The organism is Streptomyces sp. NPDC037083, from assembly GCF_055606485.1.
Genome location: NZ_JBVJSQ010000019.1, coordinates 1 through 55,519, shown reverse-complemented (window position 1 = coordinate 55,519; position 55,519 = coordinate 1). Strand labels below are relative to the sequence as shown.

Sequence of the window (55,519 nt, the reverse complement as noted above, 5' to 3'; positions counted from 1 at the left end):
CCCGGAGGAAGTCCGCGAACCGGGCGGTCGCCTCGGCCGCCGGGTCGCTCACGCGGGTCGCCGGGCCGCTGGTGGAGTCGTCGGCGCGGCCCTCGTCGGCGGACAGGGCGGTGACGGGGGCGAGGTTGGGGTTGACCCCGATGGGGTGAACTTGCGCGCCGGCGTACAGGGTCGTGTCGTACGAGAGCGTCACCCGGGTGAGTCCGCGCTTCTTCAAGGCGGCGGCCGCTGAGGTGGCGAGGGCGCGCAGGTCGGCCCAGCCCTTGGCGTCCGCGCGGGCCGTGAGGGTGGGGTCGCCGCCGCCGACGAGGACCAGCTCCCTGGTGTCGGGTTCCAGCACGGCACGGGTGGTGAAGCGGTGCTCGGGGCCCATCGCGGAGAGCGCGGCGACGGCGGTGGCGATCTTCGTGGTCGACGCCGGGGTCAGCGCCTGGCCGGCTCCGGCGCCGTAGAGGCGCTTGCCGGTGGCCACGTCGACGACCGCGGCGGTGTGCCGGGCGCCGAGGGCCGGATCTCCCAGGAGGGGGCCCAGGACGCCCGCGAGGCCCTTGCCGGACGGGAGGGCGTCCTGGGCGGACTTCACGCCGTTGGCGTCGTGGTCGCCGCCGCCCAGCCCGACGAGGACGGAGGCGGCGCTGGGGGCGGGCAGGGGCGCTCCGGCCGCGGTGTCGGACGTACCGGACGAATCGTCCGGGCGGCCGTGATCTGTGCCACCCGTCCTCTCCAGGGCGGCGGCCCGGTCCCGCTCGGCCGTACGCTGACCGGTGGAGTCCCAGGGGCCGGTGGCGGTCACCACGCCGGCGGTCAGCACCAGCCCGGCGGTCGCCGCGCCCGCGGTGTACTGCCAGGACCTCATGTTCGGACCGGCTTCGGTGATCCGCGCGAGCTGCGGTCTCGCGGCCTGTGCGAGCCGTTCGAGCCGTGGCTTCGCGGTCGTCGCCACGCGGGCGAGGCGGGGCCTTACGATTCCTGCGGCCCGTGCCAGACGCGGTCGTACGGCGTCCGTGACCCGCACCACGTGCGGTCTCGCGGACCGCCAAGGCCTCAGCTCTGGCACGAACACCAGCCCCTTTCGCGATCACACACCTGCGTGAGGGACACTTAACCACCAGAACTATGTGTTGATCATGGAGGAGCCACCGGTGGAGTTCGACGTCACGATCGAGATCCCGAAGGGTTCGCGGAACAAGTACGAGGTGGACCACGAGACCGGTCGGATCCGCCTGGACCGTCGACTCTTCACCTCGACCGCCTACCCGACCGACTACGGCTTCGTCGAGAACACTCTCGGCGAGGACGGCGACCCGCTGGACGCGCTGGTCATCCTGGACGAGCCGACGTTCCCGGGCTGTCTGATCCGCTGCCGCGCGATCGGCATGTTCCGGATGACGGACGAGGCCGGCGGCGACGACAAGCTGCTGTGCGTCCCCTCGACCGACCCGCGCGTGGAGCACCTGCGCGACATCCACCACGTGTCGGAGTTCGACCGCCTGGAGATCCAGCACTTCTTCGAGGTCTACAAGGACCTGGAGCCCGGCAAGTCCGTCGAGGGCGCCGACTGGGTGGGCCGCACCGACGCGGAGGCCGAGATCGAGCGGTCCTACAAGCGCTTCAAGGACCAGGGCGGTCACTGAGGCTGCGGCCGTGTAAAAGGCCTGTACAGAGGTACGTGAAGGGCTGCACGCACGCGCGTGCGGCCCTTTCGCGTGTCTGTGCGCATACTGAGGCCTACGGAAGGCGTCGTTCAGGGAGCGTTGCTGAGTGTCGGAGGCGGAGTACCACAAGCCGCAGTCGGACGAGGCGAGGAGTGTCTTCGACCCCGAGATCACGTCCGAGTTCGCGATCCCGGCGGGTCTGGCCGTCGCCAGAACCGGGGTTGAGCCGGAGACCACGTCGGAGTTCGCCGTTCCGAAGGGGCTGGACGTGGTCCAGCCGGTCGCGGCCGAGGGCGAGGGGTCGGCGTTCAGTCTGCCGAGCACCTACAGCGCCCGGCAGGCCCCGGTCGCCTTCACGCCGCCCGGCGGCGTGCCGCTGGTGAGCCTGACCAAGGACCTGCCCTGGCAGGACCGGATGCGCACGATGCTGCGGATGCCGGTGGCCGAACGGCCCGCTCCGGAGGCGGGCCCGAAGGCGGAGGAAGGCGGCCCGGCCGTCCCGCGCGTCCTCGACCTGACGCTGCGCATCGGCGAGCTGCTGCTGGCGGGCGGGGAGGGCGCCGAGGACGTGGAGGCCGCGATGTTCGCGGTGTGCCGCTCCTACGGGCTCGACCGCTGCGAGCCGAACGTCACCTTCACGCTGCTGTCGATCTCGTACCAGCCGTCCCTGGTGGAGGACCCGGTGACGGCGTCGCGGACGGTGCGCCGCAGGGGCACCGACTACACGCGCCTGGCGGCCGTCTTCCGGCTCGTGGACGACCTGAGCGACCCGGAGACCCATCTGTCGCTCGAGGAGGCCTACCGGCGGCTCGCGGAGATGCGCCGCAACCGGCACCCCTACCCGACGTGGGTGCTGACCTCGGCGAGCGGGCTCCTCGCGGGCGCGGCCTCGGTGCTGGTCGGCGGCGACCTGGTGGTGTTCGTGGCGGCCATGCTCGGCGCGATGCTCGGCGACCGGCTGGCGTGGCTGTGCGCGGGGCGCGGACTGCCGGAGTTCTACCAGTTCCTGGTCGCCGCGATGCCGCCGGCCGCCATCGGCATCGCGCTGACGCTGGCCGACGTCGACGTGAAGGCCGCCGCGGTCATCACGGGTGGCCTGTTCGCGCTGCTGCCCGGGCGGGCGCTGGTGGCGGGCGTCCAGGACGGCCTGACCGGGTTCTACATCACCGCGGCCGCGCGTCTGCTGGAGGTCATGTACTTCTTCGTCGGCATCGTCGCCGGGGTGCTGGTGATGCTCTACGTCGGCGTGCAGCTCGGGGCGCATCTCAATCCCGACGCGACCCTGGGCGTCACCGAGCGCCCGCTGTGGCAGATCGGCGCGTCGATGCTGCTGTCGTTGACGTTCGCGGTGCTGCTGCAGCAGGAACGATCCACCGTGCTCGCCGTGACGCTCAACGGCGGGGTGGCCTGGTCGGTCTACGGGGCGATGCACTACGCCGGGGGGATCTCGCCGGTCGCGTCGACGGCCGTCGCGGCCGGGGTGGTCGGGCTGTTCGGGCAGCTGCTGTCGCGCTACCGGTTCGCCTCCGCGCTGCCGTACACGACCGCCGCGATCGGGCCTCTGCTGCCTGGTTCGGCGACCTACTTCGGGCTGCTGGCCATCGCGCAGAACGAGGTGGACGCGGGGCTGGTGTCGATCACCAAGGCCGCGGCGATGGCGATGGCCATCGCCATCGGGGTGAACCTGGGGTCCGAGGTGTCCCGGCTGTTCCTGCGGATCGGTTCCTCGGAGAAGCGGCGGGCCGCCAAGCGGACGCGGGGTTTCTGACGCCCCCGCGTCCCGGCGGCGCCGCTAGTAGCCCTGGTTGTGGGGGTACTGGCCGTTGTGCTGCGCGCCGTACGGCTGCTGTTGCTGCGGGGGCTGCTGCTGCCCCTCCTGGGGGTACTGCTGCTGCGGGTACTGCTGCGGGGCGTAGGGCTGCTGCGGATACGGCTGCTGCTGGGGGTACTGCTGCGGGGCGTAGTACTCGTTCTCGTAGCTCTGACCACCCTGGCCGCCGTGGCCACCCTGGCCGCCCTGGCCGCCGTACGGGTCGTGCTGGTCGATCCGGCGGAGCTGGGTCGTCGCGTCGTCCATCACCGGGGGCTGCTGATGCGGCTGCTGCCGGTGGGGGGCCTGCTGCGAGGGCTGCTGCTGCCCGGCGGGGGCGTTGCGGCCCTCCCTGCGCGCCTTGACGACCTCGATGATCACCGGGACGACCGAGATCAGGACGATCAGGACCAGGATCGCCTCGACGTTCTCCTTGATGACGGAGATCTGTCCGAGGAAGTACCCCGCGACCGTCACGCCCGTGCCCCAGAGGACGCCGCCGATCACGTTGTACGTGATGAACGTGCGGTACTTCATACGGCCGGCGCCGGCGATGATCGGCGCGAAGGTGCGCACGATGGGAACGAAACGGGCCAGGACGATGGCCTTGGGGCCGTAGTTCTCGATGAACTCGTGAGCCTTCTCCAGGTTCTCCTGCTTGAAGAGCTTGGAGTCGGGCCGACTGAACAGCTTCGGCCCGAAGAACTTGCCGATCAGGTACCCCACCTGGTCGCCCAGGACCGCCGCGATCACGATCAGGGTGCAGACCAGCCACAGCGGCTGGTGGATCCACTTGCCGTCGGCCACCAGCAGACCCGCCGTGAACAGCAGCGAGTCGCCCGGCAGGAAGGCGAACAGGCCCGACTCGGCGAAGACGATCACCAGAATGCCGATCAGGCCGAACGTCGAGATCAGATAGTCCGGAGTAATCCACTCGGGGCCGAGGGCGAGGGTAGTCACGGGTTCCGGGCTCCTGAGGGGTGAAGGCGATCGGTGCGGCGGCTGGGCCGCCCTAAGTATCAACGCGGCGCCGCAGAACCAGGTTCCCAGGGCCTCCCCCAGGATGCACTGTGCCCTCACTTGGTCAAACCTGTGGACATGGGTATCGATGATTACGGCGGCGGGCAGGGCCCCCAGTCGGACGTGCTGGTCGTCACCACGAACGACGTGCCCGGCTTCCGGGTGCAGCAGGTCATCGGCGAGGTCTTCGGGCTGACGGTGCGCTCACGGCATCTGGGCAGTCAGATCGGCGCGGGCCTGAAGTCGATGATCGGCGGTGAGCTCAAGGGGTTGACGAAGACCCTCGTGGAGACCCGCAACCAGGCCATGGAACGCCTCGTCGAGCAGGCACGCGCGCGGGGAGCCAACGGCGTGCTCATGTTCCGCTTCGACGTGACGGAGGCGGCGGACGTGGGCACCGAGGTGTGCGCCTACGGGACCGCGGTGGTCCTGGTCCGGGAGTAGCCCCGGACCAGGACCTCGCACCGGCCGTTCACCCCGTGTGCCGTGCCGCGTTCGCCGTGATCGCCTCCTTGAGGTGCTCGGCGAGGCCCGGGTGCATGGCGTCGTAGAACGCCTTGAAACGCTCGTCGGCGACGTACATCTCGCCCAGGCACACGTGCATCTCGTACGGGCAGTCGTAGTACCAGGCGCAGATGTGCCGCCGGTGCTCCTCGGCGATGTCCATGGCCGCCTCGCCGGTGGCGGGCTCGCCCGCGGCCACCAGGGCCGCGTAACGCTCGCTCCAGGCGTCGACCTCGGCCTGCAGGCGCTTCCAGTCGTCCTTGGTGTAGCGGGCGACGCGGCGCTGCGACTCGGCGTAGGCCTCGGTGCCGCCCCAGCGCTGTTCCGCCTCCTCCGCGTACTGCTCCGGGTCCTTGTCCCCGAAGACCTCGAACTTCTCCTCGGGCGTGAGGTTGATGCCCATCTTGCGTGCCTCCATGGCGTCTTCCACGGCCGCGGCCATCTTCTGCAGCTTCTCGATCCGGGCGGTCAGCAGTTCGTGCTGGCGGCGCAGGTGCGTGCGCGGGTCGGCCGCCGGGTCGTCGAGCAGGACCGCGACGTCCTCGAGCGGGAAGCCGAGCTCGCGGTAGAACAGGATCTGCTGCAACCGGTCGAGGTCGGCGTCGTTGTAGCGCCGGTGCCCCGCGTGGCTGCGCTCGCCGGGGACGAGCAGGCCGATGTCGTCGTAGTGGTGCAGCGTGCGCACCGTGACCCCGGCGAATCCGGCGACCTGTCCGACGGAGTAGCTCACTTCGTCCGCTCCTTTCTCGGTACGCGCTCCACGGTGCGTCCTCACGTCACGTCAGGTGCAAGCCTGTTTCCACCGGGTCGGCCGCGGCCCGGATGTCATGTCCGTTTCGCCCGTTTATCGTGAGCCCGTGGCCCAGGACACCGCGCCGCAGGCGCCCACCGCTGCGGCGACTCCGGCGCGTGTCCTGCTGCCGTCGATCCTGCCCGCTCTGGTCGTCGGCGTGCTGGCGAGCCTGCTGCTCCTGCTGGTGAGCGGGGCGGCCGAGCAGCTGGAGGACGTGCTGTGGCGGGACCTGCCGGACGCGCTGGACGTGGGCCGCTACTCGGCGCTGTGGATGCTCGTCGTGCTCACCGCGACGGGGGTGCTGGTGGGGTTCGTGGTGTGGAAGGCGCCGGGGCACGCCGGCCCCGATCCGGCCACGATGGGGCTGGATGCCCGTGCGCTGCCGCCGGGGGCTCTGCCCGGGCTGCTGGTGGCGACCGCGCTGATGCTGGCGGGCGGGCCGAGCCTGGGCCCGGAGAACCCGATCGTCGCCCTGAACGTGGGGCTGGCCGTCTGGCTGGGCCGGCGGATCCGGCAGCGGTCGCCCGCCGCGGTGTGGATGGTGCTCGCGGAGGCGGGGACCATCGGCGCGCTGTCCGGCACGCCGGTGGCGGCGGCGCTGCTGATCTCCGAGGCGCTGGCGGAACGGCGGAGCGGGGGCCCGCTGTGGGACCACGTCTTCGCGCCGCTGGTGGCCGCCTCGGCCGGCTCGATGACGACCACTCTGGTGGCCCATCCGCCCTTCGACCTGGACCTGCCCGTGCTCGGGCAGCCCGGGTGGGGCGATCCGCTGACGCGCTGGCGGTCGCCTCGGTGGGCGCGCTGCTCGGCGTGAGCGCCGTCCGCGCCTTCCCCCACGCCCACGGCGCGTTCACGCGGCTGCGGCACCCGATGCCGGCCCTGCCGCTCGGCGGGGTCGTCCTGGGCCTGCTGGGGGCCCAGGGCGGCCATCTGGACGCTCTTCTGCCTGGCTGCTGGTCACGGGGGCGGCCGCAGATGCAGTTGCACGACGACGGGACGGCGGTGCGGTGAACGCGTGAACCGAACAGGTCCCTCGATCCGATGAGGCGGTGGAACGCCCCCCGCCGTCGCCGCTCCGCAGTTGGGAGAAGAGTTCATGCCCCTCCACCAAGGCCCCCGGAAGCCCGACGAGCGTCCGCTGTCCATGAATCCCTTCTACGGCGAGGCGAACCCGGTCAGCAGCATGACCGAGGCTCCGCCCAAGCACCGGCTGCCCGACGGTCCGATGCCGCCGTCGACGGCGTACCAGCTGGTGCACGACGAGCTGATGCTGGACGGCAACGCACGCCTCAACCTGGCCACCTTCGTGACCACCTGGATGGAGCCGCAGGCGGGCGTCCTGATGGCGAACTGCCGGGACAAGAACATGATCGACAAGGACGAGTACCCGCGCACCGCGGAACTGGAGCGGCGCTGTGTGGCGATGCTCGCCGACCTGTGGAACGCGCCCGACCCGTCGGCGACCGTGGGTTGTTCGACGACCGGGTCGAGCGAGGCGTGCATGCTCGCCGGGATGGCGCTGAAGCGGCGGTGGGCGCAGCGCAACGCCGACCGCTACCCGGGCGCGCGGCCGAACCTCGTGATGGGCGTCAACGTCCAGGTCTGCTGGGAGAAGTTCTGCAACTTCTGGGAGGTGGAGGCCCGTCAGGTCCCCATGGAGGGAGAGCGCTTCCATCTCGACCCGCAGGCCGCGGCCGAGCTGTGCGACGAGAACACCATCGGGGTCGTCGGCATCCTCGGCTCCACCTTCGACGGGTCCTACGAGCCGATCGCCGATCTGTGCGCGGCCCTGGACTCCCTCCAGGAGCGCACCGGCCTGGACGTTGCGGTGCACGTCGACGGCGCGTCCGGCGCGATGATCGCCCCCTTCCTCGACGAGGGCCTGGTGTGGGACTTCCGCCTTCCGCGCGTGGCGTCCATCAACACCTCGGGGCACAAGTACGGGCTGGTGTACCCGGGGGTCGGCTGGGCGCTGTGGCGCGACGCGGAGGCCCTGCCGGAGGAGCTCGTGTTCCGTGTGAACTACCTGGGCGGCGACATGCCCACCTTCGCGCTGAACTTCTCCCGGCCGGGCGCGCAGGTCGTCGCGCAGTACTACACGCTGCTGCGACTCGGCCGCGAGGGCTACCGGGCGGTGCAGCAGTCCACCCGGGACGTGGCCCGGAGCATCGCCGAACGGGTGGAGGCGGTCGGTGACTTCCGGCTCCTCACCCGGGGCGACGAGCTGCCGGTCTTCGCCTTCACCACGGCGCCGGACGTGAAGTCGTACGACGTCTTCGACGTCTCCCGGCGGTTGCGCGAGGGCGGCTGGCTGGTGCCCGCGTACACCTTCCCGGAGAACCGGGAGGACCTGTCCGTGCTGCGGGTGGTGTGCAGAAACGGCTTCTCGGAGGACCTGGCCGACATGTTCGTGGAGGACCTGACCCGACTGCTGCCGGAACTGCGGCGGCAGTCGGGACCGTCGGCCCTGAGCAAGGAGGCGGCGACAGGCTTCCACCACTAGGCCCGGCCCGTCCGCCGGACCACCCGGCCGGCCTCCGCGGGCCGGTCGGCGGCTCCCCGACCGGCCGGCGGTTCCCGAACCGGCCGGCGGTTCCCGAACCGGCCGCCGGTTCCCGGACCTCAGCGGCTCATGCGGGCGAACCTCCGTACCGCCAGCGGGAAGAAGACCGCCAGCAGCGCCAGCGGCCAGCCGACGGCCGCCCAGACGTGACCGGAGTCGGCGCCCGGGCCGCCGAACAGGTCGCGTACCGCCGTGGCCGTCCGGGACATCGGGTTCCACTCGACGGCCGTGCCCAGCCAGTCGGGCATGGAGGCGGGGGCGGCCAGGGCGTTGGACAGGAAGCCGACCGGCCAGACGAGGATCTGCACGGCCTGCACCATCTCCGGCTTGCCGGCCACCAGCGCCAGATGGATGCCGATCCACAGCATCGCGAAGCGGAAGAGGAGGAGAAGCGCCACCGCGCCCAGGAAGGCGCCGGGTCCGCCCTGGGGCCGCCAGCCGAGCGCGAGACCGACCGCGATCAGCACGGTCAGGCTGACGGCCGACTGGAGCATGTCGGCGGCCGATCGACCCACCAGGACCGCGCCGTCCGCCATCGGCAGGGCGCGGAAGCGGTCGATGACGCCCTTGTTCAGGTCCTGGGTGACGGCGAGCATCGTGCCCTCCAGGCCGAAGGCCATGGTGAGCGCGAGCATGCCGGGCATCAGGTAGTTCAGGTAGTCGCCGCTCACCCCGCGGCCGCCGCCGACGAGGTAGCCGAACATCAGCAGCAGCATCACCGGGAAGACGAGCCCGACGACCAGCCGGCCCGGCTGCCGTGCCCAGTGGGCGAGTTCACGCCGGGTCATGGTCCACGAATCGGTCAGCGCGTAGGCAGTCACACGGTCTCCTTCGTACGGTCGTCCGGTCCGGTGAGGTGCAGGAACACCTCGTCCAGCGTGGGGCGGCGCAGGGCAACGTCCTCCGCCTCGACACCGGCCGCCTCCAGGGCGCGGACCACGCCGGAGAGAGCGGCCATGCGGTCGGTGACCGGCGCGCTGAGCAGACGACGGTCGGTGTCGACGGTGACGTCCTCCTTGGGCAGGGGCAGCAGGGCGACCGCCGCGCCCAGGAGGCCCGCGTCGCGCAGCACGACGTCGATGCGGTCGCCGCCGGTCAGCGCCTTGAGCTCGCCGGCCGTGCCGTCGGCGATCACCCGGCCGCGGTCGACGACGGAGATGCGGTCGGCGAGCTGGTCGGCCTCCTCCAGGTACTGGGTGGTGAGCACGACGGTCGTCCCGCCGCCCACCAGCGAGCGGACCGCGGACCAGACCTCGGCGCGCCCGCGCGGGTCGAGGCCCGTGGTCGGCTCGTCGAGGAAGAGCACCTCCGGGTCGGTGCCGTCCCGGTTGCCGATGAGGCAGACGGCCAGGTCAAGGCGCCGCCGCATGCCCCCGCTGAAGGCGCCCACCGGCTTGCGGCCGGTGGCGGAGAGGTCGAAGCGCTCGAGGAGCTCTCCGGCGCGCACGCGGGCGGTGCGGGCGCCCAGGTGGTGGAGGCGGCCGAACAGCTCCAGGTTCTGCCGGCCGCTCAGCTCCTCGTCGAGGGCCGCGTGCTGGCCGAGCAGGCCGATGCGCAGCCGGACCTCGCGGGCCTCGCGGACCACGTCGTGGCCGGCCACCTCGACCCGCCCGGCGTCCGGCCTCAGCAGTGTGGACAGGATCCTGACCAGGGTCGTCTTGCCCGCGCCGTTCGGTCCGAGCACGCCGTGCACGGTGCCTCGGGCGACCGTGAGGTCGAGTCCGTCCAACGCCTGCGTGTCGCCGTACCTCTTGCGCGCGCCCGCGACGGTGATCGCCGCTTCGGCCATGGCGTCCCCCAAACTCTCGTTAGTCAAACTTGACTACTCATTCAAAGTAACGCCGTCGACTCAACTCGTCAAACTTGATTAGCCCGCGTCTCCGGGATGCCGCTCGCCCGTCGCGTACGGGTTTTCCTCGCCCTCCCGCAGGACGCCGACGAACGGCTCGCCCTCCCCCGCGAAGACGTACGCCCCGCCCTCGATCCGGGCGATCAGTCCCTGGGTCCACTCGCCCTCGGCGTCGGCCGTGTGGATCCAGAGGTTCATGATCTCGCCGATGTGGCCCAACTGCTGCGGGCCTTCCTCGGGGACGTAGTGCGCGGTGACCGCGGAGCGCCACTCCTCGATGCCGCGGATGCGCTCCTTGAGCAGCGACACGGCCTCCGCGCGCGGCAGGTCGAGCATGAAGCCGATGGCCGCCGACTTCACGTCGGTCTTCTGGTCGTACGAGGTCAGGGCCTCGCGCAGCAGCCGGAAGTACTCCTCGGCGCCGGCCTCGGTGATCTCGTACTCGGTGCGCGGCGGGCCGCCCGCGGTGGACGGGGCCGTCTCGTGCTCACGCAGCAGTCCCTGCTTGGCCATCTGCTTCAGGGCGTGGTAGATCGAGCCCGGCTTGGCGTTGGACCACTCGTGGGCGCCCCAGTACTCCAGGTCGCCGCGCACCTGGTAGCCGTGGGCCCGCCCGTGCTGGCGCACGGCGCCCAGGACGAGGAGACGGATCGCTGACATGCGCCCAGGTTAGGGCGTGACGGGCGGGCGCCGGCCGGGTGCCGGGTCGCGCACCCGTTCGCCTCGGGGCGCCCCCGCCCACCTCGGTCCGCCGCCTGCCCGCCTCGGCGCGCCGCCCGTCGGCCTCGGGACGCGGCCCGGCCCGGCCCGCCTCGGGCCGACGCCCGCCACCGGGGCGGGCGCCGCGCTCAGAACGGGAAGGCGCTGCGGCCGTGTTGGACCGAGATCCACTTGATGGAGGTGAAGGCTTCCACGGTGCTCTCGCCGTTGAGTCGGCCGACGCCGGAGTTCTTCTCGCCGCCGAAGGGCACGATCGGCTCGTCGTGGACGGTGCCGTCGTTCACGTGGAACATGCCGGTGGCGATCTGCTTGGCGAAGGCGACGCCCCGCTCGACGTCGGCGGTGTGCACGGCGCCGCTCAGGCCGTACGGCGTGTCGTTGACCAGGCGCACGGCCTCCTCCTCGCCGTCGAAGGTGTTGATGAAGACGACGGGGCCGAAGACCTCCTGCTGGAGCAGCGCGGAGTCGGCGGGCAGGTCGGTCAGGACGGAGGGCTCGACGAGGTTGCCGGTCGTCGTGCCGCGCAGCAGCGCGTGCGCGCCCTCGCCGATCGCCTGCTCGACGACGCCTGCCAGGGCTTCCGCCTGCGAGGAGTTGATCACCGGGCCGATCGCGGTCTGCGGGTCGCGCGGGTCGCCGGCCTTGAGGGTGCGCACCTTGGCGACGAACTTCTCGGTGAACTCGGCGGCCACAGAGCGGTCGACGAGGACGCGGTTGGCGGCCATGCAGACCTGGCCCTGGTGGACGAAGCGGCTGAAGACGGCCGCGTCGACCGCGTAGTCGACGTCGGCGTCGTCGAGGACCACGAACGCGCTGTTGCCGCCGAGTTCGATGACGGACCGCTTGAAGTGCGCGGCGGCGACCGTCGCGACATGGCGGCCGACCTTGTCGGAGCCGGTGAAGGAGATGACCCGCGGGACGGGGTGCTCCAGGAACGCGTCGCCGATCTCGGCGATGTCGGTCACGACCACGTTCAGCAGGCCCGGGGGCAGGCCGGCGTCCTCGAAGAGCTTGGCGATCACGGTGCCGCCGGAGACCGGGGTGTTCTGGTGCGGCTTGAGCACCACGCCGTTGCCGAGGGCGAGCGCCGGGGCGACGGACTTAAGCGACAGCAGGAAGGGCACGTTGAAGGGGCTGATCACGCCGACCACGCCGACCGGATCGCGGTAGACGCGGTTCTCCTTGCCCTCGATCGGCGAGGGGAGGATGCGGCCCTCGGGGCGCAGCGACAGGTTGATCGACTCGCGCAGGAACTCCTTGGCGAGGTGCAGTTCGAAGGCGGCCTTGCCGAGCGTGCCGCCGGCCTCCTCGACGAGCAGCGCGCTGATCTCCGCCTCGCGCTCCTCGACCAGGCGCAGCACCTTCTCGAAGACCGCGCGGCGCGCGTAGGCGCTGGTCGCGGCCCACTGCTTCTGGGCGCGGGCGGCGGCGCGGTAGGCCTCGTCGATCTCGTCGACGGTGGCTATGGTGATCGAGGCGAGCTTCTCGCCGTCGTAGGGGTTGAAGGTGATGATGTCCCAGGACCCCGTCCCCGGACGCCACTTACCGTCGATGTACTGCTGTGCCAGGTCGGTGAAGTAAGGCGACATCTAATCCCTCAATCCCCTGCTGCGATCGGCTGCGATCAATCATCATCACGATCTGATCACACGTCATCGTACGGCTGTTGCAGGGGAGTTGGCGGGCCACTTCGGTGCGCCCGAGGGAAAACCCTGGCACGTCACCGGGACGCCCTAGGACAGCTGGATCAGCCCGCGCAGCAGGTCCCGGCTCTCGTCCGGTCCGGGACTGTCCTGCTGGAGCTCCTTGAGGGCCTGCTCGTACTGGGCGACGTCCTCGCGTTTGTCCAGGTAGAGCGCGCTGGTGAGCTGCTCCAGATAGACGACGTCCTGCAGGTCGGACTCCGGGAAGCTCAGGATCGTGAACGCCCCCGACTCGCCCGAGTGGCCGCCGAGGCTGAACGGCATCACCTGAAGCCGTACGTTGGGGCGTTCGGAGATGTCGATCAGGTGCTGGAGCTGTCCGCGCATCACCTCGCGGTCGCCGTACGGCCGGCGCAGCGCCGCCTCGTCCAGGACGATGTGGAAGTCGGGGGCGTTCTCGGCGACGAGGTACTTCTGCCGCTCCAGCCGCAGCGCCACGCGCCGGTCGATGTCGGCCGCGTTCGCGCCCTTCATGCCGCGGCTGACGACCGCGTGGGCGTAGGCCTCGGTCTGCAGCAGCCCGTGCACGAACTGGACCTCGTACGCGCGGATCAGCGCGGCCGCGCCCTCCAGGCCGACGTAGGTGGGGAACCAGTTGGGCAGGACGTCCGAGTAACTGTGCCACCAGCCCGCCACGTTGGCCTCGCGGGCGAGTCCGACGAGCGCCTGGCGCTCCGCGTCGTCCGAGATGCCGTACAGGGTCAGCAGGTCCTCGACGTCCCGGGTCTTGAAGCTCACCCGGCCGAGTTCCATCCGGCTGATCTTCGACTCCGACGCCCTGATCGAGTATCCCGCCGCCTCGCGCGTGATGCCGCGTGCCTCGCGCAGCCTCCGTAGTTGCGAGCCGAGCAGCATCCGCCGCACCACCGATCCGGGCTCTCCCACGCTCACGTTCGCCAGCCTCCCCAACCGCCTTAGGGGCCGCAGTCTGCCACTAAAACACTTCGAGCAGTACTCGTCCGATTACAGAGATGGAAAGAAGTCAAAGGATACGCGCAGAGCGATGCGAGGGAAGAGTGAGGAGAAAGCAAGAGAAGTGCCACTGATGAGCGAGAAGTTGGCGGAAAAAATGGCCAAGAAGCGGTACGGGCGGGTCCATTTCGGTCACGTGCACGTGCATCTGCCCTTGCATCCACCGTGCGCATCCGAAACCATGGTCCCGCGCCACCGCTGCATCGCAACGACCGCGAATCCCGGGAGTGCCTCGCATGGGGACGAATGGATCGACCATGCTCGAGCCGTTACGGCAGGGCCTTCCGCCGCTTGATCCCGCGGCCGTGTCCAATGCCGCCTCCTGCGCCCTGCCCGCCCGCTTCGAAGCCGTGCGCGAGGCACGGCAGTTCACCAAGAGGACCCTCGGCCAGTGGGACGTGGGCGACTGTTTCGACGACGTCTGTCTGGTCGTCTCCGAGTTGGTGACCAACGCGCTGAGACACGGCATGTCCTCCGACGACGCCCCGTGCGCGCAGGACGCGCAGCACCCGCTCGTGCGACTGCATCTGATGCGGTGGACCGAACGGCTCGTGTGCGCGGTGCGCGATCCCAGTCACGACAGCCCGCTGCCCCGGGAGGGCGAGGACTTCTCCGCCGAGTCCGGCCGCGGCCTCTTCCTGGTGGACTCCTTCGCGGAGAGCTGGGGCTGGCACCCGCTCTCCGGCAGCCTGGGCGGCAAGGTCGTCTGGGCCCTGTTCCGGCTGCGCACACCCGCGGAATGACGAACCGCGGCGCGTTCTCACGCCACGGTTCTACGCGCGTTGCGCGGTAACGGAAAAGGCGAGGGCCGGCGAAGGGGACGACGGCCGGCGGAAGCGGGGACGGCGGCGGCGAGCGACGTCAGCTCGCGATCAGGTGGTCGAACTCGCCGTCCTTGATGCCCAGCAGCATCGCCTCGATCTCGGCGCGCGTGTAGACGAGCGCGGGACCGTCGGGGAAGCGCGAGTTGCGCACGGCCACGTCACCGCCCGGCAGCCGCGCGAACTCCACGCAGGAACCCTGCGAATTGCTGTGCCGGCTCTTCTGCCAGGCAACCCCGTACAGCTGTGTGGCCGTCATGCCGTTGTACACGTCGTGCCCCCCGTCAACGTGGTGGTCCACAGGTCGCTCCCTGGTGGTGCACTGGCTCGTGTGGCCATTGGTGCCATTGTCAACTGTCCCGGATCATAGCCCCGTTCACGTGCAGCCGCATGAGCAGATGCACGTGCACGCGCGGTGCCTGTGTGGTTACAGCTTTGACGCCTGCTTTACCCGACTCGTTCCGCTTCGCGGGCCGTCATGAGGGTCCCCGCGAAAGTCGTCCGGATCGAACTACTCGCACAGGGAACAGACGCTTCGCAGGGCCTTCCTGTTCCGTCGGGGCGCGAACGGATCGGCCGCGGGCCGACGACGAAGGCCGTCGGCGTCGGTCCGGGGGACACCGTTCCGGCGGAGGCCCGGAATCCGCTCCGCGGACCGGGCGGCGCCCCGGGACGTGCGCCCGCACCCACCGCGGACCGAAATCCCGCGCCGACCCGGGACACCCCCCTGCCCGCGGTGCCCGGCGGCCACGGCCGGCGCCCCCGCGCACGACGTCGAGGTCGGCACGGGGGCGAGGCGGGGGCGGCCAGGTGCATGAGCGGCGGGTCGGCTCGACGTCGGGCAGGTGGGGAGGGCTGAGTGGCCAGGGCGAGTGGACGGAAGGAGTGACTTCACTCGTACAGATGAGCGGGACGGCCTACGGCGACCGTGGAACCTGATCTACGCAGGAGAGCGCTTCCCCGCTGGGCGGGAGTGGACGGGACGGGCGCGTACCGGACACCGCCGGGCGGTGGGCGACCGGATCCGGGCCGGGGGCGGGGCCAGGGCGGGCGCCCCCGGCCGGTCGCGCTACGGGCCGGCGGGTGACCGCGGCCTGTTTCGCGCTACGGGTCAGCGGATGGCCGCGGCCGATTCCCGCTGTCGGTCGGCGGGTGACCGCGGCCGACTCCCGTACGGGTCAGCGGGCGGCCGTGTAAGGGAGGAGGGCCATTTCGCGGGCGTTCTTGATCGCTCGGGACAACTGGCGTTGCTGCTGCGCGGTGATCCGGGTGACGCGGCGGCTGCGGATCTTTCCACGGTCCGAGATGAACTTCCGCAGCAGGTCGGTGTCCTTGTAGTCGATGTAGGTGATGCCGGCCTGGTCGAGGGGGTTGGGGCGGGGCGGGGCGGGCTTGCGCTCGGGCTTGCGGGGCATGGGGGTCAGACCTCCAGAAGGGTGTCGAAGGCGGGCGGCAGCCGCTTCCAGGCGGTGCGGCCGGCGGCGTACTCGGCGTCCGTGAGCAGGCAGGACTCCAGGAGCAGAGCGAGTCCGTCACGGTCCAGGCCGGGGGACGTGAAGACCAGGTGCTGGCAGCAGTCGCCGTGTGCGGGGTGCCAGTCCAGCGCGGCGGCCGCTCGGCGCACCGGCGGGACCATGTCCCAGGCCGCGTCGGGCAGGGACGCCAGCCACGGGCCGGCCGACTCCACGCAGAGCGCCCCGCCGGCCGCGTCCCAGTGGAGCAGTACGTCCGGCCTGTCGGCGAGCCAGAACCGGCCGCGGCTGCGGGCGGCCGCGCAGGTCAGGTCCTCCAGCGCCGCGTACAGCCGTTCCGGGTGGAACGGGCGGCGGCGGTGCCAGACGAAGGTGCTGACGCCGTGCGCGTCGGCGTCGGCGGGCAGGAGGGCGCAGGCCGGGTGCTGGGCGGCGGCGGCCGCTTCCACGTCGAAGCCGGCCAGCACCTCACGGGCGAGCGGTGAGCGTGCGTCGGCACGGCCGGCCGCCGCGATCCGGACCCGGCGGGCCGTCGGGTGCAGCTGTGCCAGCAGTTCACGGTCCTCGTCGTCGGCCTCCTCGGAGTCGACGACGGCCAGGACGGGGGCGTACTCGAGCTGCCGCGCGAAGGTGTCGGCGACGGTGCGCCGGTCGGTGGCGGCCGCGGCGAGACCGACGTCGGCGAGGTCGTCGCCGTTGCCGAGGTACGGCAGCAGCAGGGCCGGGTCGACGGCGGTGACGACGCCGGTGACCGTGAGCCCGCCGGCCACCACCACCTCGGCCATGGCCTTGGGCTCGACGGAGTCCCACAGTTCGACGACCGCGAGACGGGTGCCGCCGTCGTCGGCGAGGCGGCGCAGTTCGGGCACCAGGTCCTCGCGCAGCGCGCAGCAGGCGCAGTCGTCGACCAGGGGCGTCTCGCCGACGGAGAGGACTCCCCCGGCGTCGCCGACGGTCCGGACGACGGTGCCGGAAGCGGCCGTCGCGAGGTCGTGGTGGAGGACGACGCTGCCGGGGACGTCCGCGAGCAGACGCGCGACCGCCGTCCGGCGGGCGTCGGCGTGCAGACCGCCGACGATCACGACCGACAGGCTCACGCCCCGCCTCGCTTTCCGTAACGGCGCTCGAAGCGCTCGACCCGGCCGGCGGTGTCCAGGACGCGCGCGGCGCCCGTGTAGAAGGGGTGGCTGACGTCGGAGATCTCGACGTCGACGACGGGGTACGTGCGGCCGTCCTCCCATTCGATCGTCTTGTCGCTGCTCATGGTGGAGCGGGTGAGGAAGGCGTGGTTCGCGGCGCGGTCGCGGAAGACGACGGGACCGTAGGCCGGGTGGATCCGGTTGCGCATGGCGGTGGTTCAGCGCTCCTCTCGGAAGTCGACGTGCCGGCCGACGACGGGGTCGTACTTGCGCAGGGTCATGCGGTCCGGGTCGTTGCGGCGGTTCTTGCGCGTCACATAGGTGAAGCCCGTGCCCGCCGTGGACCGCAGCTTGATGACCGGGCGGAGTTCGTTGCGTGCCATGCTGCTACCTTACTGAAAATGAAATCCATTAGCATCAAGGATTCCGGCACCGACCGAGGAGAGGTACGTCACCTGTGTCCGCGCACTGCATGCTGACCGGCGCCCAGCCGGGCTTCGGCAACCGCATCTCCCGCTCCCACCGGCGCACTTCGCGCCGCTTCGACCCCAACGTCCAGAGCAAGCGGTACTGGCTGCCGAGCGAGGACCGCCACGTGCGGCTGCGGCTGAGCACGAAGGGGATCAGGACCGTCGACGCGATCGGCGTCGAGGCGGCCGTGGCACGCATCCGCGCACAGGGGGTGCGGGTCTGATGGCGAAGAAGAGCAAGATCGCGAAGAACGAGAAGCGGCGGGAGGTCGTGGCGCGGTACGCGGCGCGGCGAGCCGAGCTGAAGGAGATCGTGCGGCGGCCGTCGTCCACCGAGGCGGAACGGGAGGCGGCGCAGCGGGAGCTGCGCGCCCAGCCGCGCGACGCCGGCGCCACGCGCGTACGCAACCGGGACCAGGTGGACGGGCGCCCGCGCGGGTACTTCCGGACGTTCGGGCTGTCCCGGGTGAGTCTGCGGGAGCAGGCGCACGCCGGGTTTCTGCCCGGGGTGCGGAAGTCGTCCTGGTAGGTCGCAGCCGCCCCCGGGCTTCCGCCGGGGCTTGCTGGTAGCTTGCTGCGAATCCTCGGTCCCCACGGTCCTGGCAGTCGACGACGGGGCCGTCCGGCTACAGCTTGGGAGCTTGCAGTGACTTCGGCGATCTTCTCGCGGGGCGCGTCCCGCCGGCCGGTGCGGGCCGCGGCCGTGGCCGCCGCGCTGGCGGGTGCGCTCGCGCTGACCGCGTGCGGCGGCGACGGCGGGTCCGACGACTCCTCCGCCACGCCGTCGACGACGGCGACCGCGGACACCGGTGGCGTGGGCGGCGCGTCGGCCTCGGTCTCCGCCTCCGACGACCTGGAGGGGAGCTGGCTCGCCACGACGGACGGCAAGGCCGTCGCCCTGATCGTCACCGGGAAGCAGGCCGCCCTCTTCGTGACCGGCGGGGCCGTGTGCAGCGGGACCGCCGGCGAGGAGGCGGGCATGCGGATGATCCACCTCAAGTGCACCAGCGGGAAGGACGACCGCAAGACCGGCATGGTCGGCTCCGTCGACGCGAAGTCTCTGAAGGTGACCTGGGAGGGTGCGGTCGGCAAGGAGACCTTCACCAAGGCGGAGAGCGGCCAGTGGCCCTCGGGCCTGCCCACCCCGGGCCTCGGTTAGGTACCGAAGCGTGCCCGCGCGCGGGCACGACGCCGGCGGCCTTGCGGGCGCGGGCGGCTGAGCGGGCGGCCGGGCAGGCACGAGCGCGGGCGGCATCGAGCGGGCGCGGGCGACGAATGGGCACGCGCGCGCAGCGGCTGGGCGGGCACGCGCGTAGCGCCTAAGCGAGCACGCGCTCGGACGGCTGAGCGGGCGGCCGGGCAGGCACGAGCGCGGGCGGCATCGAGCGGGCGCGGGCGACGAATGGGCACGCGCGCGTGGGGGCTGGGCGGGCGGGTGCGTGGGTGGTGGAGCGGGTGTGAGAGTGGGGGGCGCGCGAGGGATCGTCGTGCGCGTGCGTGATGATCCATCGAGCATCGTCACGACACCCTAGGAATCACTCATGCGCGCCGTTCCCATCACCGTCACCGCCCTCGCTGCGGCACTGCTCCTCACCGCCTGTGGAGGCGGGGACGACAGCGACTCCGGCGGCGACGAGAGCAAGGCCGCCGGCTCGACCGCCCCGGCCGGCGCCGTCTGCGCGGCCGACGACCTCGGTCAGGAGGTCGGCCCCGTCGACGCCGCGCCCGCGGCCGGGGACACCGGCAACGTCACCGTCACGCTCACCAACAAGGGTGAACAGTGCACCCTGAAGGGCTTCCCCGAGGTCACCCTGCAGGCGGACGGCACCTCCGCGATCGCGGCGAAGGACGAGGCCGCCGAGGCCCAGGCGCTGCCCCTGCCGGCGCAGGGGACGGCCTCCTTCACGATCACGTACGTGCGCGGCGAGAAGGGCGGCGACAAGAGCCTCGCCGTCAAGACGGTGAAGTACGGGCTGCCGGGCGCCTCGGCCACCGTCAGCTTCGACTGGTCGTACGGCGACGTCGCGCTGAACAGCAAGGGCGTGCCGGACGCCACGGTGAGCGCCTTCGCGCAGGCGGGCGACTGACCTGCGCCGGGGGCGTCAGGGCAGCCGTGGCCGGGACCGCATCCGGGCCCGGTCGGCCGCCTCGGCGCCCTCGGTCCAGCCCGCCTCGTCGGTGACCCCGCGCAGGCGGGTGGACACCGTGTCCGGGAACATCCGGTCCGTCGCCGCGGTGACGGCCACCGCGCGGGTGGCGAGGACCGGCAGCAGGTCGTCGTCCACCCGGGTCTCGGCGGCCTCGGCGATCTCGCCGAGACGGGCCCCTATGCGGTGGGCGTACGCGGCGAGGAAGGACTGCCGGAAGGTCTTGGTCCGCCGGCGTCCACCGGCCCGCTGGGCCGCCTCGGCCTTCGCCATCGCGGACTGCGCCTGCACCAGCAGCGAGGTGTAGAGCAGCTCCACCGCCTCCAGGTCGGCCTCGAATCCGACGACCGTGGAGAAGGCGAACGGCTCGTTCCACACCGCCCGGCAGTGGTTGGCCTCGGCGACCGCGTCCAGCAGCACCGCCTTCGCCTGTTCGTACGGCGGCTCGACACCGATCCGGCAGGCTCCCGGCGCGTCCGGGGCCGGGCCCTGGGCGTCGAGCAGCGCCTCGTCGACGCTGTGCCGGGCCATCAGCTCCTGCGCCTTCGCCGTGAGCGCCTCCGCCTCCTGCGGGAACCCGGTCGCCTCGGCCTTGGCGAGCAATGCGCGGATGCGGGTGAGCATGCGCGAGTGCGAGCCCGGGCGGGACGGCCGGGACGGTTCGTGCTCCTGGAGGGGCTCGAGGGCGGGCAGGCGCAGCAGCAGGCGGTAGAGCTCCAGGACCGCGGTGGCGTGCGTGAAACGGTCGCCGGCCGGCTGCGGGCCGTCGGGCAGTTCCTCCAGCTGGGCCGCCCAGCGCCGGCCCCGGGCCCGGTCGTCGGGCGCCTGCGCGCGGATCAGCGCGGCCGCGAGGCCCGCGTGGACGGCGTCCAGCTCCCGGCGCACGATCCGCACCACGTCCGCGGGCTGCCAGCCGCGCCGCCAGAGCGCGGCGACGAACTCCGCCCCCCGCCGCGCGAGTTCGGCGTCCGCCGCGGGGGCGGCGGCCAGGAGCGAGGCGCCCGTGTCGAGGGTGGCGTCGGCGGTGTCGTAGAGGGCGGCCCGGAAGGCGCGTTCGACGGTGTCGGCCGGACTGCTGCTGGAACTGCTCACCGGTCGATCGTGCCACGGAGGCGGGACGCGTCCCGCGCGCGGGAGGCGGTGCGGACCTCGACGGCGGCCTCGGCGACCACCTCGGCGACCACCAGGGTGACAACCTTGGGTTGACGCCCCCTCACTGTCAACCTACGGTTGACACATGACGACTCCACGACCCGTCACCCACGCGTCCGTCCGTCTCGACGACCTCATCGACGCCATCAAGAAGGTCCACGAAGAGCCGCTCGACCAGCTCCAGGACGCCGTCATCGCCGCCGACCACCTCGGCGACGTGGCGGACCACCTCATCGGCCACTTCGTCGACCAGGCCCGTCGCTCGGGCGCCTCCTGGACCGACATCGGCCGCAGCATGGGCGTCACCCGGCAGGCCGCCCAGAAGAGGTTCGTGCCGAAGGAGTCGGCCGGCCCCGACGCGGACCAGAACTTCGGCCGCTACACGCCCCGCGCGCGAAACGTGGTCATGGCCGCCCACAACGAGGCCAGAGCGGCCGGCGGCTCCGAGGGGCTGCCCGCACACCTGGTCCTCGGCCTGCTCGCGGAGCCGGAGGGCGTCGCGGCCAAGGCGATCACCGAGCAGGGCGTCTCCCTGGACACCGTCCGCGAGGCCGCCGCCGCCACGCTCCCGCCGGCCGTCGAGGAGCCGCCCGAGCTGGTCCCCTACGGCCCGGACGCCAAGAAGGTCCTGGAGCTGACCTTCCGCGAGGCGCTCCGCCTCGGCCACAACTACGTCGGCACCGAACATCTCCTGCTGGCCCTGCTGGAGCACGAGAACGGCCAGGGCGTGCTCAGCGGCCTCGGCGTCGACAAGGCCGAGACCGAGAAGTACGTCGCGAGGTTCCTGGCCGAAGTGGTGAAGGCACGCGAGGAACCCGAGTAACCCGAGCAACCCGAGGAAGAGGGGCGGCGGCAGGACCGGGCGGCCGTTGTCAGACCCCCCTGCCACACTCGCAGCATGGCCGACCGGTGGGCACTCGCTCCGGCCGAGGACGGTGGCGTGGAACTCGCCCCCCTCGGCCCCGGCGGGCTGCCCGCCGGCCCGGTGCTGCGGGAGGCGGACCTGACCCGGGCCGTGCGCGAGCGGCCCGACGTCACCCGCTGGGTCTGGCGTTCCACGGCCGAGGTGTATCCGCGTCTGCTCGCCACGGGGGTGCGAGTGGAGCGGTGCTACGACGTCGAGGACGCCGAGACCCTCCTCCTGGGCCACGAGGGGCGCTCCGGTGAGCCCCGCTCGGCGGCCGCCGCGCTGGCCCGGCTGCGCGGCGGCCCCGTACCGCCGGACCCGCCGCTGCGCTCCGCCACGCCCGGCGCGCAGTCCTCCCTGTTCGAGGCGCAGGACACCGCCGTCCGGCTGCCCCTCGACGACCTCCTCGCCGTCTACGCCGAGCAGCAGCGGCGCCACGACCGGGCCGAGCACCCGGAGCGGATGCGGCTGCTGACGGCGGCCGAGTCGGCGGGGATGCTGGTGGCCGCCGAGATGAACCGGGCCGGGCTGCCCTGGAGCGCGCAGGTGCACCGCGCGGTCCTGCACGACCTGCTCGGCGACCGGTACGCGGGCGGCGGCGAGCCCCGCCGGCTCGCCGAACTGGCCGACGAGGTGTCGGCCGCCTTCGGCCGCAGGGTCCGCCCCGACCTGCCCGCCGACGTCGTCAAGGCCTTCGCCCAGGCCGGGATCCGGGTCGGATCGACCCGGCGCTGGGAGCTCGAGTCGCTCGACCACCCGGCCGTGAAGCCGCTGATCGAGTACAAGAAGCTGTACCGCATCTGGGTGGCCCACGGCTGGTCCTGGCTGCAGGACTGGGTGCGCGACGGCCGGTTCCGGCCGGAGTTCCTCGCACACGGCACGGTCACCGGGCGCTGGGTGACCAACGGCGGGGGCGCCCTGCAGATCCCCAAGGTCATCCGGCGGGCCGTGGTCGCCGACCCCGGCTGGCGGCTCGTCGTCGCCGACGCCGACCAGATGGAGCCGCGCGTGCTGGCGGCGATCTCCCGCGATCCCGGGCTGATGGAGGTCGCGGGCCGGGAGAGCGACCTCTACCAGTCCGTCTCCGACCGCGCCTTCTCCGGCGACCGCGCGCAGGCCAAGCTCGCCGTCCTCGGCGCGGTCTACGGCCAGACCTCCGGGGACGGCCTGAAGAACCTCGCCGCCCTGCGCCGCCGCTTCCCGCGCGCGGTGGCGTACGTCGACGAGGCGGCCAGGGCGGGCGAGGAGGGCCGGCTCGTGCGGACCTGGCTGGGGCGGACCTGCCCGCCGGCGGCCGGGGCGGGCGACGCCGGGGCGGAGGAGGCCGGCATCCCGGCCTCCGAGAACGACGCCGGCCCCGGGACGGGACGGGCGGAGGGAACGGGACGCGGCGAGGGGCAGGAGTGGGTGCCGGGGTACGCCTCGACCAACGCCCGCGCGCGTGGGCGCTTCGCCCGCAACTTCGTCGTCCAGGGCAGCGCCGCCGACTGGGCGCTGCTGCTGCTCGCCGCGTTGCGGAAGACCTGTGCGGGGATGGCGGCCGAGCTGGTGTTCTTCCAGCACGACGAGGTGATCGTGCACTGCCCCGAGGAGGAGGCCGAGAGGGTCGTCGCGGCGATCCGGGAGGCGTCCGACCTGGCCGGACGGCTGACGTTCGGGGAGACGCCGGTGCGGTTCCCGTTCACGACGGCGGTGGTGGAGTGCTATGCCGACGCGAAGTAGTCAGGCGTCGCCCGCGAGCAGCTCCCCCAGTTCGCGCACGATCGCCTTCTCGTCCGTCCCGTCCAGCGCGTCGAGGGCCGCCCGCCACTCCTCGTGCGCCCGCTCCCCCTGCCCCTGCTCCCGCAGCAGAAGGCCGCGCTGGTGCCGGGCCAGGCCGGTCATGTAGCGGTCGGCGCGCGTTTCGGCCCGTCGCAGCAGTTCCGCGCACTCCCCCAACGCCCGTTCGGTACGTCCCAGCGACCGCAGGGCCCGGACGAGGCCGAGCCGCGTCTGGGACTCGCCGTGCCAGTCGCCGTGACCGCCGAGGATGCGCAGGCTCTCCTCGAAGTGCGGCAGCGCGGCGGCCGGTTCGCCGAGGGCGAGGTGGGCGTAGCCGATGTTGCAGTGCGCCGAGTGCTGCACGATGACGGCCCCGATGTCGACCCCGATGGCCAGCGAACGCCGGTGCTGCTCGATGGCGGCGCGCGGGTCGGTGTGCTCGTACAGGTTGCCGAGGTGGCTGTGGGTGACGGCCTCGCCGTGCGGGTCGCCCAACTGCCGTGAGTACTCCAGGCTCTGGCGCAGCGCCGCACCGGACTCCTCGTACCGCCCGAGCCCTTCCAGCAGCAGCCCCCGGTTGTTGAGGCAGCGCCGGATCCAGGAGAGCCGGTCGAGCCGCCGCCAGATGGCCAGGGCCGAGTCGTTGAGGACGAGAGCGTCCTTCTGGCGGCCGGTCAGGAAGTGCAGGCCTGCGAGGTCGCCCAGCGCGTACGCCTCGGCGGCCGGGTCCCCGAGCCGCCGCGCCACCCGCAGCGCGGTCCGGCCGAGCACCTCCATCTCGGCGACGCGGCCCCGGCGCTGGAGGTAGGGGAAGAGCAGGCGCAGGAGCGTGGAGACGAGGGCCGCCGTCCCACGCGCGGTGCCTGCGGCACCCGCGGCGTCCGTGCCCTCCACCAGCGCGACGATGCTCTCCAGCTCCGCGTCTGCCCACGCGAAGGCCTCTTCGGGGCCTGCGAAGGGGGGCACGTCCGCGAGGTGCGTCGCGTGGGCCGGCGGCTGCGCGGCGGTCGGGCGGCGCCGGTCGTCCTGGTCCGGACCCGCTTCGACGACGGCGACGACCATGCGCTCGGCGACGGCGGCGTACCAGTGCAGGGCGACCGCCCGGGCCGCGGCCGGGGTCGCGTCGGCGGAGCCGTCGGCCGCGGCCCGTTCGCGGGCGAAGTCGCGCACGAGGTCGTGGGGTGTGTAACGGCCGTAGGCCCGCTCCTCCAGGAGAGCCACGTCGACGAGGCGGTTCAGGGCGGCCTCGGCGCGCGGCTCGTCGATGCCGGCGAGCCGGGCCAGCAACGGGACTCCGTACGCGGGCAGGTCGAGCGCGCCGATGCGGCGGAGCGCGAGGGCCGCGTCCCGGTCGGCCTCGCGCCCGGAGGCGGCGAGCGCGTCGTGCGCCACGGCGAGGGAGCGGCGGACGCTGAGGTCGTCGTACTCCAGGTGCGACAACCTGCTTTCTGCGGCCGCGAGTTGACCGGCGAGCACGTCCGGGGTGAGGGCGCTGCGGGCGGCGAGGCGGGCGGCGACGACACGCAGGGCGAGCGGGAGACGGCCGGTGAGGGCGACGAGCGGGTGGGCCGCGTTCAGCTCCGCGCGCCCCGCGCCGGGACCGGAGGCCGCGCGCAGCAGAGCGGCGCTGTCCTCGGCGGACAGCGGCGCGAGCGGGAAGCGGTGGGCGCCGTCGAGGACGGTCAGCGGCGAGCGGCTGGTGACGATCACGGCGCAACCGGGCCCGGCCGGCAACAGCGGACGGATCTGGGCGGCGGTCGCCGCGTCGTCCAGGACGAGGAGGGTCCGGGTCGGGGCGAGCAGGGTGCGCAGCAACGCGGCCGCGGCGTCGGGTTGTTCGGGGATGTGCCGGGGCTCGGTGCCGAGGTCGCGCAGCAGGGCGGTGAGCGCCTGACCTGCGGTGAGGGGGGTCATGCCGGGGGTCGCGCCGTGCAGGTGGAGGTGGAGCTGCCCATCGGGGAAACGTTCCCTCAGGGCATGTGCGAGATGCAGGGCCAGCGCGCTCTTGCCGACGCCGGCCGTACCGCAGAGGACGACGACGACCGGGCCGCGGCCACCGGAGGGAGCGTGCGGTTCGAGCAGGCCGGAGGGACGGGAAGGGGGGCCGGAAGGGCCGGTGGCGAGGGTGCGGTGGAGACGGCGCAGGGTGTCGGCACGGCCGGTGAAGTAAGCGGGAGGCGGCGGGAGTTGTGCCGGCCGGGTGTGTCGGGTGCGCTGGGACGCGGGGCCGGACTCGGATGGGCGAGTGGAAGCGGGAGGGGCACCGGCAGCCGGGGCGGGGATTGCCGAGGAGGTGGAGGTGGCGGCGGGGTCGAGGGCGGCCGCGGGGTTGGGAGTGGCCGCGGGATCGAGAGTGGCCGCAGGGGTGGAGGTGGGCGGTGACGTGGGGCGCGGGGGCGCGGTGGCCGGGGCCTCGCTCGTGGGGCCCAGTACCTCCACGTGGGCCTCGCGGACCGCCGGGCCCGGCTCGACGCCGAGGTCCTCCACCAGACGGGTGCGCAGGTCACGGTGGACGGCGAGGGCCTCCGCCCGACGACCGGTGCGGTGCAGGGCGAGCATCAGCTGGCGGTGGAACGCCTCACGCAGCGGATGATCGGCGGCCAGCGCCGTCAGCTCCGGGACGATGTGCCCGAGCCGGGCCGCCCCGAGGGCGAGTTCGGCGTCGTAACGCCACTCCAGCAGAAGCAGCCGGGCCTCGTGCAGACGACGTACGAGGGAGTATCCGCCCAGTTCGGCCGGGAGGCCGCTCAGCGGGGCGCCCCGCCACAGCGCGAGCGCCGCCGCGCACTCGCGTACGACCCGATCCCAGTTCCGGGCCGCGTGCGCACCGCGCGCCGCGGCGACGTGACGTTCGAACACGTGGATGTCGAGTTCGCCCCGCTCGACCCGGAGTCGATAGCCGGACGGCACCGCGCGCAACCGCTCCGGATCGTCGAGCAGCCGGCGCAGCCGGGTGACGTGGTTGTGCAGCGAGGCCTGCGCGGACGCCGGCGGCGCGCCGCCCCACAGGGCCTCCTTCAGCGACTCGACGGGGACGGTCCGGCCCGCCTCGAGGAGCAGGGCGGCGAGCAGGGCACGCACCTTGGGACTGCGGACGGCGACGTACGGAGCACTGCGGACGGTCCCGTAGGGGACGTCGGCCGAGGGCTCGGCGTCGGCGCTCGCGATGCCGCTGTTCGCGATGTCGGCGCTCGCGGTGTCGGCGCTCGCGGTGTCGGCGCTCGCCGTGGAAGACTTCGCCACGTCGGCGTTCGCGATGTCCGCGTTGGCGGTATCGGCGTTCGGACCACAGGAGTTGGCCGCTTCGGCCGTGTACAGGACCGGTGGGCCCAGCAGTCCGAACCGCAGCCCGTACCGCCGCATCACGCCGCCCATCGCCCTTCCGCGCCCGGCATGTTGCCGGGTCGCCCTGTCGAGTCGCCCGCGTCAGTGGCGGATAGCCCGCCGGTTGGCGGAATTCCGCCCTCCGGCCGCCGCTTTTCCGCCAGGCTCTTCCTGACGGCCCCGGGAGTTACCCGCGGGAACCGGCTGTTCGTCCGGCCCGTTCCCGTGTTCGTGCGACGACTTCAGGCCAGGTGACCAGGGGCGACGCGGCGAACCATTGGCCACATGTTAGCGATTCGTTGGCGCGACCTGGTCTGATCAGACCATCGGATCTGGCCCGACGGTGCGCGCGTATGGACGCGCAACTCGGGGGAGTGTCGCCGCCGCGGCCGGGTCCGGGGGCGTGCGGGTCTCGGTCGTCGGAGGTGAACGACCGAGACCCGCCCCGTTCTTCTCAGATGACCGGCGGCCTGCCCAGCCGGGTCAGCCGCCACACCGTCCGCCACTTCATGGGCCGGCGGGCTCCCGCCGGCTTCCGCACGCCCTCCGCGAACCCGCCGAACCAGGCCCTCAGGCCGGGGAGCGAGCGCGTGCGCAGCAGCGTGACGGCGATCCAGACCCCCAGGTGGACCGGGATGAGCGGCAGCGGCAGGTTGCGCCGGACCAGCCAGACCCGGTTGCGGGCGGTGACGTGGTGATAGATGGCGTGGCGGGCGGGCGAGGTCTTGGGGTGCTGGAGGAGCAGTTCGGGTGCGTAGAGGATCTTCCAGCCGGCGTCGGCGGCCCGCCAGGCCAGGTCGGTCTCCTCGTGCGCGAAGAAGAACTCGGCGGGCCAGTCGCCGGTCTCGGCGAGCATGGCCATGCTCAGGGCGTGGCCGCCGCCGAGGAAGCCGGTGACGTACCCGCCCTGCATCGGGTCGGAGGCGCCGACGCGCGGCACGTGCCGGCGCTGGGTCTCGCCGTGCTCGTCGGCGATGCGGAAGCCGACGATGCCGAGGCGGGGGTCGGCGGTGTAGAGGTCGCGGACGCGGCGCAGGACGTCGGCGTCGACGAGGAGCCCGTCGTCGTCCAGTTCGACGACGACGTCCACGTCCCCGAACTCGCGGAGGCGGGCGAGGGCGACGTTGCGGCCGCCGGGGCAGCCGAGGTTCTCGTCGACGTCGATCGTGGTGACCTCGCCGGGGAGGGAGAGACGCCGGGCGAACTCGGGGAGGACGCAGCCGTTGCCGACGACGACGATGCGGGCGGGGGCGAGGTCCTGCTTGGCCACCGACTCCAGCAGTGCGTCGACCTCGGCGGGCCGGTTGCCCATGGTCACCACGGCAACGGCGATCCTCGGCTTCATCGCGTCCACCGCGTCCCCCACGTCCACCACGTCCCTCACTCCATCCGGCCCGCCCTCGACGGCGGCCGCGTCCCGTCCTCGCGCGGCTGTGTCGTTCACCTAGATGTTGCCTCAGGGGCGGCCGTTGCTCCGACAGCCCCCTGTTCTCCCACGGTTCTCCGCATGTTCCCCCAACCGGCGGGGCCGCCGGCTCCGGGGCGAGGCCCTCTCAGCCCGGCCGGCGGTTCTCCCGGCGGCGGACGAACTTGAGCCCCGACCAGTCCTCCCCCAGCGCCGCGACCTTCACGTCGACGACGCCGAGCGGGAGGAAGAGGTCGCGGAGGGCGTTCTCGGTGACGTCGCTGACGTGACCGGCCGCCTTTCGGGGCCAGGCGATCCACACCATGGCGTCGTCGGCGAGATCACGGACGAGGGCCGGGCTCTCGGCGGCGAGTTCGGCATGGGTGCGGTAGAAGGCGACGGTGACGTCGGCGTCGCGGGGGCCGCCGGGGGCGACGTGGACGCCGTCGGGGAGGCCGGGCACGTCCCATCCGGGCGGGGCGTGCCGCAGTCGCACCCGGTGACCGGGCTTGACGCCGAGCTTCCTGGCGAGGGGGGTGACGGAGGCGCTCACGCCTCCACCGTAATCTCGGAACGGACCCGTCCCGGATCGGAACCACCGGGAACCACCCCAGCCGGAGGAATCGCCGTGCCGTTCCGCTGTGCCGTCCTCGACGACTTCCAGAACGTCGCGAAGGCCTACGCCGACTGGTCGGCGCCGTCGTCGCCCCCGGGCGAGGAACTGGACGTGGTCTCCTTCACCGAACACTTCGGCGACGAGGACGAACTCGCCGCGGCGCTCGCCGACTTCGACTGCGTGGTCACCCTGCGGGAGCGGGTCTCCTTCCCGGCGTCGTTGCTGGACCGCCTCCCCCGGCTGCGGCTGCTGATCGCCTCCGGCATGCGCAACTCGGCGATCGACTACGCGGCGGCGAAGGCGAACGGCGTGACGGTGTGCGGTACGGAGAGCTCGTCGACCCCGCCGGTCGAACTGACCTGGGCACTGCTGCTGGGCCTGGCCCGGGGCCTGGTCCAGGAGAGCACGGCCCTGCGGGAGGGCGGGCCCTGGCAGTCCACGGTCGGCGCGGACCTGCACGGCCGTCGGCTCGGCCTGCTGGGCCTGGGCAGAATCGGGACTGCGGTGGCCCGGGTGGGTCTCGCCTTCGGCATGGAGGTGAGCGCGTGGAGCCAGAACCTGACGGAGGAGCGCGCCTCGGAGGTGGGCGTGCGGCCGGCCCCCTCGAAGGAGGAGCTGCTGCGCGAGAGCGACTTCGTCTCGGTGCACCTGGCGCTGAGCGAGCGCACCCGAGGACTGGTCGGACCGGCTGAACTGGCCCTTCTGAAGCCGACGGCGTACCTGGTCAACACGTCGCGGGCGGCGATCGTCGACCAGGACGCGCTGCTGACGGCACTGCGGGAGGGCCGTATCGCAGGCGCCGGCGTGGACGTCTTCGACGTCGAACCCCTCCCCGCGGACCACCCCGTGCGAAGCGCCCCGCGCCTGCTGGCGACTCCCCACCTCGGCTACGTGACCCGAACCAACTACGAGCGGTACTACGGCCAGGCGGCGGAGGGGATCCGGGCGTTCCTGGCGGGGGCGCCGGTACGGGTGCTGGGCTGAGCGGGCCGAGCGCCCGCCGCCACCACGCCGCGCTGCCCTGCGAGGCGGTGATCCACGAAGCGGCGCCGCGCACCAGGGCCGACGACCGCCCCGGCGCCCGGACCCGGCTCCTTCGCATCCTCGACGGCTGAGGCGCCCCACCCGGTCGTGCGGCGCCCTCACCTGCTGTTCTGGCAGTCCCCTCAGGTCCGGGCGGGCTCCCGGTCCTGCTCGGAGCGGGGATCCTGTCGACCGGCCAGCTGCCTGCGCAGGGCGTCGCCCTCGACGTCCACGTTCGGCAGCACGCGGTCGAGCCACCTCGGGAGCCACCACGCCCGGTCGCCCAGCAGGGCGAGTGCCGCGGGGACGAGTGTCATACGGACCACGAACGCGTCGAAGAAGACGGCGATGGCGAGACCGAAACCGATCATCTTCACCATCTGCTCGCTGGAGCCGATGAAGCCGGAGAACACCGCGATCATGATGACGGCCGCGGCCACGACCACCCGGGCCCCGTGCCGGAACCCCGTGACGACGGCGTCCGCCGACTGCTCGCCGTGGACGTACGCCTCCCGCATCCGGGTGACGAGGAAGACCTCGTAGTCCATCGCGAGGCCGAACACCACACCCACCATGAAGATCGGCATCATGGACATGATCGGGCCGGTCTGCTCCACCCCGAAGAGCGGACCGAACCAGCCCCACTGGTAGACGGCGACGACCGCGCCGAGGGCGGCGACGACCGAGAGCAGGAAGCCGAGCGCGGCCTTCAGCGGAACGAGGACCGAGCGGAAGACCACCATCAGGAGCAGGAACGCCAGGCCCACCACCAGCGCCAGGTAGGGAATCAGCGCGTCGTTCAGCTTCTGCGAGACGTCGATGTTCATCGCCGTGGCCCCGGTGACCAGGAGCTCGGCCCCGGTGTCCGCCTTGATGTCCGCGCTCTTGTCGCGGATGGCCTCGACCAGGTCCTCGGTCTCGGCCGAACTCGGCTTGGACTTCGGGATGACCGTGACGGTCGCGGTGTCGCCCGCCTTGTTGAAGGCCGCCTGCGTCACCACGGCGATGCCGCGCAGCGTGTGCAACGTCTTCTCGACCTGGGCGACGGCCCCCTTGGCGTCCTGGGAGTTCCTGGCGTCCACGACCGTCACCAGCGGGCCGTTGAAGCCGGGTCCGAAGGCGTCGGAGAGGGCGTCGTACGCCTTGCGCTGCGTGGTGTGGGGCGGCTGCCAGCCACCGTCCGGCATGCCCGTCTTCAGCGAGGCCACCGGGACCGCGGCCGTGCCGAGGCCCACCACGCCGGCGAGCAGCAGCCACACCGGGCGGCGCAGGACGAACTGCGCCCAGCGCGAGCCGCGGTTGGGCTTCCGTGCCGTCATCCCCCGGTTCTCGAGGGCCTTGCGGGCCTTGCGTCCGTGGACGCGCCTGCCCGCGTAGCCGAGCAGTGCGGGGATGAGGGTGAGTGCGATGAGGACGGCGACGGCGACCGTGCCGGCGGCCGCGACGCCCATCTTGGTCAGCATGGGGATGTTGACGACGGAGAGACCGGCCAGGGCGATGACCACCGTGAGCCCGGCGAAGACGACCGCGGAGCCGGCCGTGCCCACGGCCCGCCCGGCGGCCTCCTCCCGCGTGTGCCCCTCGGCCAGCTCGGCGCGGTAGCGGGAGACGATGAACAACGCGTAGTCGATGCCCACCGCGAGGCCGATCATCATCGCGAGGGTCGACGTCGTGGTGCCCAGGTCGAGCACGGCGGCGAGCGCGGTGATGGACGAGACGCCGATGCCGACGCCGACGATCGCCGTCAGCAGCGGCAGCCCGGCCGCGAGCAGCGAGCCGAAGGTGATGACGAGGACGATCGCGGCGACGAGGACGCCGATGATCTCGGACGGGCCGGTCTCGGGCGGGGCCTGGAGCGCGTCACCGCCGATCTCCACGACGAGTCCCGCGTCCCCCGGCTCGGCCTGCACGCCCTTCAGGGAGTCGCGGGTCTCGTCGGTCAGCTCCGTCGAGGAGACCTCGTACTTGACCGAGGAGTACGCGGTCGTGCCGTCCTTGCTCACCCCCTTGGCGGTGAACGGGTCGGTCGCCGAGGCCAGTTGGTCCGATCCCGACTTGAGGCCGGCGATGACCCCGGCGACCGCGGCCTTGTTGGCGGCGTCGGTGATCTTCTCGCCCTCCGGCGCCCTGAAGACGACCCGGGCGGTGGCGCCGTCGGCACGGGAACCCGGGAAGCGCTGGTCGAGGAGGTCGAACGCCTTCTGCGCCTCGGTCCCGGGGACCGAGAAGGATCCGGCGGCGGCGGTGGGCGCGGAGGCGGCCCCGAACCCGGCCAGCGCGAGCAGCGCCACCCAGATCAGTGCGACGAAATGCCGTCGCCGTAAGGCGAATTTGCCGAGTTTGTAGAGGAACGTGGCCACGAGGCGTACTCCCGGTCGGGTCGTTGGGTCTGCGGGCGGGTGCCGGCGATGGGGCGGGTGAAGGCGGCGGGGCGGGCAGCAGGGGCCGGACCCCGACCACTCTCCGCGCCGTGCGGGCGCCCGCCGCCTGGGCGGCTCGGGCGCGGGGTCCGGACGGTCCCCGCGCACCTCACCCCTGCCGACGGCGCGCCGTCGGACCGGGGCCGGTCCACAGCGCGCGATAAGCCCCATGGAGAACGAAACTGTTTCGTACTCAGTTGCCCTGTCGACAGCCACCACGGCACGTCCGCACCCCGCCTGCGGGCCGCGCACGGCGGAGTGACAGGCCTTCGGAGGAGATCCTGCCGATCCATGGAGGCACCTGTCTGCTGCTCTTTGGTCGAGCCCAAAGGTGCTGTCCCGATGAGCGTTCTCGTTCCGTCGCCCGCACCGCAGTGTTCAGGGCAGGCCACAGCAGGTGGACAGGGACAAGCCGAGAAGGAGGGATTCGATGCCCGACAAGGGGGCAGTGGCGCGGCCTGCCGTCGACGGCAGGGAATTCAGGCAGGCCATGGGCCGCTTCCCCACGGGCGTCGCGGTGGTGGCGTCCGGGGCGGGCGCGAGCACCGAGGCGCTGACCGTCAACTCCGTGACGTCCGTGTCCCTCGCCCCGCTGCTGATGTCGGTCTGCCTCCGGCCCGAAGGGCGGGTGTCCCGGCGGATCGCCCAGCGGGGGGAGTTCACCCTGAGTTTCCTCGCCGCGGACCAGCGTCAGGTGTCCGCTCTCTTCGCGTCCCGCGAGCGTCCGGTCGGCATACAGGCCCAGCGCCGGCTCGGCGATCTCGTGGGGCCGCGCGGCTCGGTGCTGGTCCAGGGCGCCCTGGCGTCGATGGAGTGCGTGGTGGAGACGTTCAGCGAGGGCGGGGACCACGTGATCGTCCTCGGCCGGGTCGAAGCACTGCACCTGGGAGACGCGGACCGGGAACCGCTGGTGTTCCACCGCGGCGGCTACACCCGGCTCGCCTCGCGCGTCGATGCGCAGGGCTGAGCGACCAGGTTGACCGAGCAACGACTCCAGGCCGCCCGGGCGGCCGGAAAGGTCCAGGACATGGCACACGCCGTCGCCGGCCCCAGAGCCGGAATCACCGCCGGAATCAGGGAGATCGGCATCAGCGTCCCCGAACGGGTGGTGACGAACCAGGAACTGGAGCAGACCCTCGACACCACCGACGAGTGGATCCGCGCCAACATCGGCGTGGAGACCCGGCGTTACGCGGAGCCCGACGACTGGACCTCGGACCTGGGAGCCCGCGCGCTCCTGGACGCGTGCGAGCGGGCCGGCGTCTCCCCGGGCTCCGTGGACCTGGTGATCTGCGGGACGTACACCCCCGACCGCATGCTGCCGAGCACCGCCGTGACCATCATGGGCAAGGCGGGAATCAGCGGGACTCCCGGCTTCGACGTGAACAGCGGAGGCTGCCCCGGCTCGGTCTTCGCCCTGGAGGTCGGCGCCAACTTCATCGCCTCGGGCGCCTACCGCCGGGTGGCGGTGGTCCTCGCCGACGTCAGTACGAAGATCTTCGACCCGCAGGACCGTACCGTCGCCGTCATCTTCGGTGACGCGGCCGCCTGTTACCTGCTGGAGCCGGTGGTCTCGGGCGCCGACGGGCTGGGTCCGGCGCGTCTGGGCAGCGAGCCGTCGGGCCAGTCCACCGGTTATGTGACCCGTGAGCCCCGGTTCGCCGAGAACGGTGAGCGCAGGCAGTCGGGCTTCGGCGACAACTTCACCGTCATGGTGGGCCGCGGGATCCGCGACTTCGTGCTCGGCAGCGTCCCGGGACTCATCGAGAAGACGGTGGCCGACGCGGGCCTCGGCCTCGACGACATCGACTTCTACGCACTGCACCAGGCCAACCGGCACATGGTGCACACGATCCTGGACACGCTCGGTCAGCCGCGTGACAAGACGCTGACCAACATCCAGCACATCGGGAACACCTCCGGGGCCTCGGTCCCGCTGGTCCTGCGCGACGCCGTCGACGCGGGAAGGGTCGGGCCCGGCGACCGGGTCGTGCTGGCCGCCTTCGGCGCCGGCCTCAACTACGGGGCCCTCGTGACGCGCTGGTGCGGGCCCGAGGACTTCGCCTGATCCGGCACCACCGGCCGGCGGGTTCCCCGGCCGTCCTTCTCCACCACTACGCACAAGTACCCAGCGAGGAGTCTGCATGGGAAGCGTCACCGGAAGCATCAGCATCGCGGCGCCGTTCGCCGACGTGTTCGCGGTCGTCTCCGATCCGGAGCGGCTGCCCGACTGGTGCACCGACTTCGCACGCGCGTCGCGCAAGGACGGCGACCACTGGACCGTGGACACGCCGTTCGGGCCGGTGCAGGTGCACTCCTCCGCGGACCGCGGGACCGGGGTCGTCGACTTCCGCGTGGTCTCCGAGCACGGTGATCACCGTGCCTTCACCCGGCTCGTCGCCGTGTCCGACGACGCGAGCGAGTTCGTCTTCACCCGCCTGTTCGGCGCCGGTGAGGGCGAGGCCGAGGCCCCCCAGCTGCTCGCTGTCATCGAGGGCCGCCTCAAGGCCCTCTCCTCCCTCTTCTGACCTCTTCTGATCGCCCACGTTTCTGCACTGCCGCATTCCTGCGCTGCTGCATTCCTGGAAGGGACAGTCCGTGAAGTTTGCCTGGATCGATCTGCGTTCGGTGAGTGCCGAGCACCAGGAGGCCGTCGTCGACGCCGCCGTCCACGCGCGCCTCGAAGGCGTCCTCGACGACAAACTGGAGGTGCTCGCCGCGCTGCCGCCGACCGTCCTCAAGGTCCTGCTGCCGGCCGCCGACGCGCCGCTCCCGCCCGAGGCCGCGGACATCGCCGACATCATCCTGACCCCCATATCCAAGGTCGAGGAGCTGGACAAGCTCAAGCTGACCGTGGACGGCGGGACGTCCGTGGGCGCCTACGTCGACGTCGTCGACGACCCGACCCTGCGGCTGGCCTGCGCCGCGGCCATCGCCCTGCCGAACACCCTCGTGAAGTTCCGCGACCCCACCAAGATCCCGCTGGAGATCGTCATCGCCGCGGCCGACAAGTCCCCGGGCCGCCTGATCTGCGAGGCCGGCGATCTCGAAGAGGCCGGGATCATCGTCGACGTGCTGGAGAAGGGCTCCGACGGCCTGCTGTACGGGGCGAAGGACTCCAACGAGGTGTTCGGCCTGGTCGAGCTGCTCGGCGCCAAGACGCCGGACCTGGACCTGACGACCCTCACCGTCCAGTCCATCGAGCACAACGGCCTCGGCGACCGGGTGTGCGTCGACACCTGCACCCACTTCGGCAAGGACGAGGGCATTCTCATCGGCTCGTACGCCTCGGGCTTCATCCTCGGCGTGAGCGAGACCCACCCGCTGCCGTACATGCCGACGCGCCCCTTCCGGGTCAACGCCGGCGCCCTGCACTCGTACGTCCTCGGCGAGGACAACCGGACCAACTACCTGAGCGAGCTGAAGGCCGGCAGCACGATTCTCGGCGTCACCGCGGACGGAAGGACCCGCCGGATCGTGGTCGGCCGGGTGAAGCTGGAGTCGCGTCCACTGCTCACCATCCGCGCGCTCTCGCCGGAGGGCGTCGAGGTCAGCCTGACCGTCCAGGACGACTGGCACGTCCGTGTCCTGGGCCCGGGCGCCGCGGTGCTGAACGTCACCGAGCTCAAGGCCGGCGACCAGCTCCTGGGTTACATCGCCACCGACAAGCGGCACGTGGGCTGGCCGGTCGCCGAGTTCTGCATCGAGAAGTAGACGGCGGGCGGCACCGCCGCAGCGCAGCGCGCCCGAACCCGGCCCGCCCCGGAGAGCGTTCCCCTCAGCTCCCCGGGGCGGGCCGCTCACCGAGTGGGGAGTGCCGAATGGCCGACACCGCACCATTGACGAACGAATCCGGCCCCGCGCCGTCGCCCGGGCCGGCGCGGGCCGCCCGGCCGGGCCTCGCGCCCGGAACCCGGCTCGCCCCCTTCACGGTCACCGTGGAGCGGGGCAGGCTGCAGTTCTTCGGGAGGGTCGTCGGGCTGGAGGACACCGAGTTCACCAGCCTGGACCGGGCCCGGGAGGCCGGACACCACGACCTGCCCGTGCCGCCCACGTTTCTCTTCGGACTCGAACTGGAGCACCAGGCGAACGCCCAGGGGCCGGACGGACCACCGGTGGACCCGAGCCGGATCCTGCACACCGAGCAGTCCTTCAGTTACCACGACACGGCGCACGCCGGCGACGAGCTGGTCTTCTCCCCCGTGATCACCGACGTGTACCGACGGCGCGCCGGAACCATGGAGTTCGTGGTCCGCGACACGGCGGTCACCCGCCCCGACGGCACCGCCGTCGCCGATCTGCACCAGGTGATCCTGGTGCGTCACCCGGAGAGCGAGCGATGACCGCACCGACGCCGACGTCCCTGGTGGGCACGGAACTTCCCGACCTGCACCCGGACGAGGTGACCCGGGCGACGCTCGCCCTGTTCGCCGGCGCGTCCGGCGACCACAACCCCGTCCACATCGACACCGACGCGGCCCGGGCCGCCGGCTTCGACGACGTGCTGGCCCACGGCATGCTCTCGATGGCCTTCCTCGGCCGGCTCGTGACCTCATGGGTCCCGCTCGGCGCCGTCCGCTCGCTCAAGGCCCGTTTCTCCGCGATGACCCCGGTGCACGCACGGCCGCACTGCACCGGACGCGTCACCGCGGTCGAGCAGGGCGCGGACGGCGAGCTCCTGGCCAGGATCGCGCTGGCCGTCCGGCTCGCGGACGGCACGCTCACCGTGCGCGGCGAGGCCGTGGTGGCGGCGGACGCCCTGCCGACGGCGTGAATCAGACGTACGAGAGGAGTCGGACCATGGCACGTTCCGTACTGGTCACCGGAGGAAACCGGGGCATCGGGCTGGCGGTCGCCCGTGCCTTCGTGGAGAACGGCGACAAGGTGGCGGTCACCCACCGCGGCAGCGCACCGCCCGAGGGCATCTTCGGCGTGCGGTGCGATGTGACCGACGCCGGGCAGGTGGAGGCCGCGTTCAAGGAGGTCGAGGAGGCGCACGGGCCCGTCGAGGTCCTGGTCTCCAACGCCGGGATCACCCACGACACACTGCTGCTGCGGATGACCGAGGAACGGTTCTCCTCGGTGCTGGACACCAACCTGACCGGCGCCTACCGGGTGTCCCGGCGAGCCGCCCGCAGCATGTTCAAGGGGCGTTGGGGCCGGGTGATCCTGATGTCCTCGGTGGCCGGCACGACCGGCACCATCGGCCAGGTCAACTACGCGGCCAGCAAGTCCGGGATGATCGGCATGGCCCGCTCCATGGCGCGTGAGCTCGGCTCGCGGGGCATCACCGTGAACGTGGTCGCGCCGGGCCTGGTGCTCACCGACATGGCCGAACAGTTGCCCGAGGAGCGCCGTGAGCAGATCCGCGGTCAGATCCCGTTGGGCCGGCACGGCGTCGTCGAGGAGGTGGCGTCGGCGGTGGTCTGGCTGGCGTCCGACGGGGCGAGCTATGTCACGGGGGCCGTGCTGCCGGTCGACGGAGGTCTGGGCATGGGGCATTGATCCACGGCAGGCCCCCGCGGGACGTACCGGCTCATGGGCGTCCTGGCCGAGGGACGTACGCGAACGGACCGGGGCGCGCCGCGAACGAGCGGCGCGCCCCGGTCCGTCGGGCCTCGCCCCGCGGACGGCCCCGGTGCCGCGCCGGGCTGCCGGACCTGCGGCCCGGGCGGGATGCCGACGGCCGCCTCCCGGGCGGTGAGGCTACGGAATCGCGAGGACGATCTTGCCGAAGAGGTCGCCCCGCTCCATGCGCTCGAAGGCCTGGCGGATGTCGCTCATCGGGAAGACCGAGTCGACCACGGGCCGGACGCCCTTGGCCACGCAGAAGTCGAGGAGGGCGGCGAGCTCCTTCTTGCTGCCCATGGTCGAGCCGATGATCCTCAGCTCCCGGTAGAAGATGTGCTGGAGCTCGCCCAGCGGCGGGTTGGGGCCGCTGGTGGCGCCGGAGATGACCAGTCTGCCGCCGTCCTTGAGCGCGCGGACCGAGTGCGACCAGGTGGCCTCGCCCACGGTCTCCAGGACCGCGTCGACCCGCTGCGGCAGCCGGGCCCCGACCTCGAAAGCGGCCTCCGCGCCCAGCGCCACGGCACGCTTGCGCTTGACGTCGTCGCGGCTGGTGACGAAGACCCGGAAGCCGGCCGCGGAGCCGAGGACCACCGCGGCGGTGGCGACACCGCCGCCGGCGCCCTGGACGAGCACGGTGTCGCCGGGGCTGAGATCCGCGTTGGTGAACAGCATCCGGTACGCGGTCAGCCACGCGCCCGGCAGACAGGCGGCCTCGGCGAAGCTGAGCTCGGCGGGCTTGGGCAGCAGGTTCCAGCGCGGCACGGCGATGCGCTCCGCGAACGTGCCGGGGTAGTTCTCCGAGAGCATCGATCGCGGCTCGTCGGGTCCCACGCCGTGACCGCTCTCTCCGATGACGGAGTGGATGACGACCTCGTTGCCGTCACCGTCCACCCCGGCGCCGTCACAGCCGAGGATCAGCGGCAGGTCCTGCTCGCCGACGCCCACGCCCCGCAGCGACCACAGGTCGTGGTGGTTGAGCGAGGCGGCCCGCAGTTGGACGGTCGTCCAGCCGTAGGGCACCGAAGGCTCCGGCACCACGCCCAACTCCAGTCCGTTCAAAGGCTGTTCGGGATCGAAACGGGCGGCGTAGGCAGCGATCATGGCCCGAGGCTAGTCCTGTGGACCGGTCAGCGGGCTGCCCGCCGGGAGTCCCCCTTCGGCCGCGACGAAAGGGCACCGCCAACGGGCCTTACCGCAGGCCGGTCCGGACGCGACGCTGGCACGGCAGTACGGGGCGGGCACACACCCCGTGCAGGAATCGGACGGGTGGTAACCGGCGCCGCGGGGCGGGACCCGCTTGGGCGGCGCCGGACGGTTCCGGGCCCACCTAGAGGCCACTCGTCCCCCCGCACTGGCCGCTGGTGGTGGCGGTCCACGAAGGCCGTCCCAGGAGGTCATCCACGACGACGGCCCTCGGCGGCCGCCACCACCAGCAGCGAACTCACCCATTCAGCCGCCGTGTCGACGGCGCCCGCCAGAGGAGAGTCCCAGACCCATGACGAAGGCTGCCAGCACGATTCCGTACGGCGTGGGCATCCGGGCCATCGGAGGGTACGTGCCGAGTCAGGTGGTGACCAACGCGGACCTCGAGAAGCGTCTGGACACCACCGACGCCTGGATCAGCGAGCACATCGGCGTCACCACCCGGCACTGGTCCGCACCCGAGGAGCGCACGTCGGACCTCGGCGCCGCCGCGCTGCTCGACGCCTGCGAACGGGCCGGGGTCGCTCCCGACTCTGTCGACCTGGTCATCTGCGGCACGTTCACGCCCGACCACATGCTGCCCGCGGCCGCCGTGGCCATCGCGCGCAAGCTGGGGCTGACCGGCGTGCCCGGGTTCGACGTGAACAGCGGAGGCTGCCCCGGGGGCACGTTCGCCCTCGACGTCGGCGCCAAGTACCTGCTGTCCGGCCAGTACCGCAGGATCGCGGTGGTCCTCGCCGACACGACGACCAAGACGCTCGACCCGGAGGACCGCACGGTCGGCGTGATCTTCGGTGATGCGGCCGCCTGCTACCTGCTCGAACCGTGCGCCACGGGCACCGGCATGACGCCCGCCCTGCTGCGCAGCGACCCGAGCGCGTACGAGACCGCATTCATCAAGCGGGAGCAGCGCACCTGGTCGGGCGACGGCAGCGACAAGGTGTCCGGCTTCGGCAGCAACTTCATGCACATGCACGGCCGTTCGGTGCGCAACTTCGCGCTGGACACCATGCCGAACTTCGTCCTCGAGCTGCTCGAACACCACGAGATGACGATCGAGGACATCGACCTGATCATCTTCCACCAGGCCAACTACCACCTGATCCACCTCCTCATGGAGAAGATCGGGCTGCCGCCGGAGCGCACCCTCACCAACGTCGAGCGCCTGGGCAACACCTCCGGCGCGGGGGTGCCGCTCGTCCTCCGCGAGGCCGTCGACACCGGCCGCGTCAAGGCGGGGGACACCGTCGTCCTGGCCTCCTTCGGAGCCGGGATGAGCCATGGCGGCACCGTCATCAAGTGGCCCGCCGACGACGACTTCCTGGTGGCGGCGCACTAGATGGACATCGAGGCAAAGGTCGCGCTCGTCGCCGGCGGCACCTCCGGCCTCGGCCTCGCCGTGGCCGAGCGGCTGCTGGCGGCGGGTGCGGGTGTGGTGCTCATGGGCCGCGACGCGGAGCGCGGGCACAAGGCCCTGGTGGACCTCGGCGAGGGGGCGTCCTTCACGGCAGGGGACATCACGGATCCGGACGACGTGGCCGCGGCGGTGGCCGCGGCGGAGCACCGGGGCGGCCCGCACATCGTCGTCAACTGCGCCGGGGCGACCGGGGCGGGACGCGTCGTGGGCAACAGAGGCCCGCTGCCCCTGGCGGAGTTCCGGCATCTCGTGCAGGTGAATCTGATCGGCGCCTTCGATCTGGTCCGCACCTCGGCCGCGGCGATGGTCCGCCGCGCACAGGGCGGCGACGACGACGCCGGGCCAGAGGAGCGCGGAGTCATCGTCTGCACCTCCTCCATCGCGGCGTACGACGGACAGCTGGGCCAGGCCGCCTACGCGGCGTCCAAGGCGGGTGTCGTGGGCATGACCTTGCCGCTCGCCCGCGACCTGGCCGAACACGCCGTGCGCGTGGTGACCGTGGCGCCCGGTCTGTTCGACACCCCCATGTTCGCCGGGCTGCCCGACCGGGTGCGCGGCGCGCTGGTGGGCGGCACCCCGTACCCGCGACGGCTGGGCCGCCCCGAGGAGTTCGCGGCCCTGGTCCGGCACATCGTGGAGAACCCCATGATCAACGGCGAGGTGGTCCGGCTCGACGGGGCCTCACGCCTCGCGACTACCTGAGGAACGGACGGAAATGGCCGAGAGCACACAGTTCAGGTCCTGGCTCGAATCCCGTGTCACCGAGTCGGGCGACGACGACGTCTGGGCCGTCGGGGAGACGGTGGTCACCCGGCGGCAGCTGAGGGAACGCGTCGAGTACGAGCGTGCGGCGCTCCGGGCGCGCAGCATCACCGAGGGCACGGCGGTGGCCGTGCAGATGATGCCGAGCTTCACCATGCTGTCGACGCTGTTCGCCCTCTGGTCGCTCGGAGCCCAGGTGCAGCTGCTCGATCCGCGGCTGACCAGGACGGAGACCCATCGGCTCCTCGAACTGTGCGAGCCCCAGTTCCACGTCACGTCGGGCGACCTCGGCGGGGTCTTCAGCTCGTTCCGCGACGAGACGTCCGTCGAGGGGCTCCGGCTGAGGTCGGGCCGGCCCGCCAAGTCGGCTCATCCGCTGGTGCAGTTCAGCTCAGGATCGACGGGCCTGCCGAAGGTGATCGGTCGCACGGACGCGTCGCTGTACGAGGAGATCGGGCGCTTCGCACGGCTGCGCGAGATGCCCCGCGCCGGTGAACGGGTTCTGCTGCTCAGCTCGATCATGCACTCCTTCGGTCTGATCGGCGGTGTCCTGCACGGCCTCGACGTGGGCGCACCCCTGCACTTCAGCAGTCGGCCGCAGGCCCGGGACCTGGTGCGGATGCTGGCCGAGCGGGAGATCGCGGCGGTCTTCGGCGTGCCGCTGCATTTCGCCCTGCTCAGCCGGGCGGCTCAGGTCCCCGAACTCCCCGCCCTGCGACTGGCGGTCAGCGGGGGCGAACCGCTCGACCCGAAGGTCTACGACCGGTTCAAGACCGGTTACGGCATCGCCATCGGCCAGGCGTACGGCATGACGGAGACCGGAATCGTCGCCGCCGACCTGGGCGGCCGCTACGGACCGCCGGCCGTGGGCGAGGTCGTGCCGGGGCTGAGGACCGAGGTCCGCGAGGGCACCCTGCGCATCCGGCTGCCCGAGTGCCCCTACCTGTACGCGGACCGGGCGGACCGCTACGAGGACGGCTGGCTCGACACCAAGGACCGGTGCTCGGTCCGGCCCGGCAGCGAGGCACTGGACATCACCGGACGCGCGGACTCGCTCGTCGCGGTGGGCGGCCTGAAGGTCGATCTGACCGAGGTGGAGCAGACGCTCACCGAACACCCCCTGATCGAGGAGGCCGTGGTGGTGTTCGGCGAATCGATAGAGGCCCATGTGGTCACGAGCGGCGAGCTGTCCCGCGGGGAGCTGCTCGGCTGGTGCCGGGAACGGCTCGCCCCGTACAAGCTGCCGCGCGCCTTTCACTACGTCGCCCGGCTGCCGCGCACCTCGAACGGGAAGGTCATCCGCAACCGTGAGCTTCTGCACACGGCGCAGCGCCGGCCTGCGAATTCCGCGGCACGATGAGACGGAATCGTTTCTTCCGCGAGAACAGATCTCTAAGTGACCTCCTGAACGCATTGCGTTGAGCCTACTGTTGACGGTCCGCCGCTCGGGCGGACCGTCATACAAGGGGGACCGGGTCATGCGACCGGAAACAGACGAACACGAACCCGAACGCGAAGAGGCCGGCACCCGGACGCTGGAAGAGCTGGCCGAGCAGGCCGAGACGGCGATCGTCCGGCTGCGGCAGTCCCTCGCGACGCTGCCCCAGCCCGGGCCGGCGGTCGGTGAGGGACTGGCCCTGCCCGACGACAGGGTGCAGGGTTTCCTGACCCAGGCGGCCGGCACCGCCTCCGGGCCCTGGCTGGAGATGCGCCCGGGCGCGGGGATGCGGCCCGAAGCGCTCAGGGATCTGCCCGCCTTAGGGCCCGAACTGTCGGAACGTGGCCTGGAACTGCACATGCTCTGCCAGCATGTGACGCGCTTCGATCCCGACCTGCGCGAGGAACTGGGGCTCGTGGAGGAGCACGGCGGTCTGGTCAGAACCATGGAGACGCTGCCGGGCTGGTTCCTCGTCCTGAGTGACTCGCTCGCCCTGGTGCCCGCGCCCGAGAGCGAGAGCGTGTCGGTGGTGTCCGATCCCGCGGTCGTCGGTGTCCTGCGGTCCGTGTTCACCGACTACTGGCTCAGGGCGCGTCCGTTCTCCCAGGGCGGCTGGCGCGGGGCCCGTCTGGAGGACGTGTCGCAGGAGGTCAACGCCGTCATCATCCGGATGCTGTGCACGGGCGCGAAGGACGAGCTCGTCGCGAAACGCCTCGGCATGTCGGTACGCACCCTGCGCCGCCGCATCGCCCAGATGCTGGACGGGCTGGGGGCCGAAAGCCGTTTCCAGGCCGGTTTCGAGGTCGGCCGCTCACTGGGCGACGAAGCCCTCTGCGACGCCGAGCGGGCTCTGGAAGACCGGTTCGGCGCATCGGCCTGACACCGGGACCGCTGACATCCCGGCTCCCGAGGGCCGACGGCGACCCGTACCAAATCCACCGCGACGCGTACATTCCCGTGCGCCGGGCGCATCAGGTTGTTGTCAGTCAGGATCCTGAGGTTCTGACAAGTGGATCCGACCGCGTCGTTCGCCCACTATGGACTTCGGAGTGTCCCGGTCCCGGCCGATGAAGTCCAGGCGTCTTACAACGAGAATCCGTGGCTCCTCGAATAGAGCCGCGGATTCTCGCGTGTAGCACTCCACCGTTTCGCTCTGATTCGATAAGTGCTACAGGGGGTTGGCATGTCGGACTTGGTGATGCTCAAGAAATCCACTGCCGTCGGCGCGCATTCGGCTGGGAGAGGCGGCGTACTCGTCGCCCTCCCCAGCGAGGTCATACGCTGGGGGATCTGCAACATGCTCGAACGGCTCGATCCGCCGCGCCATATCGAGCAGCACGGCGATGTGACGACCGCCTCGGACGTCCTGCGCAGCGGCCTGTACTCCTTGGTGATCGTCGACGCCGCCGACGGCGAGGACGTCCTGCTGCGGCTGACGGAGGACGCGGGACGGCTCGGGGTGAAGGTGCTCGTCCTGCTCGACCGCGCCGACGCGGGCACGGTGGAGCGGATCGCGGCCCTGCCGGCCGACGGATTCCTCGTTCAGTCCGACCTCACGCTGGAGTGCATGAGCGAGACGCTCGAGCGGCTGGACCGGGGCGACCTGCCGATCCCGGCGACCATGGTGCGCCAGCTCATGGCGCGGGCCCGCAACGGCGGCGCCCGCACCTTTCCGGCCCAGGTCCGGCTGACCCCGCGCGAGCAGGACGTCCTGCACCTGATGGGCGAGGGGCTGAGCAACAAGCAGATAGCCAGGCGGTTCGGCATATCGGTGCACGGGGTGAAGCGGCATGTCACCAATGTGCTGGCCAAGCTCAACTGCCCGAACCGGACGCAGGCCGTGTCGATCGCGCTCAAGCAGGGCCTGCTCGCCGGTGCATGACGAGTCCGACACCCCGGTCGTCCGCCTGAGCAGGCTGGACCTGCCCTGGCGGGCCACCGCGGCCGAGCCCGAGCGCCTGCTGCTCAGCCCGGAGGAGCAGGCCAGGGCCGACCGGATGCCGCCTTCTCCGCGGCGCGTGTGGATCCGCTCCCGCGCGCTGCTGCGGACGACGGTGGCGCACCACCTGGGGTGCTCCGTCCACGAGGTGCGGACGGCCCGGGACCCTCGCGGCAGACCGTTCCTGCCGGACGCCCCGCAGCTGCACATCAGCCTGGCGCACACCACCGGCTGCTGTGCGGTGGCGGTCAGCACGGCGGGTCCGGTGGGCGTGGACGTCGAGTGGGTCAGACCGGTGAGCCTGCCCGACGGACTGGCCCGGCGCATCCTCGGGCCCGCCGAACTGGAGGAGTGGGACCGGGTCGCCGCGCCGGAGCGCACCCGGTGGCTGCTGCGCCGCTGGACCTGGAAGGAAGCACTGCTGAAGGCCGAGGGAGTCGGGCTCGCGGGCGGCCCGCGCTCCTTCCGGGTACGACGGACGGCGGCCGGGCTGCGGGTCAGCGGCAGCCGGCACCGGCCGGAGTCCTGGTGGCTGGACGAGGTACCGGCGGGTCCGCGGCACGTCGCCGCGGTCGCCCGCGACCGCCGGGTCCGCGCCCCGCACTGATGACCACGGCGGACTCCCCGTCCGCCGAGATGTGAAAGTCCCCGAACGCACGGAGCGCTGTTCCGCCATGCCCGTTTTCAGCAGGGCCGGCGGAATGAACAGGCCCCGCACGATGTCCCCGAACGACGGAAGGGAATTCTCCGATGGCGAGAGACGTGAATGGCCGGGTCGTACGGCCCGTACGCGCGGTGTTGATAACACGCCGCCGTGACGACGGAATTCAGGCGTCTCCCGTCTCCGGCCTGGCGATCGGCGACGGCTGCTTTGTCGTCACCTCCAGCCAGGTGACCGCAAAGACCCGGAACATTCGGCGTGATCCCCGGGTGGCGGTCTGCGTGGTGTCCGAGAACTGGTACGGCCCCTGGTGGACGATCGAGGGGAACGCGGAGATCCGGACCCTTCCGGACGCGTTCGACGACCTCAGGGAATTCCACCGCGTGCGGGACGGCGGCCTGCCGGGCGTGGGGCCGGACTTCGACAAGAAGCTCCTCGCGGCCTGGGAGGCGGAGGCCAAGGTGCTGATCGCCGTGCACGCCGAGCGCGTCGCCCGCGCGCCCTCGATCGACGAGCTCACCTCCGCCCTCACCGCGCGGCAACTGCGCTAGCCCACGCGAGCCGTCGCTCTCGCGGCGCCCCCGCCGACCCTCGGTCTCGAACATAGGTTCGAAATACCCAGGTATTCCGTCACTCCGCTCATCCCTCGGGAGAAGAGATGAAACGCATCGCACCACTCGCCCTCGGCATGTTCGCCATCGGACTCGACGCCTTCATCCTGTCCGGCCTGCTGCCGGGCATGGCCGACTCCTTCGACGTGTCGCTGGCAGCGGTCGCCCAGGTCGTCACCGGCTTCACCTTCGCGTTCGCGATCAGCGCCCCCCTGCTCGCTGTGGCCACGGCGAAGGTCGGCCGCAAGAAACTCGCGCTCTACGCACTCACCATCTTCGCCCTCGCCAACGCGGCCAGCGCCCTCGCGCCGTCCCTGTGGGTGATGGTGCTCGTCCGCGTCCTGGCCGGCGCCGTCGGCGGCGTCTACTCACCGGCCGCCGTGGGCACGGCCGTTCAGCTCGTGCCGCCGGCCCAGCAGGGCCGCGCGCTCGGCACCATCATGAGCGGCCTGTCGGTGGCGACGATCCTCGGTGTTCCGGTGGGTGTGCTCGTCGGCACCCAGGTCGGCTGGCGCGCTGCCCTGTGGGTCGTGGTCGGCGTCATCGTCGTCGCGATCGTCACCATCGCCGCGCTCGTCCCGTCCGTCGGAGCCACGCCCACGCCCGGTCTCAAGGACCGCTTCGCCGTCCTGACCGACGGGCGCGTCCTGGGCCGGATGTTCGTGATGTTCCTGTACGGCGTCGCGCAGATGGGCCTCGTCTACACCTTCCTGCCCTCGATCCTCGAGGACAGCGCCGGCGTCTCCGAGAAGAGCCTGCCGATCTACCTGCTGATCGCGGGCGTGACCTCGTTCGTCGGCAACGCGCTGGCCGGCGCGCGGCTCGACAAGGGCACGTCGCCCAAGTTCATGCTGGGCGCGGCGCTCGCGGCCGTGGCGGTCATCATCGCCGTGTTCCCCTACGGCGCGTTCAACGCCGCCGCCGCCGGAGTGGTCATCCTCTTCTACGGGTTCGCCGTCGCACACGTCCAACTGCCGCTCCAGTACCAGCTGATGCGGATCGTGCCGGAGCACACCAGCGTCGTGGTCTCACTGCTCAACTCCGCCCTGTACCTGGGGACCGCGGCAGGCGCCGCGATCGGCGGCGCCGTCCTCGCGGGCGCCTCGACGACGGCGCTGACGTGGACCGGCGCGGCCGTGGTGGCCGTCGCCCTGCTGATCAGCCTCGCCATCAAGCAGGGCCAGGCCCCGCAGGCCGCCCCGAGCCCGGCGCCCGCACACGACACCCAGCCGCAGGGCGCCGGCTCCTGACCCACCCGCCTCCCGCACGCATCACCGCCGGCCTCCCAGGGCCGCGATCCACGGGACAGATCCCCGTGTCCGGGCCCGTCGCGTCGACCACGCGACGGGCCCGGAGCCGTGTCCGCGTCCGCGTCCGGGCGCGGACGGACGGGCCGACGGCGGGCGGACACGGCGGTGGACTGCCTGTACGGCTACCTCCAATGGCCTGTTCCGGCGACCCGCAGGAGCTGTCCTTTCGAGGATTACGCGCAGGCCGGGGCGCCGAAAGAATCCCCCCAGTGTTTCCACCAATTGGGGGTAGATCGACGATGGTTGCGTTGACCACAGGGCTGGACGTCAGACTCTCCCGGCTCTCCCGGCATCGCGCCGGCCACTTCCTGTTCGTGCCCATGGACCACTCCGTCGCCGACGGCCCCATCACCACCGCCGCCCGGTTCGACGAGCTGGTGGGCACGGTCGTGGACAACGGCGCCGACGCGATCGTCGTGCACAAGGGCCGCGCCCGCGCGATCGACCCCCGCCTGCTGCGCGACTGCGGGCTGATCGTCCACCTCAGCGCCAGTACCCCGCACGGGCCCGACGGCGACGCCAAGATCCTGGTCGGCGACGTCGTGGACGCCGTCAGGGCGGGCGCCGACGCGGTGAGCGTGCACGTGAACATCGGCGCCGACACGGAAGCCTCGCAACTGGCCGACCTGGGCACCGTCGCCCGAGCCTGCCAGGAGTGGAACCTGCCCCTGCTGGCCATGGTCTACCCGCGCGGCCCCCGCATCGCCGACCCGCACGTTCCCGCCCTGCTCTCGCACGTCGTCAACATCGCCGCCGACCTCGGCGCGACCATGGTCAAGACGACATGGGCGGTGCCCTCCGAGGGCATGGCGGAAGTCACCGAGAGCTGCCCCATCCCGGTCCTCGTCGCCGGCGGCCCCAGCGACAGCGGCAGCCTCACCGACTACGCGACCATCGCCCTGGACGCCGGCTGCCGCGGCCTCGCCGTGGGGCGCCGCGTCTTCGAGAGCGCCGACCCGGGCGCCGCCGTCCGCGAGGTCGCCGCCGTCGTGCACGGTCACCGGCCGGGCCTCGCCGCCGCATCCGTACTGCCGCCCCTCGCCACCGTGCCGCACCGGGCGAGCGTCCCGGCACAGATCTGAGCACCGACCCGCCCCGACCCCACAACCCGCAAGGGAGCCGAACCATGCAGGAAGAAACCCGGGACTTCGTCCTCGCCGTCATCCGCGACGTCATCAACCTCCCCGTCCCCGCGGACGCCGACGCCGACACCCCGCTCGGTCCCGACGGCCTCGAACTCGAGTCCCTCGCCATGATCGAGCTGCTGCTCCAGCTGGAGGGCGAGTACGACGTCGAACTGCCCGAGGAGGAGGTGGACCCCGAGACGGTCCGCACCCTCGGCCAACTGGTCCAGGTGGTGGTCGACCGGCGTACGGCGGTGGCTGGAGCCGGGCGTTGATCACGCGCCATGACATAGAACGCCTGCTCGTCGACAGCGGGATCACACCCGAGCCCGGCCCGGAGGGCCCCGACGAGTTCGTCGTCGACTCGCTCACTCTCGTCTGGATGCTGCACCTGCTGGAAGAACGGCACGGCATCCCGTGGGAGCCCGAGGAGGAGGAACTCGTCGAATTCACCTCCATGACAGGCGCCCAGGCCGTGCTGGCCCGGCGCTTTCCCGGCCTGGTGGAACAGGGAGAGGTAACCCATGGCAGCTGAAGTGGCCATCACCGGCTACGGAGTCTTCACCTCGTACGGATTCGGCGCGCAGGCCCTGCGCGACGGCGTCTTCGCGGGCCGCACCGGCTTCACTCCGGTCACCCGGTTCGACTCGGCGCCGTACCACGCGGACCGCGCGGCGACGTATGAGGGAGAAGGCCCGGAGATCCCGGGCCTCCCGGTGAAACCGGGCGTCACCCCCGGACAGGGAGAGGTCCTGCGCGCGTGCGCGCTGGCAGCGCTCGCCATGGCCCGGCACGACGGCGCCAACGCCCCGGTACTGCTGGGCACCGCGGGGGACCACTCCGGCAACCGGGGCTTCTGGGAAGACATCGCCGCCGGCCGGGAGCCCGCCGACCCGCGCGTACTGGACAGTCTGCCCGCACGGCTCGCCGAACGGCTCGGCGAGGAACTGGGCCTGGGCCGCCCGCGACTGGCGTTCGTGAACGCCTGTGTCGCCTCGACCAACGCCATCGCGCACGGCGCCGAACTCATCAGCCGGGGCGGCGCGGACGTCGTCGTGGCGGGCGGCTCGTACCTGGTCACCGAGGACGTCTTCGCCAAGTTCGACTCGGGCAAGGCGCTGAGCCGGGAGGGCGTCGTACGCCCCTTCGCCAAGGGGCGCATGGGACTGCTGCAGGGCGACGGCGTGGCCGTGCTGGTCCTGGAGTCGGTGCGGCACGCCCGCGAGCGGGGCGCCGACATCCTCGGCAAGGTGGCCGGCTGGGGCATGGCCGCCGACGCCCACCATGTCATCCAGCCGCACCCCCGCGGCGAGGGCATGGCCGCCGCGGCGGGCGCGGCCATCCGCAGGGCCGGCATCACCCCCGAACAGATCGGCTACGTCAACGCCCACGGCACCGGTACGCCGCTCAACGACGTGGCCGAGACCGCCGCGCTGCACCGCGTCTTCGGCGAGCACGCCCCCCACGTCCCGGTCAGCTCCACCAAGAGCGGCACCGGTCACATGCTGGAGGCCACCGGGGCGGTCGAGGCCGTCATCACCCTGCTCGCCCTGCGCGAAGGGCTGCTGCCGCCCACCCTCGGCTACCGGGAACCCGACCCGGACTGCGACCTCGACTACATACCGAACGCGGCCCGGCCCGCCGACATCACACACGCGCTGTCGCTCAACGCGGCGTTCGGAGGGGTGAACGCCGCGCTGGTGCTGGAGCGCGCAGGAGAGGACGCAGCATGACCGCACGTACGAACACCCCCGCCGCGACGGACTTCGTCCGCCCCCGCGCGGTCGTCGGCGCCGCATGCCTGGCGCCATGGGGCGAGCGGGCCGAGGGCCTGCCCGGAGCCGCCGCGGAGGAACTTCCCAAGGTCGTCGGCTTCGTGCTCTCCCGGTTCAGCCCGATCGTCAACGCGGCCGTCGTCGAGTGCCTCGGCGACCCGGCGTCCGAGGACAACCTGGTCGGCACGTCCGGCCCGCGCACCGCGATGGTCCTCGCCACCATGTACGGGGACACCGTCACGGGCGACACGGCCACCGCGCGGATGGTCGACGGAAAGGTGCACAGCCCGCTGCTGTTCTTCCAGTCGGTGACCACGTCGATCCTCGGCCACCTCACCAAGAAGTACGGCATCACCGGGCCGTTGACGTCGCTGTCCCATCTCACCGACCCGGCCGGCCAGGCCCTGCTGCTCGCCGACTCCCTGCTGGAATCGGACGCCGCGGACCAGGTCGTGGTCGTGGGCGTCGAGACGGCCGCCAACGAGCGGGCCGCATCGGTGCAGCGACGCCTGGCGGAGGACCAGGAGCCGGTGGGGGCGCTGCCCCTGTCGGACGCCGCCGCCGTCGTACTGCTGCGCAAGGCCGGTCGGGACGACGAGCAACTGCCGCTGCTCGCCTCGGCCGTCACGGAGCCCGACGGCCCCGCGGCCCCCGAGTACGGCTGGCTCAGCGCCCTGGTGGCCGCCGGCCGTCTGCGGGCGGGTGTCGCCGCATGAGCGCGCCCGTGGAGTCCCGCCGTGCGGAACCGGCCGGCGAACAGAGCGTCGGACCGGCGGAGCACCCGTCGGCCGAACAGCCCGAGCAGGAAGTCGTGTTCGAGGCGCCCTTCGACCTGGAGACGCTGACCCGGCCCGACCTGCTGACCACCAGCCTCGGCATCGTCGTCGAGGACTGGAACCCGCAGCGGATCGTGGGCAGCCTCCCACTGGACCGCAACCGCCAGTACTACGGCTTCCTGCACGGCGGAGCCAGCGCCGCCCTCGTCGAGACGCTCGGCTCGCTGGCCGCCGTCCTGGAGGCCGGCGCCGGCGGCATGGTCCTGGGCCAGGAGCTGTCCGTGACCCACCACCGGGCCGCACGCGGCTCCGGTTCGGTCACCGGCATCTGCACCCCCCTGTTCGTGGGCACCTCGGTGGCGACGTACGAGGTCACCGTGCACGACCGGCGCGACAGGCGCATCGCCACCGGCCGCATCACCTGTCAACTGCGGCGTCGCGGCGCCCGCGGTCCCCAATCCGAGAAGAAGGTGCAGAGCCATGACTGACGAGTCGGCCACCGCTGTCCGTACGACGGCGGACGCCTGCGTGGTGGGGGCCGGGCCGGTGGGCCTGCTCGCCGCCCTGGCCCTGGGCCGCCAGGGCTGGCAGGTCACCCTGCTGGAGCGGCGGCCCGAGCCGGCGCCCGGCGGCCCCCCGCCGGGCGCCCCTGCCGTGGTGAACATCGTCCAGCCCGTCACCCTGCACCTGCTCGACCGCCTCGGAGTGCTCGACCGGCTCACCGAACGCGCCGGCGTCATCCCGGGTGCCGAGATCTACTTCGGCGGCCACCTCGCCGCGAGCTACCGCTACGCCGAACTCGACGGCAGCCCCGTACCGCACGCCCTGTCCATCCGCTCCTTCGACCTGGTGCGGCTGCTGCTCGCAGAACTCGCCGAACTGTCGAACGTGACGGTGGTGTGGGAGGCCGAAACGCAGGCACTGACCCCCGGAAAGGACGGGGCCGGCAGCACACTCACCGTCGTCACCCCCAAGCAGCGGCTGGCCGTGGACGCACGGTTCGTGCTCGCGGCCGACGGACGCTCGTCCACGATCCGCGAACTGGCCGGCATCCCGGCCGAGGTGGTCCCCTCCACCGGCTCGTACCTGGACGTCGTCGTGCCGAGCCCGCCCGACTGGGACGGCCTGGCCCGCGCGCACTTCGGAGCGCACGGCTACCTGCTGGAGACCCGCCGCGCCGAGGAGGGGCTGGTCCTGGTGTGGATCACCGACTCGGCGACCGCGGCGCAGGTCACCGAGGGCCCCGTCGAGCTCCTCGTCGAGACGCTGTCCGGGGTGGTGCCCCGGCTCGCCGACTGGATCGCCGAGCACGTCACCGACTGGAACCAGGTCCGCCGCGTGCAGCACCACTTCGTGCGCACCAAGTCCTGGAGCCTGGACAACGTCGTGCTGGTCGGCGACAGCGCGCACGGCATGCACGCCTTCGGCGGGCAGGGCCTCAACACCTCGCTGCAGGATGCCGCCTGCCTCGCCGAGATGGTCGACAGCGCGCTGCGCGGCGAGGGCGCCGCCGACGGCGTCCAGCGGTACGAGGCCCTGCGGCGCCCTTTCATCGAGGCCTTCCAGTCGCTCCAGGTGAGCAACACACAGGAACCGCCCGCCGACGCGGCCGCCGAGGAGGAGCGGGCCCCCGAGTTCGAGGTGCTCGCCCTCGGCCAGCCCGCGATCCGTCCCCTGATCGCCGACGCCGCGGCCTTCCTGGCCGAGGACGACGGCCGGCACCGGAGGTAGTCACCGTGTTCCAACTCGATTCCTACGCCCAGCGCATCGGCTACGCGGGCGCGTTCACCCCGACCCTGGACGTGCTGCGCGACATCTGCCGCGCACACGCGTTCAGCGTGCCGTTCGAGTCGCTGGACGCCATGGAGAGCAGGCTGGTCCTTCAGGACGACCTGCTCTTCGCCAAGGTCGTCACCGACCGGCGCGGCGGCGCCTGCTTCGAGAATCACACCCTCTTCCACCGGGTGTTGAGCGAGATCGGCTTCGACGTCTCCCTGCTCGGCGCGTACATGTGGCGCCCGCACCACGACGAGTACTCCAGGATCTTCGCGCACATGCTGCTCAAGGTCCGCCTGGAGGAGACCGACTGGCTGGTGGACGTCAGCTTCTCGCACGACACGTTCATCGAGCCGGTCCCCTACGCGCACGGCGAGTTCCGCCAGCGCGGCTGGGACTTCCGTATCGCGGCCGCACCCGGCGTCGAGGGCGGCGAGGGCGTCGAGGGCGACTGCGACGTCGTCGAGCGGCGCGGGACGGACGGCCGGTGGGTGCCGCTGTACAAGTTCGGCGGTGCGCCCCGCCAGGTGGCCGAGTTCCAGGAGTGCCTGGACTACCTGTCGGGACCGGACTCCCGCTCGCAGATCATGAACACGCTCATCTGCGCGCGGACGTTGCCCGAGGGCAAGGTCACCGTCATCAACGACCTGCTGATCACCGCCAGGCCGGGCGAGGAGTCGGTGCGCAGGCTGCGCGACATCGAGGAGGCGTCGGCCTTCCTCGACCTCATCTTCGAGGGCCACGCCCCGCTGTCCGCGCGCGCCCGGCGGATCTGGCGCGAGCGCTTCGCCCGGGACGGCGCCCGGGAGGCCGCCGGGGCACCGCAACCGGCCGCGTCCGGCGAGACGCCGACCGTGCCGACCGGGCCGGCCGTCGCGGCCTCCGACTGGTGAGCCCCCGCCTGTCACCGGCCCGCCACCCCGACGGCGGAGCAGCAGAAGCACCCGCGTACCGAAGCGCGCCCCTCGCAGCGGGGCGCCCGGAAGGAACGACATGACAGCCGAAGCCGCACAGCCCCTCCGGTTCGGGGCCTTCCTCTCACCGCTGCACCCGCTCGGAGAGGATCCCACCCTCACCATGTGGCGGGACCTCGATCTGGTCGGCTGGCTCGACCAGCTCGACTTCGAGGAGTTCTGGGTCGGCGAGCACCACTCGGCGGGCTGGGGCGTCATCCCCTCCCCGGAGCTGTTCATCGCCGCCGCGGCCGAGCGCACCCGGCACATCAAACTGGGCACCGGCGTGATCAGCCTGCCCTACCACCACCCGTACATGGTGGCCGCGCGTGCCGTCCAGCTCGACCACCAGACCCGAGGCCGCTTCCTGCTGGGCGTGGGAGCCGGTTCGCTCCCCTCCGACATGCATCAGCTCGGCATCGCGCCGAGCGACACCCGGCAGCGCACCGCCGAGGCCCTCGACACCGTCCTGCACCTGCTGCGGTCCGAGGAGCCGCTCACCGTGGACCGCGGCTGGTACCGGCTCAACGACGCGCGGCTGCAGCTGCGGCCCTGGTCACCGGGCGGCGTACAGGTGGCGCTGTCCAGCGCGACCTCCCCGTTCAGCATGAGGCTGGCAGGGCAGCACGGCGTCACCCCGCTCTCCTTCGGCGCACCCCGGCCCGGCAGCGGACCGAGCGACCTGAAGGAGCAGTGGCTCCACCTGGAGGAGTCCGCCGAGGCGCACGGGCGGACCGCCGACCGCTCCGCCTGGCGTGTCACCCTGCCGCTGCACATCGCGGAGACCCGCGAGGAGGCCTTCAGCCAGGTCCTCGCCGGGTGGCTCCGCTACCGCAACGAGTACTGGGCCGAAACCCTCGGCCTGCCGGTGGCGCTGTCCCGTGCCGACGCCCGGAAGGCGCTGGAGTCGACCGTCGACAACATGGGCGCGATCATCGGCTCCGTGGACGACGCCATCGCCACGATCCGGCGGATCCAGGAGGTCACCGGAGGATTCGGCCGGCTCCTGGTCAATGTGCAGGACTGGGCGTCCCACGAGCAGACGAAGCGCAGCTTCGAGCTCCTCGCCCGCTATGTGGCCCCCCGGTTCACCGGTGCGCTGCGCGGCCTCGAAGCGTCCCAGCGGTGGACGGCCGAGCACAGCCAGGCCTTCCTCGGCGCGGCCTTCGCCGCACAGCAGAAGGCCGTCCAGGACAGCGGAACCGTGCGGGCAGGTGGCTGACGGTGACCGTGGCGGACGAGTCGGACTTCGTCCAGTTGCTCACCCCCGAGGGCCTGCGGACCGGGCACCCGGAGTACGGCCTCGACCTCACGCCGGAGGAGCTGCGCGGCCTGTACCGGGACATGGTGATGACCCGCCGTTTCGACGCCGAGGCGACCGCCCTGCAGCGCCAGGGCGAACTCGGCCTGTGGCCCTCCTCGTTCGGCCAGGAAGCCGCCCAGATCGGGTCGGGCCGGGCCGTCTCGGACGGCGACCACGTCTTCCCCAGCTACCGCGAGCACGGCGTCGCCTGGTGCCGCGGGGTCGACCCGACCAACCTGCTCGGCATGTTCCGTGGTGTGAACAACGGCGGCTGGGACCCGGATGCCGACAGGTTCCACCTCTACACCCTCGTCATCGGCTCGCAGGCCCTGCACGCGACCGGGTACGCCATGGGCCTCGCCAGGGACGGCGCGGACAGCGCGGTCATCGCCTACTTCGGCGACGGCGCCTCCAGCCAGGGCGACGTGATGGAGTCCTTCAACTTCGCTGCCGTGTACAACGCGCCGGTGGTGTTCTTCTGCCAGAACAACCAGTGGGCGATCTCGATGCCGACCGAGAAGCAGACCCGCGTCCCGCTCCACCGCCGCGCGCTCGGCTTCGGCTTCCCGGGCGTGCGCGTGGACGGCAACGACGTCCTGGCCTGCCTGGCGGTCACCCGGTGGGCGCTGGAGCGGGCCCGCAACGGCGAGGGCC

At 72.1% G+C, this 55,519-nt stretch carries 56 protein-coding genes and 1 pseudogene (1 of these 57 cut by a window edge); 38 read left to right on the top strand and 19 right to left on the bottom strand.

The genetic code is table 11. The features are described 5' to 3' along the window. Positions 1-1,018, bottom strand: partial view of a D-alanyl-D-alanine carboxypeptidase/D-alanyl-D-alanine endopeptidase gene (dacB, locus tag ACZ7DE_RS37170; RefSeq protein ID WP_470768871.1) — the 5' portion only. The gene continues 608 nt to the left of window position 1, outside the view; only the first 1,018 of its 1,626 coding nucleotides appear in the window; its start codon is at positions 1,016-1,018; the stop codon falls past the left edge of the window. Between the two features lie 124 nt (positions 1,019-1,142). Between dacB and ACZ7DE_RS37165 the strand changes: the two genes are divergently transcribed. Together ACZ7DE_RS37165 and ACZ7DE_RS37160 are read left to right on the top strand one after the other, a co-directional pair. Next, positions 1,143-1,634, top strand: a complete 492-nt coding sequence (locus ACZ7DE_RS37165) for an inorganic diphosphatase (protein WP_007452023.1) — start codon at positions 1,143-1,145, stop codon at positions 1,632-1,634. Positions 1,635-1,761: 127 nt separating this feature from the next. Next, positions 1,762-3,423, top strand: coding sequence for a threonine/serine exporter family protein (locus ACZ7DE_RS37160; RefSeq protein WP_470768811.1), 1,662 nt, complete (start codon positions 1,762-1,764; stop codon positions 3,421-3,423). A 24-nt stretch (positions 3,424-3,447) separates the two neighbouring features. On the opposite strand, the gene ACZ7DE_RS37155 is transcribed toward ACZ7DE_RS37160, so the two are convergent. Continuing rightward, positions 3,448-4,425, bottom strand: a complete 978-nt coding sequence (locus ACZ7DE_RS37155; RefSeq protein WP_470768810.1) for a DedA family protein — start codon at positions 4,423-4,425, stop codon at positions 3,448-3,450. 138 nt (positions 4,426-4,563) lie between these two features. On the opposite strand from ACZ7DE_RS37155, the gene ACZ7DE_RS37150 reads away from it, so the two are divergent. Further along, positions 4,564-4,929, top strand: coding sequence for a YbjQ family protein (locus ACZ7DE_RS37150; RefSeq protein ID WP_470768809.1), 366 nt, complete (start codon positions 4,564-4,566; stop codon positions 4,927-4,929). A 28-nt stretch (positions 4,930-4,957) separates the two neighbouring features. On the opposite strand, the gene ACZ7DE_RS37145 is transcribed toward ACZ7DE_RS37150, so the two are convergent. After that, entirely contained in the window at positions 4,958-5,719 is a 762-nt protein-coding gene (locus tag ACZ7DE_RS37145; RefSeq protein ID WP_470768808.1) for a MerR family transcriptional regulator, read from the bottom strand. Between the two features lie 127 nt (positions 5,720-5,846). On the opposite strand from ACZ7DE_RS37145, the pseudogene ACZ7DE_RS37140 reads away from it, so the two are divergent. After that, positions 5,847-6,715 (top strand): annotated as a pseudogene (locus tag ACZ7DE_RS37140) (ion channel protein); the annotation flags it as partial. A gap of 163 nt (positions 6,716-6,878) precedes the next feature. Next, positions 6,879-8,285 (top strand): glutamate decarboxylase, encoded by a 1,407-nt coding sequence (locus ACZ7DE_RS37135; RefSeq protein WP_470768807.1) that lies wholly within the window; start codon positions 6,879-6,881, stop codon positions 8,283-8,285. A 119-nt stretch (positions 8,286-8,404) separates the two neighbouring features. Here the strand turns inward: ACZ7DE_RS37135 and ACZ7DE_RS37130 are convergent, their stop codons facing one another. The 5 genes from ACZ7DE_RS37130 to ACZ7DE_RS37110 all read right to left on the bottom strand — a co-directional run bounded on the left by ACZ7DE_RS37130 (position 8,405) and on the right by ACZ7DE_RS37110 (position 13,472). Continuing rightward, the gene (locus ACZ7DE_RS37130; RefSeq protein WP_470768806.1) at positions 8,405-9,166 is read right to left on the bottom strand and encodes an ABC transporter permease; all 762 of its coding nucleotides are present in this window, start codon (positions 9,164-9,166) and stop codon (positions 8,405-8,407) included. Next, the gene (locus ACZ7DE_RS37125; RefSeq protein WP_470768870.1) at positions 9,163-10,134 is read right to left on the bottom strand and encodes an ATP-binding cassette domain-containing protein; all 972 of its coding nucleotides are present in this window, start codon (positions 10,132-10,134) and stop codon (positions 9,163-9,165) included. Before ACZ7DE_RS37125 ends, ACZ7DE_RS37130 begins: the two co-directional genes overlap by 4 nt. A gap of 78 nt (positions 10,135-10,212) precedes the next feature. Then, the gene (locus ACZ7DE_RS37120) at positions 10,213-10,854 is read right to left on the bottom strand and encodes a PadR family transcriptional regulator (RefSeq protein WP_470768805.1); all 642 of its coding nucleotides are present in this window, start codon (positions 10,852-10,854) and stop codon (positions 10,213-10,215) included. Between the two features lie 188 nt (positions 10,855-11,042). After that, positions 11,043-12,503, bottom strand: coding sequence for an aldehyde dehydrogenase family protein (locus ACZ7DE_RS37115; RefSeq protein ID WP_470768804.1), 1,461 nt, complete (start codon positions 12,501-12,503; stop codon positions 11,043-11,045). A 144-nt stretch (positions 12,504-12,647) separates the two neighbouring features. Next, complete coding sequence (locus ACZ7DE_RS37110; RefSeq protein WP_470768869.1) at positions 12,648-13,472, bottom strand: helix-turn-helix domain-containing protein; 825 nt, start codon at positions 13,470-13,472, stop codon at positions 12,648-12,650. A 374-nt stretch (positions 13,473-13,846) separates the two neighbouring features. Between ACZ7DE_RS37110 and ACZ7DE_RS37105 the strand changes: the two genes are divergently transcribed. After that, positions 13,847-14,332 (top strand): ATP-binding protein, encoded by a 486-nt coding sequence (locus ACZ7DE_RS37105; RefSeq protein ID WP_470768803.1) that lies wholly within the window; start codon positions 13,847-13,849, stop codon positions 14,330-14,332. 118 nt (positions 14,333-14,450) lie between these two features. Here ACZ7DE_RS37105 and ACZ7DE_RS37100 read toward each other — a convergent pair whose 3' ends face one another. From ACZ7DE_RS37100 to rpmG, 5 genes are all read right to left on the bottom strand, one after another. Beyond that, positions 14,451-14,669, bottom strand: coding sequence for a DUF397 domain-containing protein (locus ACZ7DE_RS37100; protein WP_052183895.1), 219 nt, complete (start codon positions 14,667-14,669; stop codon positions 14,451-14,453). 919 nt (positions 14,670-15,588) lie between these two features. Next, positions 15,589-15,825, bottom strand: a complete 237-nt coding sequence (rpsR, locus tag ACZ7DE_RS37095; RefSeq protein WP_470768802.1) for a 30S ribosomal protein S18 — start codon at positions 15,823-15,825, stop codon at positions 15,589-15,591. Between the two features lie 5 nt (positions 15,826-15,830). Then, the gene (locus ACZ7DE_RS37090; protein ID WP_470768801.1) at positions 15,831-16,979 is read right to left on the bottom strand and encodes a CobW family GTP-binding protein; all 1,149 of its coding nucleotides are present in this window, start codon (positions 16,977-16,979) and stop codon (positions 15,831-15,833) included. After that, positions 16,976-17,230: a type B 50S ribosomal protein L31 gene (locus ACZ7DE_RS37085; RefSeq protein ID WP_470768800.1), complete on the bottom strand. Its 255-nt coding sequence runs from the start codon at positions 17,228-17,230 to the stop codon at positions 16,976-16,978. Before ACZ7DE_RS37085 ends, ACZ7DE_RS37090 begins: the two co-directional genes overlap by 4 nt. A 9-nt stretch (positions 17,231-17,239) precedes the next feature. Next, complete coding sequence (gene rpmG, locus ACZ7DE_RS37080) at positions 17,240-17,404, bottom strand: 50S ribosomal protein L33 (protein WP_019753828.1); 165 nt, start codon at positions 17,402-17,404, stop codon at positions 17,240-17,242. A gap of 74 nt (positions 17,405-17,478) precedes the next feature. Here rpmG and rpmB point away from each other — a divergent pair, with 74 nt between their 5' ends. From rpmB to ACZ7DE_RS37060, 4 genes are all read left to right on the top strand, one after another. Next, positions 17,479-17,715: a 50S ribosomal protein L28 gene (gene rpmB, locus ACZ7DE_RS37075; protein WP_470768799.1), complete on the top strand. Its 237-nt coding sequence runs from the start codon at positions 17,479-17,481 to the stop codon at positions 17,713-17,715. Next, positions 17,715-18,020 (top strand): 30S ribosomal protein S14, encoded by a 306-nt coding sequence (rpsN, locus tag ACZ7DE_RS37070; RefSeq protein WP_470768798.1) that lies wholly within the window; start codon positions 17,715-17,717, stop codon positions 18,018-18,020. Before rpmB ends, rpsN begins: the two co-directional genes overlap by 1 nt. 117 nt (positions 18,021-18,137) lie before the next feature. Next, positions 18,138-18,650, top strand: coding sequence for a hypothetical protein (locus tag ACZ7DE_RS37065; protein ID WP_470768797.1), 513 nt, complete (start codon positions 18,138-18,140; stop codon positions 18,648-18,650). Between the two features lie 382 nt (positions 18,651-19,032). Next, positions 19,033-19,578, top strand: coding sequence for a DUF4232 domain-containing protein (locus ACZ7DE_RS37060; RefSeq protein ID WP_470768796.1), 546 nt, complete (start codon positions 19,033-19,035; stop codon positions 19,576-19,578). Between the two features lie 15 nt (positions 19,579-19,593). Here ACZ7DE_RS37060 and ACZ7DE_RS37055 read toward each other — a convergent pair whose 3' ends face one another. Beyond that, positions 19,594-20,730 carry a DUF2786 domain-containing protein gene (locus tag ACZ7DE_RS37055; protein ID WP_470768795.1) on the bottom strand — a complete coding sequence of 379 codons (1,137 nt, stop codon included), beginning with the start codon at positions 20,728-20,730 and terminating at the stop codon, positions 19,594-19,596. A 145-nt stretch (positions 20,731-20,875) separates the two neighbouring features. Between ACZ7DE_RS37055 and ACZ7DE_RS37050 the strand changes: the two genes are divergently transcribed. Both ACZ7DE_RS37050 and ACZ7DE_RS37045 read left to right on the top strand, forming a co-directional pair. Beyond that, entirely contained in the window at positions 20,876-21,613 is a 738-nt protein-coding gene (locus tag ACZ7DE_RS37050; protein ID WP_470768794.1) for a Clp protease N-terminal domain-containing protein, read from the top strand. Between the two features lie 75 nt (positions 21,614-21,688). Then, the gene (locus ACZ7DE_RS37045) at positions 21,689-23,419 is read left to right on the top strand and encodes a bifunctional 3'-5' exonuclease/DNA polymerase (protein ID WP_470768793.1); all 1,731 of its coding nucleotides are present in this window, start codon (positions 21,689-21,691) and stop codon (positions 23,417-23,419) included. On the opposite strand, the gene ACZ7DE_RS37040 is transcribed toward ACZ7DE_RS37045, so the two are convergent. The 3 genes from ACZ7DE_RS37040 to ACZ7DE_RS37030 form a co-directional block, all read right to left on the bottom strand. Beyond that, the gene (locus ACZ7DE_RS37040; protein WP_470768868.1) at positions 23,420-26,821 is read right to left on the bottom strand and encodes an AfsR/SARP family transcriptional regulator; all 3,402 of its coding nucleotides are present in this window, start codon (positions 26,819-26,821) and stop codon (positions 23,420-23,422) included. Between the two features lie 415 nt (positions 26,822-27,236). Continuing rightward, positions 27,237-28,127, bottom strand: coding sequence for a glycosyltransferase family 2 protein (locus ACZ7DE_RS37035; RefSeq protein WP_470768867.1), 891 nt, complete (start codon positions 28,125-28,127; stop codon positions 27,237-27,239). A 208-nt stretch (positions 28,128-28,335) separates the two neighbouring features. Then, on the bottom strand, positions 28,336-28,740 hold the full coding sequence (locus tag ACZ7DE_RS37030) for a DUF3052 domain-containing protein (RefSeq protein ID WP_470768792.1): 405 nt from the start codon (positions 28,738-28,740) through the stop codon (positions 28,336-28,338). A 75-nt stretch (positions 28,741-28,815) separates the two neighbouring features. On the opposite strand from ACZ7DE_RS37030, the gene ACZ7DE_RS37025 reads away from it, so the two are divergent. Continuing rightward, positions 28,816-29,787 (top strand): D-2-hydroxyacid dehydrogenase family protein, encoded by a 972-nt coding sequence (locus tag ACZ7DE_RS37025; RefSeq protein WP_470768791.1) that lies wholly within the window; start codon positions 28,816-28,818, stop codon positions 29,785-29,787. A 182-nt stretch (positions 29,788-29,969) separates the two neighbouring features. Here the strand turns inward: ACZ7DE_RS37025 and ACZ7DE_RS37020 are convergent, their stop codons facing one another. Beyond that, positions 29,970-32,186, bottom strand: coding sequence for an MMPL family transporter (locus ACZ7DE_RS37020; RefSeq protein WP_470768790.1), 2,217 nt, complete (start codon positions 32,184-32,186; stop codon positions 29,970-29,972). A 490-nt stretch (positions 32,187-32,676) separates the two neighbouring features. On the opposite strand from ACZ7DE_RS37020, the gene ACZ7DE_RS37015 reads away from it, so the two are divergent. The 7 genes from ACZ7DE_RS37015 (at position 32,677) to fabG (ending at position 37,751) form a co-directional block, all read left to right on the top strand. Next, positions 32,677-33,213 (top strand): flavin reductase family protein, encoded by a 537-nt coding sequence (locus ACZ7DE_RS37015; RefSeq protein WP_470768789.1) that lies wholly within the window; start codon positions 32,677-32,679, stop codon positions 33,211-33,213. Between the two features lie 60 nt (positions 33,214-33,273). Then, positions 33,274-34,314, top strand: coding sequence for a 3-oxoacyl-ACP synthase III family protein (locus ACZ7DE_RS37010; protein ID WP_470768788.1), 1,041 nt, complete (start codon positions 33,274-33,276; stop codon positions 34,312-34,314). Between the two features lie 76 nt (positions 34,315-34,390). Continuing rightward, entirely contained in the window at positions 34,391-34,774 is a 384-nt protein-coding gene (locus ACZ7DE_RS37005; protein WP_470768787.1) for an SRPBCC family protein, read from the top strand. A 70-nt stretch (positions 34,775-34,844) separates the two neighbouring features. Next, positions 34,845-35,960: a 3-dehydroquinate synthase II family protein gene (locus ACZ7DE_RS37000; RefSeq protein WP_470768786.1), complete on the top strand. Its 1,116-nt coding sequence runs from the start codon at positions 34,845-34,847 to the stop codon at positions 35,958-35,960. Positions 35,961-36,067: 107 nt separating this feature from the next. After that, positions 36,068-36,589 carry an FAS1-like dehydratase domain-containing protein gene (locus tag ACZ7DE_RS36995; protein ID WP_470768785.1) on the top strand — a complete coding sequence of 174 codons (522 nt, stop codon included), beginning with the start codon at positions 36,068-36,070 and terminating at the stop codon, positions 36,587-36,589. Next, positions 36,586-37,020 carry a MaoC/PaaZ C-terminal domain-containing protein gene (locus ACZ7DE_RS36990; protein ID WP_470768784.1) on the top strand — a complete coding sequence of 145 codons (435 nt, stop codon included), beginning with the start codon at positions 36,586-36,588 and terminating at the stop codon, positions 37,018-37,020. Before ACZ7DE_RS36995 ends, ACZ7DE_RS36990 begins: the two co-directional genes overlap by 4 nt. A 26-nt stretch (positions 37,021-37,046) precedes the next feature. Further along, positions 37,047-37,751 carry a 3-oxoacyl-ACP reductase FabG gene (fabG, locus tag ACZ7DE_RS36985; RefSeq protein ID WP_470768783.1) on the top strand — a complete coding sequence of 235 codons (705 nt, stop codon included), beginning with the start codon at positions 37,047-37,049 and terminating at the stop codon, positions 37,749-37,751. 201 nt (positions 37,752-37,952) lie between these two features. Here the strand turns inward: fabG and ACZ7DE_RS36980 are convergent, their stop codons facing one another. Then, positions 37,953-38,918 carry a zinc-binding dehydrogenase gene (locus tag ACZ7DE_RS36980; RefSeq protein WP_470768782.1) on the bottom strand — a complete coding sequence of 322 codons (966 nt, stop codon included), beginning with the start codon at positions 38,916-38,918 and terminating at the stop codon, positions 37,953-37,955. A gap of 394 nt (positions 38,919-39,312) precedes the next feature. On the opposite strand from ACZ7DE_RS36980, the gene ACZ7DE_RS36975 reads away from it, so the two are divergent. The 18 genes from ACZ7DE_RS36975 to ACZ7DE_RS36890 form a co-directional block, all read left to right on the top strand. Beyond that, a complete protein-coding gene (locus ACZ7DE_RS36975; RefSeq protein ID WP_470768781.1) occupies positions 39,313-40,359 on the top strand; it encodes a 3-oxoacyl-ACP synthase III family protein in 1,047 nt (348 codons plus the stop codon). Next, the gene (locus tag ACZ7DE_RS36970) at positions 40,360-41,139 is read left to right on the top strand and encodes an SDR family NAD(P)-dependent oxidoreductase (protein WP_470768780.1); all 780 of its coding nucleotides are present in this window, start codon (positions 40,360-40,362) and stop codon (positions 41,137-41,139) included. Positions 41,140-41,152: 13 nt separating this feature from the next. Beyond that, positions 41,153-42,559 carry a class I adenylate-forming enzyme family protein gene (locus ACZ7DE_RS36965; protein WP_470768779.1) on the top strand — a complete coding sequence of 469 codons (1,407 nt, stop codon included), beginning with the start codon at positions 41,153-41,155 and terminating at the stop codon, positions 42,557-42,559. 118 nt (positions 42,560-42,677) lie between these two features. Further along, complete coding sequence (locus ACZ7DE_RS36960; RefSeq protein ID WP_470768778.1) at positions 42,678-43,517, top strand: hypothetical protein; 840 nt, start codon at positions 42,678-42,680, stop codon at positions 43,515-43,517. Between the two features lie 303 nt (positions 43,518-43,820). After that, positions 43,821-44,519: a helix-turn-helix transcriptional regulator gene (locus ACZ7DE_RS36955; RefSeq protein WP_470768777.1), complete on the top strand. Its 699-nt coding sequence runs from the start codon at positions 43,821-43,823 to the stop codon at positions 44,517-44,519. Then, positions 44,512-45,183, top strand: a complete 672-nt coding sequence (locus ACZ7DE_RS36950) for a 4'-phosphopantetheinyl transferase family protein (RefSeq protein ID WP_470768776.1) — start codon at positions 44,512-44,514, stop codon at positions 45,181-45,183. The genes ACZ7DE_RS36955 and ACZ7DE_RS36950 overlap by 8 nt, the downstream gene beginning before the upstream one ends. 143 nt (positions 45,184-45,326) lie before the next feature. Further along, a complete protein-coding gene (locus ACZ7DE_RS36945) occupies positions 45,327-45,788 on the top strand; it encodes a pyridoxamine 5'-phosphate oxidase family protein (protein ID WP_470768775.1) in 462 nt (153 codons plus the stop codon). A gap of 107 nt (positions 45,789-45,895) precedes the next feature. Further along, positions 45,896-47,098, top strand: a complete 1,203-nt coding sequence (locus tag ACZ7DE_RS36940; RefSeq protein WP_470768774.1) for an MFS transporter — start codon at positions 45,896-45,898, stop codon at positions 47,096-47,098. Positions 47,099-47,397: 299 nt separating this feature from the next. Further along, entirely contained in the window at positions 47,398-48,240 is an 843-nt protein-coding gene (locus ACZ7DE_RS36935) for a 2-amino-3,7-dideoxy-D-threo-hept-6-ulosonate synthase (RefSeq protein ID WP_470768773.1), read from the top strand. A gap of 44 nt (positions 48,241-48,284) precedes the next feature. Next, positions 48,285-48,557 (top strand): acyl carrier protein, encoded by a 273-nt coding sequence (locus tag ACZ7DE_RS36930; RefSeq protein ID WP_470768772.1) that lies wholly within the window; start codon positions 48,285-48,287, stop codon positions 48,555-48,557. Further along, positions 48,554-48,817, top strand: coding sequence for an acyl carrier protein (locus ACZ7DE_RS36925; protein WP_470768771.1), 264 nt, complete (start codon positions 48,554-48,556; stop codon positions 48,815-48,817). The genes ACZ7DE_RS36930 and ACZ7DE_RS36925 overlap by 4 nt, the downstream gene beginning before the upstream one ends. Continuing rightward, the gene (locus ACZ7DE_RS36920; protein WP_470768770.1) at positions 48,807-50,015 is read left to right on the top strand and encodes a beta-ketoacyl-[acyl-carrier-protein] synthase family protein; all 1,209 of its coding nucleotides are present in this window, start codon (positions 48,807-48,809) and stop codon (positions 50,013-50,015) included. The genes ACZ7DE_RS36925 and ACZ7DE_RS36920 overlap by 11 nt, the downstream gene beginning before the upstream one ends. After that, entirely contained in the window at positions 50,012-50,773 is a 762-nt protein-coding gene (locus ACZ7DE_RS36915) for a ketosynthase (RefSeq protein WP_470768769.1), read from the top strand. Before ACZ7DE_RS36920 ends, ACZ7DE_RS36915 begins: the two co-directional genes overlap by 4 nt. Further along, complete coding sequence (locus tag ACZ7DE_RS36910) at positions 50,770-51,321, top strand: PaaI family thioesterase (protein WP_470768768.1); 552 nt, start codon at positions 50,770-50,772, stop codon at positions 51,319-51,321. The genes ACZ7DE_RS36915 and ACZ7DE_RS36910 overlap by 4 nt, the downstream gene beginning before the upstream one ends. Further along, positions 51,314-52,564 carry an FAD-dependent oxidoreductase gene (locus ACZ7DE_RS36905; RefSeq protein ID WP_470768767.1) on the top strand — a complete coding sequence of 417 codons (1,251 nt, stop codon included), beginning with the start codon at positions 51,314-51,316 and terminating at the stop codon, positions 52,562-52,564. The genes ACZ7DE_RS36910 and ACZ7DE_RS36905 overlap by 8 nt, the downstream gene beginning before the upstream one ends. 5 nt (positions 52,565-52,569) lie before the next feature. After that, a complete protein-coding gene (locus ACZ7DE_RS36900) occupies positions 52,570-53,502 on the top strand; it encodes an arylamine N-acetyltransferase family protein (protein WP_470768766.1) in 933 nt (310 codons plus the stop codon). Positions 53,503-53,602: 100 nt separating this feature from the next. Beyond that, complete coding sequence (locus ACZ7DE_RS36895) at positions 53,603-54,784, top strand: LLM class flavin-dependent oxidoreductase (RefSeq protein WP_470768765.1); 1,182 nt, start codon at positions 53,603-53,605, stop codon at positions 54,782-54,784. Next, positions 54,781-55,519: thiamine pyrophosphate-dependent enzyme (locus ACZ7DE_RS36890; RefSeq protein ID WP_470768866.1), on the top strand; the 739-nt coding region annotated here is incomplete at its 3' end. The genes ACZ7DE_RS36895 and ACZ7DE_RS36890, both read left to right, overlap by 4 nt.

Bases quoted from the DNA above. Each gene is read 5' to 3' on its own strand.
- rpsN (WP_470768798.1), top strand. From the start codon at position 17,715: ATGGCGAAGAAGAGCAAGATCGCGAAGAACGAGAAGCGGCGGGAGGTC.
- ACZ7DE_RS36905 (WP_470768767.1), top strand. From the start codon at position 51,314: ATGACTGACGAGTCGGCCACCGCTGTCCGTACGACGGCGGACGCCTGC.
- ACZ7DE_RS37125 (WP_470768870.1), bottom strand. From the start codon at position 10,134: ATGGCCGAAGCGGCGATCACCGTCGCGGGCGCGCGCAAGAGGTACGGC.
- ACZ7DE_RS37085 (WP_470768800.1), bottom strand. From the start codon at position 17,230: ATGCGCAACCGGATCCACCCGGCCTACGGTCCCGTCGTCTTCCGCGAC.
- rpsR (WP_470768802.1), bottom strand. From the start codon at position 15,825: ATGCCCCGCAAGCCCGAGCGCAAGCCCGCCCCGCCCCGCCCCAACCCC.
- ACZ7DE_RS37015 (WP_470768789.1), top strand. From the start codon at position 32,677: ATGCCCGACAAGGGGGCAGTGGCGCGGCCTGCCGTCGACGGCAGGGAA.
- ACZ7DE_RS37050 (WP_470768794.1), top strand. From the start codon at position 20,876: ATGACGACTCCACGACCCGTCACCCACGCGTCCGTCCGTCTCGACGAC.
- rpmG (WP_019753828.1), bottom strand. From the start codon at position 17,404: ATGGCACGCAACGAACTCCGCCCGGTCATCAAGCTGCGGTCCACGGCG.
- ACZ7DE_RS36965 (WP_470768779.1), top strand. From the start codon at position 41,153: ATGGCCGAGAGCACACAGTTCAGGTCCTGGCTCGAATCCCGTGTCACC.
- ACZ7DE_RS36970 (WP_470768780.1), top strand. From the start codon at position 40,360: ATGGACATCGAGGCAAAGGTCGCGCTCGTCGCCGGCGGCACCTCCGGC.
- ACZ7DE_RS37110 (WP_470768869.1), bottom strand. From the start codon at position 13,472: ATGCTGCTCGGCTCGCAACTACGGAGGCTGCGCGAGGCACGCGGCATC.
- ACZ7DE_RS37150 (WP_470768809.1), top strand. From the start codon at position 4,564: ATGGGTATCGATGATTACGGCGGCGGGCAGGGCCCCCAGTCGGACGTG.
- ACZ7DE_RS37100 (WP_052183895.1), bottom strand. From the start codon at position 14,669: ATGACGGCCACACAGCTGTACGGGGTTGCCTGGCAGAAGAGCCGGCAC.
- ACZ7DE_RS37035 (WP_470768867.1), bottom strand. From the start codon at position 28,127: ATGAAGCCGAGGATCGCCGTTGCCGTGGTGACCATGGGCAACCGGCCC.
- ACZ7DE_RS36945 (WP_470768775.1), top strand. From the start codon at position 45,327: ATGGCGAGAGACGTGAATGGCCGGGTCGTACGGCCCGTACGCGCGGTG.
- ACZ7DE_RS36940 (WP_470768774.1), top strand. From the start codon at position 45,896: ATGAAACGCATCGCACCACTCGCCCTCGGCATGTTCGCCATCGGACTC.
- ACZ7DE_RS37040 (WP_470768868.1), bottom strand. From the start codon at position 26,821: ATGCGGCGGTACGGGCTGCGGTTCGGACTGCTGGGCCCACCGGTCCTG.
- ACZ7DE_RS36955 (WP_470768777.1), top strand. From the start codon at position 43,821: ATGTCGGACTTGGTGATGCTCAAGAAATCCACTGCCGTCGGCGCGCAT.
- ACZ7DE_RS36920 (WP_470768770.1), top strand. From the start codon at position 48,807: ATGGCAGCTGAAGTGGCCATCACCGGCTACGGAGTCTTCACCTCGTAC.
- ACZ7DE_RS37105 (WP_470768803.1), top strand. From the start codon at position 13,847: ATGCTCGAGCCGTTACGGCAGGGCCTTCCGCCGCTTGATCCCGCGGCC.
- ACZ7DE_RS36960 (WP_470768778.1), top strand. From the start codon at position 42,678: ATGCGACCGGAAACAGACGAACACGAACCCGAACGCGAAGAGGCCGGC.
- fabG (WP_470768783.1), top strand. From the start codon at position 37,047: ATGGCACGTTCCGTACTGGTCACCGGAGGAAACCGGGGCATCGGGCTG.
- ACZ7DE_RS37135 (WP_470768807.1), top strand. From the start codon at position 6,879: ATGCCCCTCCACCAAGGCCCCCGGAAGCCCGACGAGCGTCCGCTGTCC.
- ACZ7DE_RS36990 (WP_470768784.1), top strand. From the start codon at position 36,586: ATGACCGCACCGACGCCGACGTCCCTGGTGGGCACGGAACTTCCCGAC.
- ACZ7DE_RS36995 (WP_470768785.1), top strand. From the start codon at position 36,068: ATGGCCGACACCGCACCATTGACGAACGAATCCGGCCCCGCGCCGTCG.
- ACZ7DE_RS37045 (WP_470768793.1), top strand. From the start codon at position 21,689: ATGGCCGACCGGTGGGCACTCGCTCCGGCCGAGGACGGTGGCGTGGAA.
- ACZ7DE_RS36980 (WP_470768782.1), bottom strand. From the start codon at position 38,918: ATGATCGCTGCCTACGCCGCCCGTTTCGATCCCGAACAGCCTTTGAAC.
- ACZ7DE_RS37060 (WP_470768796.1), top strand. From the start codon at position 19,033: ATGCGCGCCGTTCCCATCACCGTCACCGCCCTCGCTGCGGCACTGCTC.
- ACZ7DE_RS36895 (WP_470768765.1), top strand. From the start codon at position 53,603: ATGACAGCCGAAGCCGCACAGCCCCTCCGGTTCGGGGCCTTCCTCTCA.
- ACZ7DE_RS37120 (WP_470768805.1), bottom strand. From the start codon at position 10,854: ATGTCAGCGATCCGTCTCCTCGTCCTGGGCGCCGTGCGCCAGCACGGG.
- ACZ7DE_RS36975 (WP_470768781.1), top strand. From the start codon at position 39,313: ATGACGAAGGCTGCCAGCACGATTCCGTACGGCGTGGGCATCCGGGCC.
- ACZ7DE_RS36910 (WP_470768768.1), top strand. From the start codon at position 50,770: ATGAGCGCGCCCGTGGAGTCCCGCCGTGCGGAACCGGCCGGCGAACAG.
- ACZ7DE_RS36915 (WP_470768769.1), top strand. From the start codon at position 50,012: ATGACCGCACGTACGAACACCCCCGCCGCGACGGACTTCGTCCGCCCC.
- ACZ7DE_RS37005 (WP_470768787.1), top strand. From the start codon at position 34,391: ATGGGAAGCGTCACCGGAAGCATCAGCATCGCGGCGCCGTTCGCCGAC.
- ACZ7DE_RS37115 (WP_470768804.1), bottom strand. From the start codon at position 12,503: ATGTCGCCTTACTTCACCGACCTGGCACAGCAGTACATCGACGGTAAG.
- ACZ7DE_RS37010 (WP_470768788.1), top strand. From the start codon at position 33,274: ATGGCACACGCCGTCGCCGGCCCCAGAGCCGGAATCACCGCCGGAATC.
- ACZ7DE_RS36935 (WP_470768773.1), top strand. From the start codon at position 47,398: ATGGTTGCGTTGACCACAGGGCTGGACGTCAGACTCTCCCGGCTCTCC.
- ACZ7DE_RS36930 (WP_470768772.1), top strand. From the start codon at position 48,285: ATGCAGGAAGAAACCCGGGACTTCGTCCTCGCCGTCATCCGCGACGTC.